Genomic DNA, 55,424 nt, shown 5'->3' with positions numbered 1-55,424 from the left:
CCTCGCACAGTGCGAGTCCGGCGGCAACTGGGGAATCAACACCGGCAACGGCTACCACGGTGGCCTGCAGTTCTCGCCGAGCACCTGGAACGCCTACGGCGGCCAGGAATACGCCGCCTCGGCCAGCCAGGCCAGCCGCGAGCAGCAGATCGCCGTCGCCGAGCGTGTCCTCGCCGGCCAGGGCTGGGGCGCATGGCCCTCCTGCTCGTCGAGCCTCGGCCTGTCGAGCGCGCCCACGCAGCGCTCCGTCGACGCGGCGCCCGCCGAGACCCCTGCGCCGGCCATCCAGAACGCTGTCCCGCAGCTTCCGGAGACCCCCGCTGTCCCCGCCGAGGTCCAGGGCATCCTGGCCGGCTTCGAGCAGGGCGTCACCGCACTCCAGGACGCCGGTGTCGAGCTCGACCCGAACATCCTGGACGCCGTTCGCGCGGTGCTCCCGCAGTAACACCCCGAACATCCCGGAAGGGCCTCGCACCGTTCACGGTGCGAGGCCCTTCCGCATATGCGGACGACCTTCGTTCATCCCTCACACACGACGGCGCCCGGCCCCCACGAAGGGACCGGGCGCCGTACGGAAGAGTCTGTTCGGTGATCCGCGATCGGATCAGCGGTTGATCACCGTCTTCGGATGCGTGTAGGGCAGGTCCTCGACCGGCAACGGGAACACGGTGTCCTCACCGTACGGGGAGAGCGGACCGGAACGCGTGGACGACAGTTCGGTGACAGCGTGCTCACCGTCGGCCAGCTCGGGCCATCCGTGGTCGACGTAATGCTTTTTCGAAGAGGTAGCCATGCGCTCATTTTGGCAGGTGAGTTCGGGGCCTGCTACCGCAGGTCTCTAATCTGGAGGGGATGTCCCCGACCACGCCCGCTCCCGACACCGCCTCGGACTCCCTCGCCCGCTGGCTGGCAGGTCGACGCGACACGGATCTGGCCGCCACGCTGCGCGCCCGTCCGGATCTCGTAGTGCCGCCACCGGCGAGCATGAACGTGCTCGCGAGCCGGGCTCAGCAACGCGCCTCGGTGTTCCGTGCGGCCGACGAACTCGACACCGCCGCCTTCGGGATCATCGAGGTGCTGGCCCGTCTCGGAGCGGTGGACACCCCCGTCTCCCGCGCCGCCGTGCTCGACGAGGTCTCCGGCCGCATCAGCGCGAGGAATCTCGACCGGATCCTGTCCACCCTGCGCTCGCTGCTGCTCGTGTGGGGGTCCACCGACGAACTGCGTCTCGTCGCCGCCGCCGTGGACGCCGTTCCGTGGCGCGTCGGACGCACCGGCGACGTCACCGGACCGTCCCGGCAGGAGCTCGACGACCTCCTCGCGGCTCTTCCGCCCGAGCAGCGCAGCATCCTCGACACCCTGTCGCGTACGTCCCCGATCGGTCGGACCCGCGACGCCGCACCGGACACCCCCGCCGACCGGCCCGTGCAGAAACTGCTCGCCGCCGGGCTGCTCTTCCGCATCGACGACGAGACCGTCGAACTCCCCCACCGGGTGGGCCAGGCACTGCGCGACGACGCTCCCTTCGATCCGGCGGCGCTCGCTCCCCCGCGCGCACCGAAACCCACCCGATCGACCGCCGACGTCAATGCGACCGCCGGCGGCGCCGCCCTCGAACTGCTGCGGCACTGCGAAGACGTTCTCGACACCCTCGGTGCGCAAGCCGCCCCCGTCCTCAAGGCCGGTGGGCTCGGTGTCCGCGAACTGCATCGCATCGGGAAGGCGGTCGGACTCGACGACGACGAGACGGCGCTCGTCGTCGAGGTCCTCGCGGGTGCCGGTCTGATCGCGCGGGGCCTCCCCGATCCGCCGACACCCGGGGACGACGATCACTGGGCACCGACCACCGCCACCGACGCGTGGCTCGCGTCCTCCCCCGCCTACCGCTGGGCCGTGCTCGCCGGTGCCTGGCTCGATCTGCCGCGCCGGCCCTGGCTGATCGGCCGGCGCGACCAGAACGACAAGCCGGTCGCCGCGCTGTCCGACGAGGTGAAGTCCCCTACTGCCGCCCGCGACCGCCGGTTGCTGCTCGACGCCCTCTCCGACGTGCCGGCGGCGGGCACGGACGTCGCCGACCTGCGTACCGCTGCGGCGTGGCGTCGTCCTCGCTGGGCGAGTCGCTTCGACACGACGAGCGTCGTGGAGACCGTGCGCGAGGCGACGACACTCGGTCTCGTCGCGCACGGCATGCTCGCGTCGCCGGGCAAGGCGCTGCTGCACGGCGGCGACGCCGAGGCCGAGATGGCAGCGGTGCTCCCCGAACCCGTCGACTACGTGCTCGTCCAGGCCGACCTCACGGTCGTCGCCCCCGGACCGCTCGTCCCCGAACTCGGCGAGCGGATCGCGCTCGTCGCCGACGTCGAATCGGCCGGTGCCGCGACCGTCTACCGGATCGGCGAGAGCAGTATCCGGCGCGCGCTCGACGCCGGGCTCGGCGCGAGCGACCTGCACGGCCTGTTCGCGACGCATTCGCGCACCCCGGTGCCGCAGTCGCTTACCTACCTGATCGACGACGTCGCGCGTCGCCACGGACGCCTGCGGGCCGGTGTGGCGACGTCCTTCGTCCGCGCCGACGATCCGGCTCTGCTCACCGAGGTACTGTCCGCCCCGGTCGCCGCCACGCTCGCCCTGCGCGCGGTCGCCCCGACCGTCGCGATCTCGCAGGCGCCTCTCGCCGAGGTGCTCACCGAGCTGCGCGCCGCTGGTTTCGCTCCCGCCGGGGAGGACGCATCGGGAGCGATCGTGGATCTACGGCCCCGGGGTGCCCGCGTCGCGATGCCGCGTGCCCGGGCCCGCTATGCCGGGCCCATCGCGCCGAGCGACGAGCAGCTCGACACCCTCGTGCGCACGCTGCGCGCCGGCGACCGTGCGGAGTCCGCGACACCGACGGCCTCGGCACGTGGTGACGGCAGCCGGTCCGGCGGTGCGGCGACGCTCGCGCTGCTGCAACTGGCCGTGCACGGCAAGCGCAGCGTCACCCTCGGCTACGTCGACGCTCAGGGTGTGGCGACGCGCCGCATCGTCGACCCGGTGTCGGTGGGCGGCGGGCAGGTGCAGGCCTTCGACCCGGCGACCGGCTCGGTGCGCAGCTTCGTCCTGCACCGCGTCACGTCGGTGGCGCTGGTCGACTGACGACGGACCCGGGTGCGGTTGATCGAGCATCGCCTGGAACCGCCCACCACCGGCCCGTGGGCGGAGAGGCTCAGCGTTGCGTCGCGAACCCCACGAACGCCCCGCCGACGGTGAACTGGTTCTCCGGCCGTGGGAGCCCGTAGTGCCCACGCAGGGTGGATTCGGTGTACTCGGTGCGGAACAGACCGCGCTCCTGCAGGATCGGCACCACACCGTCGACGAACTTCTCGAGCCCCGACGGCAGCACGGCGGGCATGATGTTGAAGCCGTCGGCCGCGCCGCTGTGGAACCAGTGCTCGATCGTGTCGGCCACCTGCTCGGCCGTGCCCGCGAAGGTTCGATGGCCGCGACCGCCGCCGAGGCGTTCGATGAGCTGCCGCACCGTGAGGTTCTCCCGTCGCGCGAGCTGCACGATGAGCGTGTACCGGCTCTTGGCTCCCTCGATCTCGTCCTCGGACGGCAGGTTCTCCGGCAGCGGCTCGTCGAGCGGAAGCTGCTCCGGCCGCAACCCGAACCGTTCGGCAAGCTGGTGGCGCGCGTACTCGGGCGAGATCAGCCGGGCCAGTTCGGCGTCGAGTTCGCGTGCCTCATTCTCCGTATCGCCGATGACGGGCACGATGCCTGGGAGGATCAGCACCTGCCGCGGGTCGCGGCCGACCTTGCCGACCCGATCCTTCGCGTCGTCGTAGAACGCCTTGCCCTCCTCGAAGGTGGGCTGAGCAGTGAAGATCGCCTCGGCGTACAGCGCGGCGAAGTCCTTGCCGTTCTCCGACGAGCCCGCCTGCACGAGCAGCGGATAGCCCTGCGGCGACCGCGGCACGTTGAGCGGCCCGGCCACCGAGAAGAACTCTCCCTCGTGTTCGAAGGTGTGGACCTTCGCGGAGTCGGCGTGGATCGCCGCCTCCTTGTCGGCGACGATCGCGTCGTCCTCCCAGCTGTCCCACAGCTTGGTCGACACCTCGACGAACTCGGCGGCCCGCGCGTAGCGGCTCTTGTGCGCCGGCACGCCGTCGAGACCGAAATTGCGAGCGGCGTCGTCACCGGCGGTAGTGACGATGTTCCAGCCGGCCCGTCCCCCGCTGACGAAGTCCAGCGATGCGAATCGACGCGCGAGGTTGTAGGGCTCGTTGTAGGTCGTCGACGCGGTCCCGATGAGACCGATCCGCTCGGTGGCCGTCGCGATCGCGGTGAGGATGATCGTGGGTTCGAGCTTGCCGCTCGGACGCCGTTCGGGATTCGCGAACAGCACGGGGCTGTCGGCGAGGAACACCGAATCGAACCTGCCACGCTCGGCGGTGCGGGCGAGCGAGATGTAGTGCTGGATGTCGAGATTCGCGTTCGGGTCGCTCTCCGGCAGACGCCAGGCCGCTTCGTGATGGCCGACGGGCATGAGGAAGGCGTTGAGGTGCAATCGACGATCGGTCATGTCTTCTCCTGTCGTGAAAGGTCTTTCGTCACAGTTGCGTGATGACACCGAGGGCGGTGAGGAGGTCTTCACGGATGTCCCGGAAACCGGGATCCGTGATGGAACGGGGCTTGTCGAGATCCACGTGGCAGTCGACAGCGAGGCGCCCTTCGTCCAGCACGACGATCCGGTCGGCGAGCACTATCGCCTCGTCGACGTCGTGAGTCACGAGCAGCACGGTGGGACGGTGCGCGCGGACGAGATCGTCGAGCAGTCCGTGCATCCTGATGCGGGTCAGGGCGTCGAGCGCGCCGAACGGCTCGTCGGCGAGCAGCAACTGCGGCTCCCGCACCAGGGCCCGGGCCAGCGCGACACGCTGTTGCTCCCCGCCGGAGAGTTCGAGCGGCCAGGCGTCCTCGCGCCCGGCCAGGCCGACCTCGGCCAGCATCTCGGATCCCCGGTTCCTGCCCTGCCTGTCGAGCCCGAGCGTGACGTTGTCGAGCACGCGCAGCCAGGGCAGCAGGCGGGAGTCCTGGAAGGCGACGGAGACCTTCTCCGGTACCGCGAGGGCGCCGCCCCGGATCTCCACGTCGTAGTCGAGGCCGGCGAGCGCACGCAGCAGGGTGGACTTCCCGGATCCGCTCCTGCCGAGCAGGGCGACGAACTGTCCGTCGGGGATCTCGAGGTCGAGCCCGTCGAGCACGTTCCGGTCGCCGAAGCCGCGGATCAGGCCGCGGATGCGTACGGCGCTCATCCGCCCAGCGTCTTCCGCCAGGCGAGCGCCCGACGCTCGACCAACCGGAGACCGGCGTCGGATGCCAGACCGAAGATGCCGTAGACGAGCAATCCGACGAGGATGACGTCCGGCTGACCGTAGTTCTGGGCGTTGAACATCATCTTGCCCAGGCCGCTCACGGCGTTGATGCTCTCGACCACGATCAGGGTGAGCCACGCACCGGTCACCGCCAGGCGCAGACCGAGGAAGAATCCGGGCAGCGCTCCTCGCAGCACCACCTTCCACACGAACTGTGCGCGAGTGAGAGCGAGGACCTCGGCGAGTTCGACGTAGCGCTGTTCGAGGGCCGTGAGAGCGTTGTGCGTCTGGATGTAGATGGTCACGACCGTCCCGAGTGCGATCACCGTGATCTTGAAGGTCTCGCCGATGCCGAGCCACAGGATCAGCAGCGGGATGAGACCCAGCGTCGGGATCGCACGCTTGAACTGCACGGGGCCGTCGATCAGTGCTTCACCGGTGCGCGTCAGGCCGGATGCGAGCGCGAGCGCGGTGCCGATGACACATCCGATCACGAAGCCCAGCACGGCACGGCTCAACGATGCCAGGATGTGTTGTTGCAGAGTTCCTTCCGCGACGAGTTCGACCGCGCTGGTCACCACTGTCCAGGGAGCGGAGAGCTTGCGGTCGTCGATCCATCCGGCACCCGACCCGATCGCCCACACGACGAGCAGCAGAACCACGCCGGTCATGCGCGAGAACGGGACGGCCTTGCGGAGACCGAGCCGCCGGAGCGGCCTGATCCCCTCCGTCGGTGGCTGATCGGTGGGGTCCGGTGGGCGGGCGCCGACCTCCACCGGCCGTGTCAGTGTGCCGGTCACGAATCCGACCCCTTCCGGTACTCCTGCGGAACCGAATCCGCGGCAATAGTTTCGAATCTGCGATCGAAGATCTGCTCGACGTCGAACTCGTCGAACCATCCGGCCTCGTCGAGCAGTTCCGAGGTCTCCTGCGTCCATTCGATCGCGGAGTCCCAGTCGATGGGATATGCCGGTTTCTGGCCGACGGTTTCGACGATCCGCCTGCCGTCCTCGTACGACACCCCCTCGCTCTCGACGTAGTACTTCCGGATCCACTCGTCCCGGTTCTCCCACGCCCAGACGTCACCCTGTGCCCACAACGGGATGAATTCCTTGATCGCCGCGACCTTCGCAGGATCCTCGAGCACGGACACCGGAGCCCACAGAACACTCAACGCGTCGACCTCGGGCGTGAACACCCCTCGCGCGCCCTCGGTTTCGTACTGGTTCAGGTACTTCGTGAGGGTAGGTTCCGCCAGCGGTGCGACGTCGACCTGTTTCGCCTGGAGCGCCGTGAGGAACTGCGTGCTCGGTAGTTCGACGAATTCCACCTCGTCGAGACCGATTCCGGCCGACTTCAGCGTCCGGAGCACGACGACACCCTGGGCCTGCCCCGGCGACAACGCGATCTTCCTGCCGCGCAGGTCGTCCAACGAATCGATGTCTGTACCGGGTGCCGTCGCGAGCGAGTACTGCGGCGAATCCTTCTCGCGTACGGCGACGATCCTGGCGTCGAGCCCGGTGGCACGGGCCTGGATGGGAGGAATCGCCGCATTGACCGCGAGGTCGACGGCGTCGCCGCGGAACGCCTGGATGACGTCGGGACCGGCCGAGACGTCGGGCCAGTCCGACACCGTGAACGGCAACTCGTCGATACGACCGGTCGCTTCGAGCTGGATACGGGTGGGCTTGACGGCAATGCTCAACGACGTCCCCGGTGGAATCTCCTCGGGGATTTCGGCGTCGGCGGACAATCCCCCGGTCGAACCGCCGGCGCACCCGGTGAGCACGACGCTCAGTGCGGCCGCGACGACGATCGGAGCGCGCGATCTTCGAGAGCGCACGAGTGAGGACACGATCATGAGAACTCCTTGCGAAGGTGAGGGGCGCGACATCGCGCGAATACGCCGACGTGCGCCACCGGAAGACGAGCGGGAACCCGAGCGCGGGCCCGACCGCGAGGACAGCAGTCCTGGAAACCGCAGTCCCGAAATCAGCGGTCACGGTACGGAGAACAGCGACAGTGCGGACAGCCACGGAACCGCGATCGGTGGACGACACGACACGCACGGTGTTCGCGACGCGAGGCACTGCGGCCTGCGATCACGGTCCGGCCCATCGCTCTCCCCCGTCCGCCCGGGCTGTGGACGTCCTCTGTCTGCACAGCATCGCCGGTGACGGTATCGGCCGCGCGGAACTTCCGGACAGGGATCAGCGCACGGTGAAATCAACTCCGGACACCGGAGTACGGAACATTTCAGCGCCGTGTTCGGATGGCGCACAGAATAATTCGAGCGACTGGCTTTTTCCGGGAAATGACGTATGGTGTGGTCTTGTCGAGTGGTTGTTCATCGAAGATGGAGTGACAATGGCCGACAAGGGCAAGAATTCGAAGAAGCCAGCGAAGTCCCTGAAGGAACGTCGTCAGGAGAAGCGGCAGAAGGCCGCCGAAGCCGGCGAGTTCATTCGTAAGCGGAAGCGGAGCTGAATCCGGTTGCAGGCCATGGATCTCGAAATCGCAGCGCTCGAAGCGCTGTACGACAAGATAAGTGGATTGTCCGGTCGGGAAACGGGCACCGACGCACAGCGGCACGGATATCGCGCCGCCTTGGCGCGTGCACGGGTGTTCGTTCTCGACGAGCGTGCCGGCGCGATGAAACAGCCGGCCTGAGAAAAGAGAAAATCGGTACTGGAATGAAGCGGACGCTGCATGCCCTGGACAAGATCCAGGAACGACTCGAATCGGAACTGGATTCGAGACCTCCCACCTCCGAGAAAGACGCCGGCTACCGGTCCGGTATCTCCGAGGCGCTGGTGTGCGTGATGGAGGTGCGGCAGTCGCTCGCACGGTGAGTACGCCGTGAAACCGGTCGGCCGTGCGTTCCCGCCACGGGGGAACGCACGGCCGTACACCGTCGTGGTGGCGCGGTACGGCCCGAACCTGGAGAATGGGAAAGTTCTACTTTCCATCCACAGGAGGCACTCGTGGCCGACGGACCGCTCATCGTCCAGTCCGACAAGACCGTGCTCCTCGAGGTCGATCACGACCGGGCGAACGAGGCGCGGCAGGCGATCGCACCGTTCGCCGAGCTCGAACGCGCCCCCGAGCACATCCACACCTACCGGGTGACGCCGCTGGCATTGTGGAACGCCCGTGCCGCCGGTCACGACGCCGAGCAGGTCGTCGACGCGCTGGTCTCGCATTCCCGGTTCGCCGTCCCGCAGGCGCTGCTCGTCGACATCGTCGACACCATGAGCCGCTACGGGCGCCTCCAGCTGGTCAAGAACCCCGCCCACGGCCTGACCCTGGTCAGCCTCGACCGGGCGGTGCTCGCCGAGGTCCTGAGAAACAAGAAGATCGCCCCGATGCTCGGTGCGCGCATCGACGACGACACCGTGATCGTGCATCCGAGCGAGCGCGGACGCGTCAAGCAGATGCTGCTGAAGATCGGCTGGCCGGCCGAGGACCTCGCGGGGTACGTCGACGGCGAGGCCCATTCGATCTCGCTGGACTTCGAGACGAACCCCTGGCACCTGCGCGACTACCAGGAACTGGCCGCCGACTCGTTCTGGTCGGGCGGCTCGGGTGTCGTGGTGCTGCCGTGCGGTGCCGGTAAGACGATGGTCGGCGCGGCCGCGATGGCGAAGGCCGGCGCGACGACGCTCATCCTCGTGACGAACACGGTCGCCGGGCGCCAGTGGAAGCGCGAGCTGATCGCCCGCACCTCCCTCACCGAGGACGAGATCGGCGAGTACTCGGGCGAGAAGAAGGAGATCCGCCCGGTCACCATCGCCACCTACCAGGTGATCACCCGCAAGTCGAAGGGTGAATACCGCAATCTCGAGTTGTTCGACTCCCGCGACTGGGGGCTGATGATCTACGACGAGGTGCACCTGCTGCCGGCGCCGGTCTTCCGTATGACCGCCGACCTGCAGTCCCGCCGCCGCCTCGGTCTCACCGCGACCCTCGTGCGCGAGGACGGACGCGAAGGCGACGTCTTCTCGCTCATCGGCCCGAAGCGGTTCGACGCGCCGTGGAAGGACATCGAAGCCCAGGGCTGGATCGCCCCCGCCGACTGCGTGGAGGTCCGCGTGACCCTCACCGACGCCGAGCGCATGGCGTACGCGGTCGCCGAGCCCGAGGAACGGTACAAGCTGTGCTCGACCGCGCGCACCAAGATCCCGGTCGTGAAGTCGATCCTCGAGCAGCACCAGGACGCCCCGACACTGATCATCGGTGCCTACATCGATCAGCTCGACGAGCTCGGTGAAGCGCTCGACGCCCCGGTCATCAAGGGTTCGACGAAGACGAAGGAACGCGAGGCGCTGTTCGACCGGTTCCGGTCGGGCGAGCTGAAGGTGCTCGTCGTGTCGAAGGTCGCGAACTTCTCCATCGACCTGCCGGAGGCCTCGGTCGCGATCCAGGTGTCGGGCACCTTCGGCTCGCGTCAGGAGGAGGCCCAGCGTCTCGGGCGGCTGCTGCGTCCGAAGCACGACGGCGGGCAGGCCCACTTCTACTCCGTGGTCTCGCGCGACACCCTCGACGCCGAATACGCCGCGCATCGCCAGCGGTTCCTCGCCGAGCAGGGTTACGCGTACCGGATCACCGACGCCGACGACCTGCTCGGACCTCAGATCGGCTGACGCGGAGCGTCCCTGCGCGACGCGTCACAGGGACTTCGTGTCACTGCGGCCGGTATTCCTGTTCGGGACGGCCGGTGGTGCCGTAGCGCAACTGCATCCGCAGGCGTTTCTTCGCGACGAGCGCCGCGAGATAGCGCTGTGCGGTCGCGCGCGACACCCCGATCGTCACGGCCACCTCCCCAGCCGACATCGGTTCCGGTGATTCCCGGAGCGCCTGCATCACGAGCTCTTCGGTCATCGAACGCGAGGGTGCCGGGCGGGCGGCCGGCAACACCGGCCGCAGTGCGGCCAGCGCCGTGTCGATCTCGGTCTGGGTGAGCTCCTCCCCCGCGACGACCCTGCGGTACTGCGCGTAGGCCGCCAGCCGCCGGGCCAGTTCGGTGCTTGCGAACGGCTTGACCAGATACACCAGCGCACCGGCGGTGAGTGCCGCGCGCACCGTCGTGCCCTCGCCGGCGGCACCGAGCACGAAACTGTCGCATTCGAGGCTCCGGATCAGGTCGATCCCGGAGCCGTCCGGTAGGTACACGTCCACGAGGGCGAGATCGACGGGACCCGCCCGAACGGCGTCCCGGGCCGCCGCGATGCTCCCGGCGACCGCGCAGACCTCGAATCCCGCCACACCCGAGACCACCGAGGCGTGGAGTTCGGCGACCCGGAAGTCGTCGTCGACGACGAGGACCTTCAGATCCGTTCCGCCCATCCCGTGTCCCTTTCGTCGAGCATCCCGGGCAGCGTCGCCAGGAAGACCGCACCCCCGGTCGGATTCTCCGGCGTGCGCTGCCCGCCACGGTCCGCCAGCACGACGTCGCCGCCGTGCAGCCGCGCGATGCGCCGTGCCAGCGCCAGCCCCATTCCCCGGCCACCGGGCACCGTCGGATCGCTGCGGGTCGTTGCGCCCTCGGCGAAGACGTCGGGCAGCGCGGGATCGACGCCGTCGCCGGTGTCCGCGACACTCACGTGCAGGTCGGCACCGTCCTCCATCAGTTCCACCTCGACCTCGGCCGGAGCGCGCCCGCTCGTGCGTGCCGCCTCGATCGCATTGTCGAGCAGGTTGCCGAGCACCGTCGTGACGTCGACGGGTGCCCGCACGGTGGCGTGCGCCCACGTGTTCTCGCCGAGCACGAGCGTGACTCCCTGCTCGCGCGCATGCGCGGCCTTCGCGACGAGGAAGGCGTGCAGGTACGGGTCGGTGATCGCGTCGATGCCCTCGAGCTGTTCACCGAGCGGACCCGAACCGAGGATCTGTTCGATGTACTCGAGCGCCTGCTCCGCATGCCCCCGGCGGAGCAGTCCGTCGAGCAGGTGGAGCCGGTTCGCGAACTCGTGCCGTTGGGCCCGCAGTGCCGTACTCATCGCCTTGACCGCGTCGAGTTCGCGCGTGAGCGTCTCGATGTCGGTCCGGTCCCGCACCGACATCACCGTGCCGAGATCCCGGCCGTCGCGCACCACACGCCGCGAGACGGCGACGACGACCCGGTCGCCGGTGGTCGCCGCGACCGGGATGCCCTCCGCGGAGCGCAGCACGTCGAGCAACCGCGGGGTCATTCCGAGGGTGTCGACACTGCGACCGATTCCGTCGTCGAGATCGAGCAGACGACGCGCCTCGGCGTTGACGACGGTGACGTTGCCGCGGGCGTCGGTGCCGACGACCCCGTCGGAGATCCCGTGCAGCACGACCTCCTGTTCGCGGACCAGCTCGGTGAGCTGCTCGGGTTCGAGTCCCAGAGTGAGCCGCTTCCAGCGGTTGGCGAGCAGCAACGACCCGACAGCACCGCACACGAGTGCTGCGAGCGCGATCAGGACGGCATCGGCGAGGTCGCTGCGCAGGTCGGCGCGCACCCGGTCGGTGGCGATGCCGACGCTCACCTCCCCGACCACCCTGCCCGAGACGGGATCGCTCACCGGCACCTTGGCCCGGACCGAATCGCCGAGCGTGCCCGACTCGCTGGTCACGACCTCCCGTCCGGCGAGTGCCTCGGTGGGGTCGGTGCTCACCCTGCGGCCGAGCTGCTCCGGATCGGGATGCGCGAGCCGGAGTCCCTGGTCGTCGGTGACCACGACGAACAACGCTCCGGTGGCGGTGCGGACGGCCTCGGCGGCCTCCTGCACCGCACCGGATGCGAGTTCCGGGTTGTCCGGAGAAACCACCCCGTCGTCGGCGGCCGAATAGCGTGCGACCTCGTCCCGCACGGTCGGGTCCGCGGACACCGACCGTGCGATCGCGAGCGCCCGCTGACCGTGCTCGTCGGTGACTCGGTCCTCGGTGGTGGTGGCGAACACCGTGAATCCGATGCCGAGTGCCACCGCCACCACCGCGGACTGGAGCAGAAGTACCTGGGTGCGAAGTTTCACGGCGTCGCTCCCGTTCGTCCCATCCGTCCAGTGTGGCCCGGGGCCGATCTCATCCGAACGGAATCTGCCCGAGTACCACCCCGACGACGAGCATCACGACCGACACCACTCCGGCGCGCCACAGCACCTTGCGGTGATGGTCGGCCAGTGGCACCCCGGCGAGGGTCACCAGCAGCAGAATCGCCGGGACCAGCGGGCTCTGCATGTGGACGGGCTGTCCGGTGATCGATGCGCGCGCCATCTCGACCGGTTCGATGCCGTACTGCGCTGCCGTCTCCGCCAGCACCGGGAGCACCCCGAAGTAGAAGGCGTCGTTGGTCATGAAGAAGGTCATCGGGATGCTGAGCAGGCCGGTGATGACGGCGAGGAACGGGCCGAGTGCGTCGGGGACGACGCCGGTGAGCCACAACGCCATCGATTCGACCATGCCGGTGCCTTGGAACACGCCGGTCAGGACGGCGGCGGCGAACACCATCGCGACGACCGACACGATGCTCGACGAATGGCGTGCGATCGCGGCGGACTGATCGACGACGCGAGGGAAATTCACGGCCAGCGCGATACCGGCGGCGATCATGAACAGCACGGGGATCGGCAGGATGTCGAGGCCGAGGACGACGAGCAGCGCCACCGTGAGGATCGCGTTGAAGGGCAGCAGACGCGGACGCAGGGTCGGACGGTCGGGGTCGAGTCCGGCAGCCAACCGACCGACCTCCCCGTCGGTCGTATCGGTGCCCTTTCCGACCGTCGTACCCACTCCGGACGGACCAGCGCCGAGCGGCATCAGGTCGGGCTTCCACGTGAGCTTTCCGAGACGGCGACGTTCGACGAAGCCCAGGTGAGCAGCGAAGCCCAGCACGACCACGAGTCCGACGACGAGCGACGGGATCATCGGGACGAACACGTCGGACGGGGACAACCCGAGCGCGCTGGCTGCACGGACCGTCGGCCCGCCCCACGGGATGATGTTCATCGTGGCGTTCGCCAGGCCCGCGACGACGGTGAGGACGACCGGGCTGACCTTCAGTTTCAGGTAGAGCGGCAACAGTGCGGAGGTGGTGATGATGAACGTCGTGGACCCGTCCCCGTCGAGGGAGACGACCATCGCCAGCACAGCGGTTCCGATCACCAGTCGTGCCGGGTCGTCGCGCACGAGCCGCAGGATGAGCCGCACGAGGGGGTCGAACAGGCCGACGTCGATCATGATGCCGAAGAAGATGATCGCGAAGAACAGCAGCGCCGCTGTGGGGGCGAGACTTTCGACGCCGTCGACGATCATGTCGCCGATGTCGGTGCCGGCTCCGGCGATCAGGCCGAACGCGACCGGGATCAGGATCAGGCCGACGACCGGGGTGGCCCGTTTCGACATGATCAGGTACATGAACGTGGCGACCATCAGGAAGCCGAGGACGACGAGCATGGCGGTGCCCACTTTCTGACGTGATCGGGGCCGGTCCGGGCACACGTCGACCACGGGTCGCGGGCGCGACCGGAGGTCTGGTGTGGGGGTCCGGCTCGAAGCCGTGAGGGTTGTGTGATCTCTGCTACAGCAGAGTGTGTGGCCACGTCCCTCACCGAGTCACCGTTGCGCGCGAAAGCGCCGTTGTGCGCATTCTGCTCGAGCCCGTCGTGGTCGGGCTCGCCGCCGGAGGCCGACAGTGGTCGGCCCAAGGGCTCCAATAAGCTGGTGGCGTGCGCCGCTTCGACTTCCCTGTGGACCTGCCCCATGCCAAGGCCGTGAACCAGACCCTCGCGGATGTCCGTCGTCTGCGGTGGTCGGCGATATTCGTCGGCCTGGTGTGCGTCGCGGGTGCGGTGGGTCTGTTCCTGCTCGGCGAAGCCTGGGCGTACATCGTCGCCGCCGTGCTGGCGGTCGCGGCCGCGACGTCGGTGTGGGTGGCGCTGTGGGCGCCGCGCAAGGTGGGGACCATCGAACAGCTCTACCGCGACAGCCCTCTCGTCCCGGCCGTCGTCGCCGCCGAGCGTGCCCGCGGGCTGACGCTGCTCGCGCTCGTCGACATCGCCAAACCCGAGACGTCCGGCCGGCACTTCGCCCTGGTCACCCGCAACGTGGAGGCGGTGCCGGGTCACCGGATCGCGATCGGTGAGCGCGTGCCGTGTGCCGCGGTCCTTTCCGACCGCACGACCCGCAACGACTCGGGGGTGTGGCAGATGGTCGGCCCCATGCCGATCGCCTGGGGTACCCGTGATCAGAAGGTCATCGCCGACGCGGTCGCGCAGATCCCCGAAGTGGAGTGGCGCGTGCTGAAGGACAAGCTGAAGATGGTGGACCAGGTCGACGCCACCGACGAGCGTCGCCTCGAACTGGCGAGCAAGGAACTGCCGCCCGAGCTGCGGTGACACAGGACTGCGGTGACATGGAAGTACGCACGCTGACCGACGGTGCGGTGGTGCTCTCGCCACCGGGTCCGGCCGACGTCGACGCCATCACCGAGGCGTGCCGGGATCCTCTGATCGCCCGGTGGACCACCGTGCCCTCCCCCTACACCCGGGCCGACGCACTGCACTTCGTCGAGGACGTCGTTCCGGCCAAGTGGGCGAACGGTTTCCCCGATTGGGCCGTACGAAGCTCCGCGGATGGGATGTTCTGCGGCATGGTCGGATTCGTCCCGCGTGAGAGTGCCGATCCGGAGATCGGCTACTGGATCGCACCGACGGCCCGAGGCCGGGGTACGGCGACGGCCGCGGTGCGACTGGCATGTGGCTTCGCCTTCGCGCAGGACGGCATGAACGTCCCGCGGGTCGCCTGGCGCGCATTCGTCGGGAACGACGCCTCGGCGCTCGTCGCGCGACGGGTCGGGTTCCGGTACGAGGGCATTGCCCGCAACGGCCTGCTCCAGCGGGGCGTGCTGCGGGACGTGTGGGTCGCCGGACTGTCGGCCGACGACCCACCCGGACCCGTGGACGGCTGGCCCCTGTAGTTCTCAGCGCTGTAGTCCTCGGGCGCTGTAGTCCTCGGGCGCTGTAGTTCTCAGCGCTGTGGCCCTCGGGGGCCGTGGGGATCACGCGAGGTGCGGGAGCACTTCCTTCTCGAGCAGTTCCAGCCCCGAGGTGTCGTAGGCGGCCTCGGGAAGGTAGAAGATCGCGTACTCGAGCCCCTGCTTCTTCAGTGCGGTGAGGTTCTCGACGATCTGCTCGGGAGTGCCGACGGCGGGCATCCCCCGGAAGGCGTCGAGCGCCCCGTCGGCCTTCTCCGCTCCGACGATCGGTTCGAGACGGGCCCGCAGTGCCTCGAGCCGGTCCTGCACCTCGGCTTCGGTGCGGCCGATCGCCACGTTGTAGTTGGCCGATCGCACGATGGCGCCGAAGTCGGTGCCGACCTCGGCGCAGTGCTCGCGCAGGATCTCGGACTTGCGCGCGAATCCTTCGGGTGTGCCGTCGAAGTTGGTGTACTGCGCGTACTTCGCGGCGATCTTCAGGGTCACCTTCTCGCCGCCACCGGCGATCCACAGCGGAATGCCGCCCTCCTGCAGCGGAAGCGGACGGACGATGGCTCCGTCGACGGTGTAGTGCCTGCCCGAGAGTGTCGCGGAACCCGTGGTCCAGGCCTGGCGGAAGATCTGCACGCCCTCGTCGAGCCGGCGGAGTCGCTCACCCGCCGACGGGAAACCGTAACCGTATGCACGCCATTCGTGCTCGTACCATCCGCCACCGATCCCCATCTCGATGCGCCCACCGGAGATGATGTCGGCGGTGGCGGCGACCTTCGCGAGATAGGCGGGGTTGCGGTAGGCCATGGCGGTGCACATCTGGCCGATGCGCACCCGCTCGGTGACGGCAGCGAAGGCCGACACGAGGCCCCATGCCTCGTGGGTGGCCTCATCGGTGGGCGCAGGGACGGTGTGGAAGTGGTCGTACACCCAGATCGATTCCCACGGCCCGGCGTCGGCACGGACGGCGAGATCGCGCATCACCCGCCAATGGTCGGAGGGATCGATGTCGACGAGGTCCAGGCGCCAACCTTGAGGAACGAACAGTCCGAAACGCATGCGACTCCTTCGCTGGTAGGTACGGGCACGATGTCGTCCATCCACCCCACGGGTTCCAGTGTGCGGTGCGACCGCCGAACATTCCTCCCGAAGTCCGGCACCGTGTGCGACACGACGACTGCGTTCCCGTCGGATATCGACGAGGGTGCTGCGTACCATCGGACCCATGGCCGGACGGACACGCGTGGCGCTCGCCCTCGGCAGTGGCGGCGCCCGCGGGTACGCCCACATCGGCGCCATCCGGGCGATCGAGGAACGCGGTCTCGAAATCGTCGGAGTCTCAGGCGCTTCGATGGGTGCGCTGGTCGGTGGTGTCTATGCGGCAGGCGCGATGGACCCGTACACCGAATGGGCCACCGGCCTGTCCCAGATGGATGTCGTGCGCCTGCTCGACCTGTCCGTCTCGGCTCCCGGCGCGATCCGCGCGGAGCGGATCCTGTCCAAGATGCGGGAGATCCTCGGCGACGCGGTGATCGAAGAACTTCCGATTCCCTTCACCGCGGTCGCCACCGATCTCGCCGCAGGTCGCGCTGTCTGGTTCCAGCGAGGTCCCGTCCACTCGGCGATCCGGGCGTCCATCGCGATACCCGGCGTCATCACGCCGGTGATACTCAACGGCCGTGTCCTCACCGACGGCGGCACCCTGTCGCCTCTGCCGATCGCACCGACGGTCGGCATGCCCGCCGACCTCACGATCGGGGTCAGTCTCGGTGGGGAGGAACACGGCGCGGCGCACTCACCCGAGAACGCAAGCTCGGAAGCACGTCCCATCGAGGAATGGAAGGCACGTTTCCGGCGCAGCGCCAACCAGATGCTCGACACCGACATCGTGCGGTCGGTGGTCAACCGGTTCTCGACCGGTGCGGCGAGCGACGAGCCACCGGAGGTGGCTGCCGAGGACGCCGGAGATGTCGACACCGACGATGCGCTCGTCCCGAAGTTCGGACGCGTCGCGGTGATGAACCGGTCGCTCGACATCATGCAGTCGGCGCTGTCCCGGTTCCAGTTGGCGGCCTATCCGCCCGACATCCTCGTCGAGGTGCCACGAACCGCGTGTCGAAGCCTCGACTTCCACAAGGCTGCGGACATGATCGCGCTGGGTCGCTCACTGACCGAAGACGCCCTCGACCGTGCCGGTATCGCGGCCTCCGCCCCCACCGGTTCGGGGCCCGAGATCTCTGCCGACTCGTCATCGGACGTGCCCGGCTCGCCCTGACTGCTACCGAGCAGCGTCCATCGGCCGGTGTGTTTCGTACATCCGGAGAGCGACGATCAGCGCGGAGGTTGCGCTGACGGCCGCAGCGACTCCGACCGCGGCGTGCAGACCCATCAGGTCGGCGACGATCCCGCCGAGGACTGCCCCGACCGCGTAGCCCAGATCGCGCCAGACGCGGTAGACGCCGACGGCCCGGCCTCGCCAGACCGGATGGGCGACGTCGCCGATCACGGCCAGCAGGGTGGGATAGACCATGGCGGTGCCCGCACCCAGCAGTACGGTGCCGGTCGCCCAGCCCGCGAATGCGTCGCTCAGCGCGATGACCGCCAGGGCGACCGCCTGCGTGGCCATTCCCGCGGTGATCAGGTGCTTCCGGCCGATCCGGTCCGAAAGGGCTCCGGTGACCAATTGTCCCGCGCCCCACACTCCTGGATAAAGGGCGAACAGCAGGCCGATCTGTGCAACGGTGAGGTCCGCGGTGGCGAACAACAGGGGGAACAACCCCCACGAGAGACCGAAATTGAGGTTGTTGACCAATCCCGCCTGACTCGCCGAGGACAGAGCGGGTTCCCGAAGACTGGTCTGGACCACGATCTCACGGTCGGTCAGGTCGGCGTGAAGGTGATCGTGGATTCCGTCGGCGCGGGCCACATGTTGCCCGGCGTCGAGCAACGCGTGATCCCGGGTCTCCTTCACGAAGAAACCCGACAACACCAACGCCAGGGCGGTGTACGCGAGCCCCAGCAGGAAGGGTGCGGGGCGCAGACCGAAATGCTCGGCCAGATAACCGGCGAACAGCGATGTCACCGCGACAGCGCCGTAACCTGCAGCTTCGTTGAGTCCCATGGCCAGACCGCGCCGGGCCGGACCGACCAGATCGATCTTCATCACCACGGTCGTCGACCAGGTGAGCCCCTGGTTGATACCCAACAGTACGTTCGCGGCTACCACCCACCACCAGTCGGTGGCGAGAATCAGCATGAGAGGTACCGGCAGGGCGAACAACCATCCCACCAGCAGCACCGGTTTGCGCCCGTAGCGGTCGGAGAAGGTCCCGGCGAAGTAGTTTGCGGCAGCCTTGGTGATCCCGAAGGCTGCCACGTAGGTGAAGATGAATGTGTAACCGCTCAGCCCGAATTCGTTCTCGGCAAGCAGCGGAAGAACGGTCTGTTGCTGACCGACCATGCCTCCCACCAGGGCGTTGACCGCCACCAGCAGGGTGAACTGGGCGGCGTTGGCCCGCAGACCCAGCACCGGAGGCCGGGGCGTGGCCCTGGGGCTCACGTCCCGGCCTCCGGGTCGGGGCCGACGGCTACGGCCGGTTCCGGTTCGTACGCCGTCTCCATGGTTGCGACCGAGGTCAGCGACGGAAGAGCGACCGCACGCTTCGACGCTCGGCGCGGGCCGGGACGGTGTCCTGACCGCAGGTGCAGCGATCGGCGGCGGGCACCGAACGCATGACGGCGTCGACATGCTGTCCGCATCCGCCCCATCCGGTCTTTGCGCAGTTCGGGCAGGCGACGGGGTAACACATGAGAGTCCTCCTCGATGAGAGTGCGCTACGGACCCGGCGAAGGGTCAGGAGCGGGAGGCTGCGCGTTGTCCGGCAACCTGGTCGTGGATCTCGGTCATGTCGAGGGCCTCGATCCGGGTGATCAGGTCCTCGAGAGCCGGTGCCGGCAACGCGCCGGGCTGTGAGTAGACGAGCACACCTTCTCGGAATGCCATGATCGTCGGAATCGAGCGGATGTTCGCCATGGCGGCGAGCTGCTGCTCGGCCTCGGTGTCGACCTTGGCATGCACGATCTCGGGGTGTGCCTGCGACGACTTGTCGAAGACCGGGGCGAAGGCACGGCACGGGCCGCACCACGACGCCCAGAAGTCGACGAGAACGATGTCGTTGCCGACGATGGTGGATTCGAAGTCCGCCATCGTGAGGTTCTTCGTCGTCATCGTTTCCGTTCCTTTCTCCGGGCCGGAATGATTAGGCAGGGACGTGAGATTCGGCCCACGCGTTGTAGCCGCCGAGCAGATCCGTGACGTTCTCGAAGCCCTGGGCCCGCAGCAGCGAAGCCGCCACGCTCGAACGCCATCCACCGGCACAGTGCACGACGATCGGCTTGCCGGACGGGACCTGGTCCAAGCGGGTACGCAACTGGGCCAGCGGGATCGGCATCGCACCCGGAATGGTTCCGAACTCGCGCTCACCGGGATTGCGGATGTCGACGAGGGTGACCGCGTCGGCGGCGAGCAACCGGTCGAGTTCGTCGACCGATGTCCTGGATGCGGTCTCGACCAGATCGGCCAGTTCCGCCGGGAACACCCCGTCCCGATCGACGTTCAGATAACCTGCGGCACCGTCGGATCCGATTCGCGCCAGGCGCACCGCGGCGTCCTGCTCCTCACCGGGATAGGTGATCAGCACGATCTTCTCGCCGACCTCGGCGACCATGCCGCCGGTCTCGGCGAAACGCCCGTCGAACCCGACGTTGACCGATCCGCGCAGATGCCCGGCGGCGAAATCGTCGACGCTTCTCGCATCGAGAACACGCGTGCCGGCCTCGAGTTCGGCCTTCACCTGCTCGGGGCTCAGCTCGGGAATGGTGCGGTCCTGCAGCAGAAGCGGGTGCATCCGCTTGTTCATCGCGGCGTCGACCGAGAAGTACGACGGGGCGGCCGGCTGCCCTTCGGTGACCAGGGCGACGAAGTCGTCCTCGCTCATCGGTTGCACGGACGGGTTGGTGGCGCGCTGCTCCCCGATGGTCGAGGTGAGTTCGGTCGACAGGTTCTTCCCGCAGGACGAACCGGCACCGTGAGCGGGCATGACCACGACCTGGTCGGGCAAGGTCAGCAGCTTCTCGTGCACGGTGTGATACATCGCTCGCGCCAGATCGCTGGTGGATCCGTCGCCGAGGTTGACCAGGTCGGGGCGGCCGACATCGCCGATGAACAGCGAGTCGCCGGTGAGCACCGCCGACGGGACGGCATCGGGGTGTTCGCGCACCAGCACCGAGATCGATTCCCAGGTGTGGCCCGGGGTGGAGAGAATTTCGAGTTCGACCTCACCGAGGGACAGCTTCTCGCCGTCGCGCAGCCGGCGGATCGGGTAGTCGGTCTCGGCGGCTTCACCGAATCCGATCCACGCACCCGTGGCGTCGACCAGTTCGAGGTGACCCGAGACGAAGTCCGCGTGGAAGTGGGTGTTGATCACCCCTTCGATGGTCAGTCCGTACTTCTTTGCGTCGGAGAGGTATTCGGTGATGTCGCGGCGGGGGTCGACCACGACCGCCCTGCCCGTGCTCTCGTCACCGATGAGGTAGGACGCGTGGGAGAGGCACTCGATGTAGTACTGCTCGAGAATCATGGATTCCTCCGTTGCTGGATCCGGGTGATGTTCCGGTGATGTAGACATCGTGGCATATACCCCCTAGGGTATGTCAAGTACCCCCTGGGGTATCCGGGTCCGATTTCCCGGCAGCGCAGGATCGAGCAGGGAGTTACCGATGGAGAATCCGGAAGCCGATACCGCCGCCCTGCGACGCCTGCGCCGAGCACAAGGCCAGCTCACCGCGGTTATCACGATGCTCGAAACCGACCGCGATCTGCGCGAGGTGGTCATTCAGCTCGCAGCGACATCCCACGCGCTGCATCGCGCCGGATTCAAGATCATCTCGGACCGGCTCCGCCGATGCATCCTCGACGAACAGGACGCCGCCTGCGACGACCGCATCACCGAGAAGGAACTCGAGAAGTTGTTCCTCGGCCTCGCCTGAGCTCACCCAACAAGCTCCTTGCATATACCCCCAGGGGTATGTGTACGATGGTCGAAGAATACCCCCTGGGGCACTTTTATCAGCCCCATCCGATTCCCCGATCGAAAGGCCCCCCCATGACCGAGTCCCCCGCTGTCACCGTCGACCCGAACTCCTTGCACGAGTCGATCGACTCCGGCAAGAACGTGCGGATCATCGACGTCCGGACTCCGGGCGAGTTCGAGTCCGTGCACATCCCCGGCGCCTACAACGTCCCCCTGGACCTGTTGCGCGAGCACCGCGACGAGTTCTGCGCTCATTTCGACGAGAACGTCGTCCTGGTGTGTCGCTCCGGACAGCGTGCCGGTCAAGCCGAAGAGACCCTGCGCGACGCAGGATTGTTCAACCTCCACATCCTCGAGGGCGGCATGCTCGGCTGGGAAGCGGCCGGCCTGCCCGTCAACCGCGGCGCCGAACGCTGGGACCTCGAACGCCAGGTCCGGCTCGTCGCCGGTTCGCTCGTGCTGAGCTCGGTTCTCGGCAGCATCGCCGTGCCGAAGCTCAAGTGGCTCGCCGCCGGAATCGGCGGTGGGTTGACCTTCGCCGCACTGTCGAACACCTGCGCAATGGGCATGCTGCTGTCCAAGCTGCCCTACAACCGCGGCGCCTCGTGCGACGCCCAGAGCATCGTCGCGCAGCTTGTCCAGTCGAATACCGAAAGCGCCGAGAGGAACTGATCATGATCGCGTTGACCGTAGCTCTGGCAGTCCTCGTCGGTGTCACCCTCGGACTGCTCGGTGGCGGGGGCTCGATTCTCACCGTCCCGCTGCTCGCTTACGTGGCAGGTATGGACGCAAAGGAAGCGATTGCCACTTCGCTGCTGGTCGTGGGTGTCACCAGCGCGGTCGGCGCGATTTCCCATGCACGCGCCGGCCGCGTGCAGTGGCGCACCGGAATCCTGTTCGGTCTGGCCGGCATGGTCGGCGCCTACGGCGGGGGTCTGCTCTCGCGCTTCATACCCGGCACCGTCCTGCTGCTCGGCTTCGCCGTAATGATGATCGCAACAGCGATCGCCATGCTCCGCGGCCGTAAGAACAAGGCCGCGGCCGACGACGGCGACCAGGCCATGCCCGTGGGCAAGATCCTGCTCGACGGTGTGGTCGTCGGTCTGGTCACAGGCCTCGTCGGCGCCGGCGGCGGCTTCCTCGTCGTCCCGGCTCTGGCGCTGCTCGGTGGTCTGCCGATGCCGGTCGCGGTCGGTACCTCGCTGATCGTGATCGCCATGAAGTCCTTCGCCGGACTCGGCGGCTACCTGTCCACAGTGCAGATCGACTGGCGTCTGGCGGCGATGGTCACCGGTGCCGCCGTCGTGGGCAGCCTCATCGGCGGCCGCCTGACCTCACTGGTCGATCCGGACACCCTGCGCAAGAGCTTCGGCTGGTTCGTCCTGATCATGTCCTCCGTCATCCTCGCGCAGGAGATCCATCCCGGCGTCGGCATCGCCGCGGCGGCACTCACCGTCGTTGCCGCCGGCGCTATCTATGCCTGCAACCGCAGGGAGCACTGCCCGCTGCAACGACTCGGAGGACGCTCTCGCGCCGCCGTGGCGGCGGGCTGAGCGGAGAACTCGGAAGTGCTCACCCATTCTCGACAGACCCGAACCGAGGAGTTCACCATGCACGAAGTCGACACTGCCGCTCTGATCCAGGCGTGGGAGTCCGGAGCTCCGGTGCTCGATGTCCGCGAGGACTACGAGTACATCCAGGGCCACGTTCCCGGCGCCCAATTGATCCCCCTCCCCGAACTGTCCGCCCGTGTGAGCGAGGTAGCTCCGGGAGAGACCGTCTACGTCATCTGCGCATCCGGAAACCGGAGCAAGCGCGGAGCCGAGATCCTCGAATCGGCCGGACGGCCCGCGGTATCCGTTGCCGGCGGGACGAGAGCGTGGGTGTCCGCGGGCCGAGAGGTCCGGCGCGGCCCCACCGCCTGAGCATCGGGCCGAACTTCTTCACCAGCGGCCTGCACGCCGCCGTCGACGACGGTGTGCAGGCCGTAGAGTGGAACCGTGCCGGGCTTCGCCCGAACGGTAGGAGTGGGACCGGTCGGAGACATGTCCCGACGCATCGACGGCGACCCGTTGGCGATCGGCGCGGTGGACGCTCCCGTGGTGATGGTCGCGTACTCCGACTACCGCTGCCCGTTCTGTGCCAAGTTCAGCCGGGACGTCGAAGCGGCCTTGATCGACAAGTACGTGGACGAGGGAATTCTGCGCATCGAATGGCGCGACCTGCCGATTTTCGGCGAGCAGTCGATGGCCGAAGATCTTGCCGGCCACGCCGCTGCCGCACAGGGGAAGTTCTGGGAGTTCGGTACGGCCGTCTACGCCTCCTCCCCCGATCGTGGTCATCCCGACCTGACATCGGAGGCTCTGCGCAGCTTCGCAGCTGCGGCCGGAGTGCCCGACCAGGACCGATTCGACCGGCAGGCCGCCGACCCGTCCGTGGACCAGGACATCTACGCCGACATGCTCGAGGCGAACACCATCGGCGTGGCAAGTACACCGTCGTTCGTGATCAACGGCACCCCGATTCTGGGCGCACAACCGCTCGGGGTCTTCGAGCAGGTCATCGAGGCAGCAGCCGGGTCGGCGCCGTGACCGAGATCGGTCTGCTCGGCGCCCTGCTCGGCGACCTGCTTTCCCTGCTCAGTCCGTGCTCGGCGCTGCTACTGCCCTCCTTCTTCGCGTATGCCTTCGACGGCGCGGGACGTCTTGCAGCACGCACCGCACTCTTCTATGCCGGATTGACCTCGGTGCTCGCGCCTCTGGGCGCCGGACTCGGATTGGTCGGTGCGCTCCTGACTCAGCAGGCTCCATTGCGAACTCATACCGCCTCCCTCATCTCGGGTCTGCTGTTCATCGGCATCGGCGTGCTGTTTCTCGTCACCGACGGCACCGCGAATCTCACCGGCCTCATGGGCGTCGACGAGCAGCTCGACCTGCAAGTTGCACTCGGACAATGGGCCACGGACATGCACGGTCCCGGCCTACTCCTGACAGTCGCTGTCATCGCGTTCGCCGCGGTCGCAGTCCGCGTGATTCGGCAACGGCGTCAACATCGACCCGGGTACCACTGAAAGAGGATGCGACCGAAAGGAGCGAGATGACGTTGGTGCTCGCGCTGGGCTTCGGTGCCGTCATCGGCGTGCTGCTCGGCCTGCTCGGCGGAGGCGGATCGATCCTCGCGGTCCCGGCTCTGGTCTTCGGCCTGGGGTTGAGCATGGCGCAGGCCATCCCGATCTCACTGATCGTCGTCGGCGTGGCGTCGGCGGTGGGGGTGCTTCCGAAGGTACGCGCTCGCCAGGTCGAGTGGCGTCTGGCAGGTATCTTCGCCGCCACCGGCATTCCGGCCACCTTCGCGGGCAGCGCCGTGGGACGGTTGCTTCCGGAACGCGCTCTTCTGATCGGGTTCGCGGTGGTGATGGTCTTGGCAGGAGCGAGGATGCTCGCCGATCGTGGCGATACCGGAACAGCGTGCTCGACCGAAGGATCCCGAATCAACTGGCGCCGTTGCGCTCCTCGGTCGATCGCGGCCGGCCTCACGGTCGGCTTTCTCACCGGCCTGTTCGGTGTCGGCGGCGGATTTCTGATCATCCCTGCGCTCGTCCTCATGCTCGGCATCGAGATGCCGGTTGCCGTGGGCACCTCGCTGGTGATCATCGTCGCCAATTCCGCCGCGGGTCTGATCTCGCATCTGAGCGGCACGAGCATCGACTGGGCGATCACCGCCGCCTTCGCCGGCACAGCGATCGTCGGGTCGCTCGTCGCGGGGCAGTTCGGGACCCGCATCGACACCGACCGGCTTCAACGCTGGTTCGCCTATCTGGTGTTCGCCGTGGCCGCCTACGTGCTCGTCGACGCGATCTTCCTACGGTGACCGCTACCGCATCCACCGTTTCACCCATACGGGTACGGGTATTCGTCCCGTACATCCCCCGAATGAAGGAGTCCCCGATGGACGTGTCGATCATCGAAACCTCCGGCCTCGGCGATCGCAGCTACCTGATCAGCGCGGGCGACATCGGTGCCGTGGTGGACCCGCAACGCGACATCGACCGAGTACTGAAGCTGGCGGCCGAACGCGGAGTACGCATCACCCACGTGCTCGAAACGCACATCCACAACGACTACGTCACCGGCGGTCTCGAACTGTCCAGGGCAGTGAACGCCGAATACGTCGTTCCGGCCGGCGACGATCTCGGCTACCAGCGGCGCGCGGTGGTCGACGGCGACATCGTCGACGCCGGAGCATTCCGATTCCAGGTCATGCACACTCCCGGCCACACGCATCATCACGTCAGCTATGTGCTGCGCGATCCCGACGACACTGCCGTCGGAGTGTTCACTGGCGGTTCGATGCTCTTCGGCACGACCGGACGGACCGATCTCGTCGGCGAGGAGCACACCGACGAACTCACCCACGCGCAGTACCACTCGGTGCGCCGCCTCGCCGAGGAACTGCCTGCGGAGACGAAGGTGTACCCCACGCACGGCTTCGGCAGTTTCTGCGCCGCCACACCCGCCAGCGGCGACGAGTCCACCATCGGCCGCGAACGTACGTCGAACCCGGCCCTGACCCAGGACGAACAGGCATACGTCGACGAACTGCTCGCGGGGCTGGCCGCCTACCCTGCCTATTACGCCCATATGGGAGTGATCAACCGCGCCGGACCTGCGCCGGTGGACCTGTCGATGCCCGAGCGCGTCGATCCGGAGGAGCTGCGCCGGAGGATCGATTCCGGCGAATGGGTCGTCGACCTCCGCGAACGCACTGCTTTCGCCGCCGGACACCTCGGCGGCACCCTCGGGTTCGAACTATCCGGTTCGTTCGTAACCTATCTGGGCTGGCTCTACACCTGGGGAGCGCCGTTGACCCTGATCGGAGAGAGCGAGGAGCAGGTACTCGACGCGCGTCGCGAACTCGTCCGCATCGGCATCGACGATCTCGAAGGTGCCGCAGTGGGCGAGATCCACACCCTCGTCGCCGGCACCGAACTGCGTTCCTATCGTGTCGCCGATTTCCCCGCTCTCGCCCGCAGACGCGACGAGCAGCAGGTCACCGTCCTCGATGTGCGGCAGGCGAACGAGTTCGACGAATCGCACATCGACGGCGCCGTCAACATCGCACTGCACGAACTCGCCGATCGTCTCGACGAGGTCCCCCAGGGGGAAGTCTGGGTGCACTGCGCGTCCGGCTACCGCTCGTCGATCGCGGCATCGATGATCGATGCACCCGAACGCAACGTCGTTCTCGTCAACGACGAATTCGACCGTGCTCGCGAACTCGGACTCACCGGCTGAGACGGTCCCTCAGCCAACGGATCACCCGGCAGTTCGGTAACGCTGCCGGGTGATCAGCGCCGCCCCCATCCACAGCACGGCAAATGTCGCCGCCAGCGCCAGGCCGACGTACTCCAGGTTCAGAGCCGCGATCCACCCGGTCCACGGGTCGGTCAAGGCGAACACCTCGCGCGCCGTGGACACCAGAATGATGGTTCCCAGCACGGCTGCGGCGACGACCGACACACCCGTGGTGATCAACGTGAAGAAGATCTTCGTTCCGGGTGCCAGACCCTCACCGGAATAGAGTTTGGTCATTGCGATGCCGTCGATCGCGTCGACCAGTGTCATCCCCGCGGCGAAACACAAAGGTAGTGCCAGCACCAACCACACCGAGGCGCCGGGAGGGTCGTCGCGACCGCGACGGCGACGACCCCGATGGTCATCGCAGTATCGAACCCCAGACCGAACAGGACGCCGATCACGTAGATGTGCCGGGGATGACGCACCCTGCGCAGGGGCGCCTGCAACACCCGTGCCGCCGCCGTCCGCGACAGCGCCTGCTCCACGGCCACGGCGTCCGGCTCACGCTCGCGATGCAGGGCGCGCAAGCGCACCCAGGCCACGGCGTTGACGGCGGCGATGAGGACGAGGAAACCTCCGGCGACCACCGCGCCGACCGTCGCCAGCACCGCCGTCGCCGGTTCGTCGTCGGACAACAACCGCGTTGCGGTGCCGACCCCGGCTGCCACCAGGACCGTCACCACGAACACCACTGTCGAATGCCCCAGGCTGAACGCCAGGCCCACGCTCATGGGCCGGCGGCCTTCGCCGACAAACTTGCGCGTCGCGTTGTCGATACCGGTGATGTGATCGGCGTCGAGAGCATGCCGCAGCCCCAACGCGTATGCGGTCAGTGCGACGCTCACACTCACCGCGTCGGCGGCCGACGTCCATTGGGCCCACGCCAGCAGACCGAAGCCCAGGACGTGCACCGACGCCACAACCGCCAAGGTCGCAGCGATGCGCAGTCGCTCGGGAACGTGCTCTCGCCCGGAACTGTCGACCAAGCGAGCGAGCCCTGAATCACGAGACGAAGTGACGAACTCACTCACGCGCTGTTCTCCCTCCGACTGCGCAGACCGAAGCACCACGGCAGCGCAGGGCGTCGCAGCAATCGTCGCCCTCATACCCGCACGGCGTAGCTGTCACACTCGTGGTCGACAAGGTGAAGATCGGTCGCACAACTCACACTCCGACCAGATACCCCCGGGGGTACAATGGTCTACAGAACTAGGAAAGGACGCCTCCATGGTCGGCGACGAAGACAGCATCGCACTGGTACTCAACCGGCTGCGCCGCGCGCAGGGTCAGCTCGGCGGAGTGATCGCGATGATCGAACAGGGTCGTGACTGTAAGGATGTCGTAACCCAGCTCGCCGCGGTCTCCCGCGCTCTGGACCGTGCCGGATTCAAGATTGTGGCGAGCGGTTTGCGGGAATGCCTCACCGAGACGGCCCAGGACGGCAAGGAGCCGATGACCGAGGCCGAACTCGAGAAGCTCTTCCTCGCCCTGGCTTGACACCTCCCCTTCCGAGAGAAAGCAGGACACCCATGACACTCGCACTCTCGACCACCCTCCACACCTCGTTCGACGATGCGGTCGAACGCACCCGCAAGGCACTGGCCGGGCAGGGATTCGGCATTCTCACCGAGATCGACATGAAGGCCACCCTGAAGGCCAAGCTCGGTGAGGACCTGGAGGATTACGTGATCCTCGGTGCGTGCAATCCGCCGCTCGCCCACCGGGCGGTGACGGTCGATCGGCAGATCGGGCTCTTGCTCCCCTGCAACGTCGTGGTCCGCACCGACCCCGAGGATCCCGACACCGTGGTGGTCGACGCAATGAACCCACAGATGATGGTGCAGGTCGCCGATCAGCCGGGACTCGCGGAGGTCGCCGACGACGCCACCACCGCTCTGCAGGCCGCCATCGATTCCTTGAAGGCGGATACGGCACAGAACTGAATCGACACCACGAGGGGCCGGCACAGCGACTGTGCCGGCCCCTCGCCCCGAACGGGTCAGGGATAGTTGGGATTGTTGTATTCGGGGATCTCGATGCTGATCGGGCGCAGTTCCGACATGTACAGCAGGACGAACTGGCGCAGCAGTTCGTCGAACGTCCAGTAGGCATCCGGCGCCAGCGGAAGCGGCAGCAGGCCTTCGCGTACCGCGATGAACGGACCCCACGCGACGTCGAGCAGTGTGCCCCAGACCGGTTCGCGCGGAATATTGAGCCAGTTGGCGACCTCGTCGCCGAGAGCGAAGCGGGTGAGCGCACCGAGGATCGGGGGGGTGTCCCTATGTTGATGTCAACCGACCGGGGATGCCACTGAAGTGCGGTCCGGTAGGGGCTGGAATAATCGACATGCATGGAATCCGTTGTGACACTGTCAGGTGGGGACGCGGGTGAGCTGCTGACGTTGCAGCGTGCTGCATATGTGACTGAGGCGCAGGCCCACGACGACGTGAACCTTCCCCCGTTGATGCAATCCCTCGACGAGTTGGTGAGTGAGCTGACGCAGCCCGACGTGCTCGCGTTCGGGTTGCGCGATGACTCCCAACGTCTCGTCGCCGCCGTGCGCGTGTATCTCTCTCCGACGGAGCCTCATACCGCCGAGTTGGGAAGGCTGGTCGTGGCCCCGGACATGCAAGGCCAGGGCCGGGGCAGTCGACTGCTCGAACTGGTGGAAGAGCGACTACCTGAGCAGATCACTGATCTGCAGTTGTTCACAGGTGAGCGCAGCCTCGGCAACCTGCGGCTCTACTCCCGATTCGGGTATCAGGAAACGCACCGCACTCCGACTCCGGGCGGCTATGCGCTGATCCATCTGGCGAAGCAAGTGCGCTAACAACGGGTCAAGCCCCAACTCGTGGTCTGTGCTCATGCTGCTTCTGCGATTGGGGACCGGTAGAAGGTCTTGTTCTTGAGCATGGCGTAGAGGACGTCGCAGCGCCGCCGCGCAAGGCAGATCAGGGCGGCGTTGTGCTTCTTGCCCTCGGCGCGTTTGCGGTCGTAGTAGGCGCGGCTGGTCGGATCGTGTAACGCGGCGAATGCGGACAGGAACAACGCCCGTTTGAGCTTGCGGTTGCCCGATCGGGCGGGGTGCTCCCCACGGATCGACGACCCGGAACGATGAGTCACCGGGGCGATACCGGCATAGGCCGCCAGGTGTGCCGCAGACGCGAACGCGGAACCGTCACCGACCTCGAGGAGGACGCGGGCTGCAGTCCTGATGCCGACGCCGGGCATCGACATCAGGACCTGGGAAAGAGGGTGGTCGTCGAGCATCCTCTCGACATCCTCGGCAATGCTCTTGCGCTGCTGCAGAACTTCTTTCAGAGAATCTGCAAGTTTCGGCAGAACGATCTCGGCGGCGGCACTGCCCGGCACCGTCACAGATTGCGCATCCAGGGCGGCGAGGATCTCCTCGGCGAGACGGGTGCCCATTCGCGGAGCGTGCTTGGTTGCGAGTGTGGTGAGCCGGCGCTTGCCGGCCTTGCGGATACCGACCGGTCCACCGCAGCGCGACAGGATTTCGAGCACGGCCGGATGCGCGATCCTGGGGCCCAGGACGCGTTCGAGAGCGGGGTGGATTCCGGTGAGCAATCCGCGGATGCGGTTGCTGATGCGGGTGGCCTCACCGGCGAGATCGTCGTCGAATCCGACGAGTACCCCGAGTTCGGCCAGGGCCTCGTCACCGACATCGACCCGGCGCAGCGTGTGCGGCATCGTGCGGGCGGTGTCGGCGATGATGAACGCATCTCGGGCGTCGGTTTTGGCCTGACCCGGGTAGAGGTCGGCGACGCGGCGCATCGTCAATCCCGGCAGGTACGCCACGGCGTGGCCGCAGGCTCGGGCCACGGTGACCGGCAGAGCGCCGATCGTGTTCGGTTGGTCGACGATCACCAGTACCGGGCCGTGTTCGGCGAGACGGTCGAACACAGTCCGCAGTTTGGTTTCGTCGTTGGGCAGGGCTTTGTCGAACAGTCGAGTGCCCGAAGGGTCGAGTCCGACGGCGTGGTGTTCGCCTTTGCCCACGTCGATGCCGCAGAACACGGCGTAGGTCGGGTCCATGAAGCGTGCCTTTCGTTCCGCTCCGGACGGTCACCGATCCGACGTCGATACCCGGCACCCACGTTACGAAGAGACCTACCGCAAATCCGGTGGCCGTGTCCCTATCAGCGGTCCATCGACGTCACCAGGTTCGGCGACACCACCCCCCGGATCATTCGAGAGACAGGGGCAAGAAGTCATACCGAACTTGGCGACCGTGGTCCCGCGGTGCGGGACTACGAAGAAGGTAACGGGGGACAACAGCGAGAAGTCGAGACCCTTACCGAGATCGAGGAGCATATCGGCGAGCTTCACGCCCTCGGGTGTGGGCGCCAGGATCGGATCGAGCGCCTCCTGCGCCTGGGATTCGGCGTCGTCCCAGGTGGCCGGGATGTACTGGTCTTCGATGCCGAGCATGTGCGCACTGACCTGCCACGAGTGCAGGAATCCGTCGGCCTCCGCGGCCGGGATGGGAACCTTCCACTCCTTCAACGTGCGCATCACGCTGGTGGGCAGGCTGTGCCAGGTGACCATCATGTCGTGCTGGCTGATCGGCACGTCCTCCGGTGCCATGTTGGACCAGTGCGAGGACTGCGGAAGCAGATGACGCACGCCGGCATGGACGAGCCTGGTCTTCACGGCTGTGACGATCATTTCGCCGTCGCCCAGATACGCGTTGCGAGAACCGATGTCGTAGCCCAATTTTGCAGTCTTCGAGATGCGGCCCTTCATGTTCGCGCCGCCCTTGGAGTAGTAGACGGCCAGCGCCTCTTTCGGGATGACCGTGCTCATCATCCCGCTCACGAATCCGTACAGCACACCGAGGTACAACCCGCGCTTCTCGTTGAAGCGGACGGCCGTCTCGAGTTTCGCCGGATCGGCCCAGGGCGGAAGCTGCCGGGCGTGTTCCATGAAGTCGCGCAGGTCGTTCGGAAGTCCTTCGGGTAACGGCTGGGAGTTCTTCTTCCAGGTGCGCAGCAGCTCGTTGACCCTCGGTACGTCGCCCCGCTCGAGCAATGAAGCGACGAGCGGGTCGGCCTCGTTGTCCCATACCTGTCGCGGGTCGGCACCGCTCCCCGCACCCGGTATCGATCCTGACGGTGACCACTTCCAGGGCCGGGCCTGGGCCGGCGCTGCCACCGCGAACGCCCCCAAGGCACCCAGGAGACCACCGGTTTTCAGAACGTCGCGCCTGCTCGGATTATCCATACTGCCGCTCCCCTACGACTCGCGGATGTAGCAATGAAACATTCAGCGTTTCTCTGTAGCATCGAACCACACTGTGGCTCGGGTCACAATGAATCGTGAAATATCACTGCTCGGCATGGTCCGCGCCGGGACCGGAACGGTAAACTCTGGACTTCGAGGAGGACATGTGGATTCTGCGTCGCCGATTTCCCGAGCGGTCTCACCCGCCTCCCTACCGCCCCCTGCCGAATCGGCGTCGTTGCTGGAACGTGCCTTTCAGGACGCACTTCTACTCCCGGACGAATCCGTCATGGGTACCGAGATCGACGAGACCCGCGTGCGCCTGCTCGATGCCGCTTACGAACAGTTCTGCCGAACCGGCATCCAGCGCTCCTCGATGGAGGAGATCGCCCGCCGCGCGAAACTGTCGCGAATCACCGTGTACCGTAAGTTCGAATCGAAGGATGCCCTCGTCGACGAGGTCATCATGCGCGAGTTCCGCCGCTACTTCCTGCGTTTCCTCGAGGACATCGCCCAGGCCGACACCGTGGCCGACAGGGTGGTCCTCGGATTCGTCAGCGCGCTGCGCGTCATCCGCACGAACAGGCTGATCGGCAATCTGCTCGAGACCGAACCGGTGCTGTTCGCCGGTGCGATCGGAGGCGACGACGGAACGATGCTCGCCGCTGTCCGCCGGTTCGTCGCGGGGCAGTTGCAGCGAGAGCAACGCGCGGGAACGGTCGCCGCCGATCTGAACACCGATCTGGTGGCGGAGATGATCGTCCGCATCTCGGCATCGTTCCTCACCACACCGAGTCAGGTCGTCGACATCGACGACGACGACGCCCTGGCGTCGATCGCGCGGCAGTTCCTCGTTCCGATGGTGCTGCCGGGCTACGGGTCGACGCGGTAGTACCGCCCTTCTTCGTCCAATCGCGCCCGCAGTGCTTCCAACACCGGCCGCTGCCCCTTGATCAGTTTCGTCTCGGCGTCCGCCGCGACGATCCAGCGCGCATCGTCGACCTCCGGGATCGTGATCCGCTTACCGGACTTCGGCGGCCATTCGACCTCGCACGTGTTGCTTTCGACGAATTCCAGCTCGTCCGTCGTCTCTCCTGCGTAGATGCTGACGATCTTGCCGGACGACTGCCGGTAGCGACCCAGCAACGACAACGGCACATCCGGGGGCTCGATCCCGCATTCCTCTGTGAACTCGCGCAGGGCGACCTCCCGGGGATCCTCCTCCGGGTCGTACTCCCCCTTCGGCACCGACCAGGCCGCTTCGTCCTTCCCCTTCCAGAACGGACCACCGGGGTGGACGAGCCACACGCTGAGCAGACCGGTCTCGTCGATGCGGTAGAACAGCAGACCTGCACTGGTGGCGGCCATCATCGCTCCTGTATGCCTGTGACAGGTTGACGCAGAATCGTTTTCAGTTTCTCGGGGGCCGTGCGGCGAGGGTCGGACAGGTAGATCTCGTGGTGGTCGCCGGCGAATGCCAACCCTCGTTCGGGCATCACCTGCGTGTGCAGGCGCTGCAGGACGGGGCCTTCGTCGTCGTACGGTCCGATGTGCAGGATCTGCAGCGCCCTGCCCTCCGCCAGCCGGAACGGCCGCACACGCGGCAGGGACGGGAGCGGATTCTTCTTCGCCCGGGCCTTGTCGCCCGCCGTCTCGATCGCGTCGTTCATCATGTCGTCGGTGATCCAGGGCGGCTGCGCGATGAGCATGCGCCACGACCAGGAGTCCTTGTCCCGCGTGAGGAAGGTGGTCATGTCCTCACTCCACCACAGGCCTTCGAGAGGTCCGACGACGAAATCCCGCCCGAGTTCCTTCTTGGAGGTGAACTTCAGGGTGTACGCCACCGAGTAGAGGGCCTCGACGGCATCGGCGTACTCCTCGGAACCGTTCGGATCACCCTTGCCGTCCACGGCGAGGTAGTCGAACTCGGGAGCGTGCACCTCGGCGAAATCCTCGGCCGAGCACGAGTACAGCTCGCGGTGCTCACGCTTGATGTCGTATTTGTCCACGGCGCCCCTTCCGTTCGAGGACGAGAATAAGCGCCCGACAGCATCCGTACGCGCGATCGACACCCCTTCGCCCCGCAGCCGATCGCGTCTAGCATCGTCCCCATGCTCGACGAGAGCACCCAGAAGACATTCGAGGAGAACCGCACCCACCTGCTGTCGGTGGCGTACCGCCTCACCGGCAGCATCGCCGACGCCGAGGACGCCGTGCAGGACGCATGGCTGCGACTCGTGGGCGCGGATGTCTCCGAGGTGCGCGACCTGCGTGCCTGGCTGACGACAGTCGTAGGACGGTTGTGCCTCGACAGACTGCGCTCGGCCGCGGTGCGCCGCGAGACCTACGTGGGCCAGTGGCTGCCCGAACCCGTCGTGGCGCCCCTCGGCTCCCTCGCTCCCCCGGACCCGCTCGACGAGATCGTGCGCGACGAGGACAACCGCCTGGCCGCGCTCGTCGTCCTCGACAGCCTGACACCGGCACAGCGCGTGGCGTTCGTGCTCCACGACGCGTTCGACATCTCGTTCGACGACATCGCCCGCATCCTCGGCGTCGCCACCCCGACCGCCCGCCAGCTGGCCTCCCGCGCCCGCCGTACGGTCTCGGCCGTTCCACCGCCGAGTTCACCGGCCGAACACGAGGAGGCCGTCGGGCGGCTCGTCGCGGCCTTCGCGGGCGCCGACCTCGACGCCGTCGTCGCCGCGCTCCATCCCGACGCCCGCATGATCGGCGACGCCGGCGGCACGACCCGTACGGCGCTGAACGTCGTGGTCGGAGCCGAGAAGGTCGCGCGGTTCATCCTCGGACTGCTGCGGCTCTACGGAGCCGAGGCGTTGACGGCCTTCGAACCGGTCCTCGTCAACGGCGAGATGGGTCTGTTGAACCGCGGTCGCCCGGCCGAGGACGGTCGGCCGGGCTTCCCTCCGCGCGTGACGGCGTGGACCGTGCGGGACGGACGGATCTGGGCGGCCTACGACATCGCGAACCCCGAGAAGCTCGGACGCGGAGTGCTCCTGCCCGACAGCATCTTCGACTAGGCGTCATGCGTTCCCGGCTTCGTCGGCCCAGGGTACCCGGCAGGCGTCCGTGCTGAATCCCTGATCGTGGATGCCCAGCGCCGAGTTCATGCGCGCACGCATGTTCTCGAGCGCGATCTGATAGGTGAGTTCGACGACGCCCGCCGGCCCGAAACGACGCTCGAGGTCGGCGACCTGTTCGTCGGTGACCTCCTTCGCCACGTCGCCGGTCATCGCATCGGCATAGGCGATCGCGGCTTTCTCGTCGTCGCTGTAGAGATCGGAGGTCTCGTACTCGGCGATGTGGGCGAGTCGTTCGGTGTCGAGTCCGTCCAGTCGCTGCAGCATCGTCCCGAAGTCGATGCACCACGAGCATCCGACGGTCCACGCCACGCGGTAGACGGCGATCTCCCGGACCGCGGCGGGCAGGACGGTGGAGGCGCGTTGGGCGAGCATCTCGTGGACTCCGCTCGTACGCATCAACCGCGGATGGTGCGCGGCCACCGCGAAGGGTTCGGGGACCGAACCGAACCTGCGGCGGGCGAGCGCATACATCGCACGGGTCATCGGACCGGTGCGGTCGGGAGCGACGGCTTCGAGTCGTGCCATGACGGTGTCCTTCCGGTGCGACCGACGGATACTCCGCCGGTTCGAGGTGGCCTACATCATGGAGACGAGGCAGACCTCACGGATGTGACACCGCGGGCGCTACGCTGCAGGAATGGCTGATTCGACGACTTCGGGACGAGTTCGTACGGTCTCCCGGTTACGACCGTTCGCCTCGACGATCTTCGCCGAGATGACCGAACTCGCTGTCCGGCACGGCGCGATCAACCTCGGGCAGGGATTTCCCGACGTCGACGGCCCGCCCGCAATGCTCGAGATCGCCCGCCGCGCCATCACCGAGGGGGTCAACCAGTACCCGCCCGGGTCCGGCATGCCGGTCCTGCGCGAGGCGATCGCCGCCGACCGTGCCGCACGGTACGGCCTGCACCACGACCCCGAATCCGAGGTGCTCGTCACCGTCGGTGCCACCGAGGCGATCAGCGCCGCCATCCTCGGGCTCGTCGAACCCGGAGAGGAGGTGCTCCTCACGGAGCCGTACTACGACTCGTATGCGGCCTCGGTGGCGCTCGCCGGCGCGACGCGACGGACCGTGCCGCTGACCCGTTCCGGGAACGGTTTCGTGCTCGACGTCGACGCCCTGCGCGCCGCCGTCACCGACCGGACACGGATGCTGGTCGTCAACAGCCCGCACAATCCCACCGGCACCGTCTACGACCGTGAAGCGCTGACCGCCCTGGCCGAGCTCGCCTGCGAACGCGAACTGCTGGTGCTGTCCGACGAGGTGTACGAGCATCTGGTCTTCGACGGCCGCACGCACATCCCGCTCGCATCGTTGCCCGGCATGGCCGAACGGACGATCACGGTCTCGAGTGCCGCCAAGACCTTCAACGTCACCGGATGGAAGATCGGGTGGGCGATGGGCCCGCGCGAGCTGATCGACGGGGTGCGCGCCGCGAAACAGTTCATGACGTTCGTCGGTGGGGCGCCCTTCCAACCGGCGGTCGCACATGCGTTGACGCACGAACAGGAATGGATCGCGTCGATGCGCGCCGACCTCGAGCGCAAGCGAACGTTCCTGTCCCACGCACTCTCCGAGGCCGGCCTGAAAGTGTTCGGCTCCACCGGAACGTATTTCGTGTGCGCCGATCTGACACCCCTCGGCCGGACCGACGCGGTGGCCTTCTGCCGGGAACTTCCGGGCCGCGTCGGAGTGGCCGCGGTACCGGTGAGCGTCTTCGTGGACGACACCGCGTCATGGAACCATCTGGTGCGCTTCGCGTTCTGCAAACGGGACGAGGTGCTCACCGAAGCGGTGGCACGTCTGAACGGATTGCAGGAGGCGCGCTAGATGTTGCGACCGACCATCCCGTCGGACTTCGTGTCGCGAGCGGTACAGGTGGGAGCCGAGGAGGGCATCGATCTGCAACCGGCCCTCGAGGCAGCACGCATCAGCCGCGCGGTGCTCACCCATCCCCATGCCCGGCTCACGCCCGCCCAGGTCAGTCGTTTCACGCAGGTGGTCTGGCAGATCACCGACGACGAACTCTTCGGCATCGCAGCGGCTCCCGTGCCCCGCGGCACCTTCCGGGTTATGTGCCTGACCCTCATCCACCGACCCGATCTCGACCACGCTCTGCAACGGATGATCGAGGTGAACCATGTCATCCGGTCCCTGCCGCAGTTGAGCCTGACCCCGGGTGCGTCCACCACCTTCCTGGACGTGGAACTGCCGGAGGTCGTGGACGACAAGACCCGCGTGGTGGTGGATTTCCTTCTCATGCTGCTGCACCGCTTCGCCGCGTGGCTGGTGGGTGGGCGTGTCCCCCTCGGGTCGGTGTTCCTGCCGTACACCGAACCCGATCCCGTCCTGGCCCGCAGTTACGACGCGATCTTCGGCGTGCCGGTGACCTTCGGTGCGGGGCGGGCCGCGCTCGAGATCGACAATGCTGCACTGAAGTCGCCACTCGTGCAGACCGAGGAATCACTCGAGGAGTACCTGCGGGATTCTCCGAATCTCATTCTCTCCGAACGTGAATACGAGTCGACGGTGTCGTCCCAGGTGCGGCGGATCTTCGAATCGGGCATCGACGGCCGGACGGCGACCGCCGAGGACATCGCCGGCAGGCTCGCGGTGAGCCCTCCCCATCTGCGACGCCTGCTCCGCCAGGAGGGCACGTCGCTGGGGCAGTTGCGCGAGGAGGTCCTCCGCGACCTCGCGATCGCGGGCCTGAGACGCGGTGAAGCGGTCGACGATCTGTCGTCCCGGCTCGGTTTCTCCGAGCCGAGCGCCTTCCGCCGTGCGTTCAAGAGGTGGACCGGAAACACCCCTCGCGCATACCGAGAGCACCGCTGACGCGCATCGGCTGCCGACCGTCGCGACGCCGCCGGATACCCGGCCGGTTCCGGAACGAAACTCGATTCGACCAGGAGTTATGGGCGAGGAGTCGGTACGCGGACATGTCGGGGCCCGGCTTGCATTCCTGCATTTTCAGTGGGAACGTCGGAAGCGAACCGTCATCGACTTTCGAGAGGGTGATCTACGAGCTATGCGCACGACCGTTCGCGACGACTATCCAACCCGCGGTCGCACCGCCTGCGAGTCCGTCGAGAGGAAGGATCCCGTCGTCTGGGGTTCGGCTGCCGGCGGGCCGCTCGACACCGAGGCCGTGATCGAGTACGACCGCCGCGGGTTCCACACCGCCGAAGGACTTCTCGCCGCCCACGACGTCGGGAACCTTCTGGAGGAGACCTCACGACTCGGCCGGGAACTCGGCGACGACGACCGTGTGGTCCGCGAAAAGGGCAGCGGCGACGTCCGCTCGGTCTTCGACGTGCACCGGCTCAGCGATCTTGTGGACTCGATCGTCCGCAGGCCCGAAATCGCCGGAATCGCACGGCAACTGCTGGGATCCGAGGTGTACGTCCACCAGTCGCGGCTCAACGTCAAGCCCGGCTTCCGCGGTGGACCGTTCTACTGGCATTCGGACTTCGAGACGTGGCACGCAGAGGACGGCATGCCCAAGCCGCGTGCTCTGAGCATCTCGATCGCCCTCACCGAGAATTACGGCTACAACGGCGGTCTGATGATCATGCCGGGTTCGCACAAGACGTATGTTTCGTGTGCCGGTGAGACGCCCGACGACTACTACCGGGAGTCGCTGGTCACCCACGTTCCGCCGACAGGTTCGCCCGACGAGGACACCCTCACCCGTTTGGCCGCCGAGCACGGTATCGCGACCTTCACCGGCCCGGCGGGGTCGGCGACGGTCTTCGATTCGAACTGCATGCACGGTTCCAACGGGAACATCACTCCGTTCCCGCGCTCGAATCTGTTCGTCGTGTTCAACAGCGTCGAGAACACGCTCGTCGAGCCGTTCGCCGCCTCGAGGCCGCGTCCTCCCTATCTCGGCAGCCGCGATTTCACGCCGCTGAGGTGACCTGAGGCGAGAAGATCCCACGATGATGGCCGGGACGGTCCTGCGGCGTCCCGGCCACCCGTCGTCAGGGGGACGGCGTGCGGCCCTTCGTGTCGATCGGCATCGCACGTCCGCCGGAGCCGAAGATCGCTCGCCGGAGGGTGAATCTGCCCAGGTCGGGGTCGTAGGGCCGGTATGCCGCATACACGAGAACGTGGAGACGTGACTGTAGACGGATGAGCCTGAGGATCTCCGGCGTCAGGCGGCCGTGCAGTTCGAAGGTGTCGATTCCCGACTGGATATAGGCCGCGTACTCACGGGGCGGGGTGTAGGCCCGACGCGGCGACAGGTCGGCGTACAGATCGGTCAGCTGGGCGATCTCGATGTCCACCTCACGCAGACACAGTGCCAGATCCAGATCCTCGTGGATTCTCGGGTCCGTACTGACGACGTCCCGGACACGCTCCCACGCCGAGCGTCGCAGTGCCATGTTCGCGCCGTGCAGATTGTCGATCCGCCGTTCCCCGCCGAATGTTCCTTGCGCGACCCGTTTGTCGATGTACCACTGTTTGAGCCTGCGGTAGGGGGAATCGTAGGAGTTGCTGAGTCCGCTGATCGCTCCCACCTCGGCGGTGTCGTCGCGGGCGAAAAAACTGCGGACGGTGTGCGCCCAATCGGGACGAACCCGCGTGTCCGCATCGATCCGTCCGATGAGATCTCCTGTGGCCGCGTCGTATCCGGCATTGCGCGCGAATGCGACACCCGGTCTTGGCTCGACGATCCGTCGCACGAGGGGCTCGCCGGCGGCGATGGCTTCGATGATCTGCGCGGTGCGATCGGTCGAATTGTTGTCAACGACCAGGATTTCGTGGATCTCCGACTTCTGGGCGAGCAGCGCCGCAAGGCATTTCGCGATGTAACGCTCCTCGTTGTGGGCCGGCACGACGATCGACAACCTGTCCGAAGTCATGGAAACGACGCTACCGGACCGACGAGGGCCGGCGGTTCGTCATCGCTGACGACTCCGCCGGCCCTTCGCGCCGCAGACCGTTCAGCCGCGACGGGTGCGCACGGCCTGCGCGAGGCGGTCGAGCTGCGCGGCGGTGGTGTCCCAGTCGATGCACGCGTCGGTGATCGACTTGCCGTAGTCGAGCTTGTCGGCCTCGCCGAGGGTCAGGTCCTGACGTCCCGCCTCGATGAAGCTCTCGAGCATCAGTCCGACTATGCCCTTCTCGCCGGCCTCGATGCGCTCGGCGACATCGGTGACGACGTCGACCTGCTTGTTGTGGTCCTTGCGGCTGTTGCCGTGGCTTGCGTCGATGACGACACGCTCGGGCAGACCGGCCTTGCGCAGGCGGGCCATCGTGTCGGCCACGGTCTCGGCGTCGTAGTTCGGCCCCGCGCTGCCACCGCGCAGGATGACGTGGCAGTCCGGGTTGCCTACGGTCTCGATCAGCGCGGCCTGACCGTCGAGGTCGGTGCCGGGGAAGACGTGGCTGGCCGCTGCGGCACGGGTGCCGTCGACCGCGACCTGCACGTCACCTTCGGTGGAGTTCTTGATGCCGACGGGCATGGACAGCGCGCTGCACAGCTGGCGGTGAACCTGACTCGCGGCGGTGCGGGCGCCGATGGCTCCGTAGGTGACCAGGTCGGCGTAGTACTGCGGAAGGATCGGGTCGAGGAACTCGCAGCCGACGGGCAGGCCGAGACCGGAGACGTCGAGCAGCAGCTTACGGCCGATGCGCAGACCGGTGTTGATATCGAAGGTGCCGTCGAGGTGCGGGTCGTTGAGCAGGCCCTTCCACCCGAGCGTGGTGCGCGGCTTCTCGAAGTACACACGCATCACGACGTGCAGGTCGTCGCGCAGCTCCTCGGCCTTGGCGGCCAGACGGCGCGCGTAGTCCATCGCGGCGGCGGGGTCGTGCACGGAGCAGGGGCCGACCACGACGACGAGACGGTCGTCGGTGCCGTTCAGGATGTCGACGGTGCCGGCGCGGCCCGAACGGACGGTCGCTGCGACGACGGCGTCGGGTGCGTACTCGGCACGGATCTCGGAGGGTGCGACGAGAGGGCTGACCTTGACGGTGCGCTGTTCGTCGAGATTCGACGTGGAGATTCCGGTGGTCGCGGTTCCGGTGCTGGGGCTCATCGATGGTTCCTGTTCTCGGTGGTTCGGATTCCGACCCGAGAGAACCTGAGATTCCGACGAGCCGGTCTGGATCCGGCTCGTAGGTGAAGAAGTCAGCGCGCGGTCACGCCGACCGACCCACCCCGGGCCGGCCTGCTAAACCAGAAATATGCACGCTGCATAGCCCCAGACTGTACCAGGACGGCCGATGCGCCTGTCAAACCGCCGCGTTGACTCATCCAAAATGCGCGCATAGAGGTAGTCGTTGCCTCAACTGAGAATGCGCGCGTGCGGTGCGCCTGCCGTGTCCGGCTCGGGCCGGGCGGTAGGTCCGAACGATGGGGCTGTCGATGAGTCAACGCAAGGCCGTGACCAAGACGATCGCGACGCGGTACACCCGGGCCGACAAGGCCGCCAAGGGTGTCATCCTCGACGAGCTGTGCGCGATGACGGGATGGCATCGCAATCACGCCCGTAAGGCGTTGACGCAGGCGCTGCGGCCCACACCGGTCAAGCCGCGCACGCCGAGACCACCGAAGTACGGTCCCGACGTGATTGCGGCACTGCGGTTCTGCTGGGCGGTGCTCGGTGCGCCGGCCGGTAAACGGCTCGCGGCGGTGCTGCCGGAGCTGGTGCCGACGCTGCGCAGGTTCGGCGAGTTGAGCATCGACGACGCCACTGCGGAGTTGTTGGTGTCGATGTCGGCGGCGACCATCGACCGTCGGCTGGCCGAAGACCGGCGCAGGCTCGATCCGAAGGGCCGGGCACACACCAAGCCGGGGTCGCTGCTCAAGTCGCAGATCCCGATCCGTACCTGGGCGCAGTGGGACGACGCGGCACCCGGGTTCGTGGAGATCGACCTGGTCGGACACGAAGGCGGCAACGCGGTCGGCGACCACGCCTACACCCTGACGGTGACCGACATCGCCACTGGCTGGACCGACAATCGGTCGGTGCCGAACAAGGCCCGTAAGTGGGTGCTCGCCGCGCTCGAGGAGATTGCCGGCATCCTGCCGTTCCCGATCCGCGGTGTCGACTCCGACAACGGCAGCGAATTCATCAACCACCACCTGCTCGCCTGGTGCGAGCAGCGGCAGATCACCTTCACCCGGTCCCGACCCGGCAACTCCAACGACGGCGCGCACGTCGAGCAGAAGAACTGGGCGATCGTGCGGACCGTCGTCGGCTACCACCGTTACGACACCCCGGCAGAGTTGTTGCTACTGAACAGGATCTGGGTTCTGCAGTCGAGTCTGTCGAACTACTTCTGTCCGCAGCAGAAACTGATCTCGAAGGTGCGGGACGGGGCGAAGGTGATCAAGAAGTACGACACGGCTACCACCCCGAAACGCCGCGCCGAGCAGCACGAGACGGTCACCGTCGAGGACAAGGCGATCCTCGCCGACACCTACGTGCGCCTGAACCCGGCGGCGATCCAGCGGCAGATCCAGGCGTTGACCGCCGAGCTGCTGACCCTGACCATCGCCAAGGCCGGTCCGGCCCCAGGGCCCCGGCAAAGTCGTGTAATTGCATGTCAGATGGTGTGAAGTAGCTCGATCGGCCGGTGTGGATCACGACTGTGATGCCGTAGGGCGGTAGCGATGCTGGCGTGGCCGGCGAGTCGGAGGATACCGACGACCGTGTTTCGAATGGTGGCCATGACCTGCGGCCCACTGCCGGTGCGGATGGCGCAGCGGTCCTCGTCGAACGTGACATCACGAACCCAGTGCAGCCGGTTCTCGATGCCCCAATGCCCACGAATCCATGCCGCGACCTGGGCTGGAGCCGCGCAGGTCATCGGCATCGAAGTGATCAGATAGACGACCTCGACACTCTTGCGGCCGTTTCTGGTGACGGTCCGGCGGACCTGCAGAACCTGCGTGGCGTGCGGGAAACCGAGACCGGCATCGACCTCGGTGGCCTTGATCGTGCGGCACTCCCGTCGTCCGTGACCACGACCCCTGATCGTTGATGAGACCGGAATATCGTTCCAGGGCAACGACTTCAGCAAGTTCCGCAGGGATCTCTGGTTGTTCTTGACGGTGAACACGTAGTGCCCGCCCCGTGAGGCGATGTACTCGGCGGTGACCCGCTGACAGTGCAACGCATCTGCGGTCACGACCACATCGGTGAGGTCAAGCCCGGCCAGGAGGTCGACGATCAGCGGGATCTCGTTCGTTTTCGCACCGACCTCGACCTGCCCGAGGACCACCCCACTGTTGTGGTCCATGGCCGCCAACAGGTGCGTCAGATGCCCGGCTGCATCCTTCGCCCCGCGCAGTGTCTTTCCGTCGCCCGCGATCACCCGGCGCCCGTCGACGACCCGGGTCCGCATCCAGGCCCATATCCCGATGACCTGGTCGAACACGCCTGCGTCGAGGCGTCCGAGGGTGCGGCGGATCGTCGATTCCGACCGTGGCCGGCCCTCGATGCCGAGTCGGCTCCGGACATCGTTCGGGGCGTCGTGCACCCATTCGGCGACCGCGGTGAACGATCTCGCGCCGGCGCACACCGCGGCCAACGCGACCGCCAGGATCACCGTCAACCGGTGCCGAACCCCGCGACGCGCTCGCGGATCGGGGACCAGATCGAGCACCTCGAGGATCCCGGTGTCCGACACCGGAACAGACATGGGCGAAGATGGAGCTGCGGGCACGACTCGTTCCTGGTTGTGACGATTGTGTAGGAACTTGAATCATCACCGAGACGGTCGTGCCCGCCCCAATCCACGTCCCTGATCGTGCGCCATCCCACCTTGAAACCGCAGGTCAGCTGGTCTTACTTACGACTTTGCCGAGGCCCTGCGGTTGCACCGCGTTGACCGCAGCGAAGATCATCGGTGAGACCGCCGGTATCGACCGGTTCCGTTCCAAGGACTCCTTCGCCCGGCATAACGGAACTGCACCGCGACCGGTGTGGTCGTCGAATCATGCTCGACATCGACTCTCACGCACGGGAAACCGACAACTCAACGCCGCGATACACCGGATCGCGCTCACTCAGGCGCGTTGCCATGAGGACGCACGCGTTCTGTTGCCTCGCCGGAAGGCCGGCGGGGATGGCGGGATGGAAGCACTCCGCGTCCTCAAACGCAGATTGTCGGATGTCGTCTTCCGAGCGATGGTCGCGGACCAATCATCACTTATAAACCTTGCCGCTTGACAGAGGAGCTAGAGACAGTCCCGCATTGCGGGCCAATTGAATTACTTCACTCCGCGGGTTGTCACTTGGGGACAACAACCTACGCAGAAATCGGCTTTGGGGGCCGTATCTTCCGGATGAGTTTGCCTCTAGTGTCATGGATCACAGCGCTTTGGAGAGGTGATTCAAGTCGTGTCAGGTGTCGGATATTTCGCGTGGAACTTCGCTGATCGGGTCGACGATCCGTGTGTTCGTGACGACCAGGTGGAGCTGTCCTATGGACAGTTCGCCGGGCGTGTGGAGGCTTTCGCGTCCCAATTGCATGAGCTCGGCGTCGGAGCCGGGGATGTCGTCGCAGTCATGCTCTCCAACCGCGTCGAGCTTCTCATTGCAGTAATGGGGGCATGGAGGATCGGTGCCGCCGTGACTTTGATCAATCCGGCGTTCACGGAAGCCGAGGCGCGGTACCAGATCGAGGACTCCGGCGCAGTGATGATCCTCAACGAAGGATCTGATTCGCCTGCTTGTGGGCGTAAGGCCCTCGCAGTCGACGATATCAACACGACGCCTGTCCCTGGGTGGCCGGCATCTGGGGAGCCGACGACTGAAGATGTTGCCCTGCTGATCTACACCTCTGGTTCGACGGGGCGACCGAAGGGCGTACAGCTCACGCACGCGAACCTGCAGTACATGGCCGGGGTCTTCCAGAATCAGCTGCAGTTGACCGAGCGTGATCACTGCCTCCTGATCCTGCCCCTGTTCCATGTCAACGCGATCTGCGTCAGTTTCCTCGCGCCGATATTGGCTGGGGCGCAGCTCAGCATCACGGGTCGGTTCTCGGCTCGTCGCTTCTTCGACGACGTCACCCGGTTCAAGCCGACATACTTCTCGGCGGTGCCGACAATTTATGCGTTGCTGGCATCTCAGCCTGAGGACACGACTGTCGATACGACATCATTGAGGTTCGCAGTGTGCGGTGCGGCACCGATCTCGAAGGAACTACTCGAGCGTGTGGAGGCACGATTCGGACTGGTTGTTCTCGAAGGATACGGCCTGACAGAGGGAACTTGCGCGTCGACCTGCAACCCGTTGCACGGCATTCGCAAGCTCGGCACCGTGGGCCCAGCCCTTCCCGGTCAGCAGATCGCGATCGCCGGACCATCCGGCGAGCACCTGCCGGTGGGCGCCACCGGTGAAGTTCTGATCAAGGGTCCGAATGTGATGCAGGGTTATTTCGGGCGTCCGGAGGAGACTGCTCGCACGGTCGTTGATGGTTGGCTGCACACCGGCGATGTCGGACGGCTCGACGAAGACGGCTACCTGACGCTCGTCGACCGCATCAAAGACATGATCATTCGAGGCGGGGAGAACATCTATCCGAAAGAAATCGAAAATTCGTTGGCAACCCATCCTGCGGTCCTCGAGGCCGCAGTGATCGGGGCTCCACACGCGACATACGGTGAGGTTCCGGTCGCCTACGTGGTTGCCTACCCCGATCGGGATGTCACCGAGTCCGATCTTCTCGCGCATCTCTCCGAGCAGTTGACGCGAGTGAAAGTCCCCGAACGGGTCCATCTCGTCGAGGCACTGCCGCGCAATCCTGTCGGAAAGATCGACAAACCAGGCCTTCGGAACCAGGCGGCTACAGCCCTGCCGGCCACTGCCGGCTGAGCTCGCACCCATCGCTTTCGCGCTCACCCTCGGATCCATCGGGTCCCCGAGGTGACGACCCGTACCCTTCACACCCTTCAAGGAGTGATCCCCGATGGGATTCAAAACCGGAAACTTCCCAGATGTAGACCCTGCGACCTTCCGCGACAACCCGTTTCTCGACCGTGTCCGCGCCATGTCCACGCACTGGGTTGACTACGGCTTCGGCACGCCGAAGATGGTGCACACGATCTACATCATGAAACTGCTCGTTCTGTACATCGGCGCCGGAACTGCGGTCGCGACCCTCACCTCCGGGCTTTCGTGGCTTGATCCGTTGTCGTGGTGGAACCAACCGATCGTTTACCAGAAACTTATTCTGTGGACGATGCTGCTCGAGATCCTCGGCCTCGGTGGCTCATGGGGGCCGCTTGCCGGCCACTTCAAGCCGATGACCGGCGGATTCCATAACTGGCTCAGGCCGAAGACGATTCGTCTCGCCCCGTGGCCAAAGAAGGTGCCCGGCACCGCAGGAGACACTCGTTCGATCTTTGACGTCCTGATCTATGCCGCGATCCTGGTAAATCTGACCGTCGCGATCGTCCTTCCAGGTGTAACCAGTTCCGTGCTGACCGGCGTGCTCTCCGACAACGCCGGCCTGGTCCGACCGACGGTCCTCTACTCGCTGATCGTGTTGTACGTCGTGATCGGGCTGCGCGACAAGGTCATCTTCCTGGCCGGGCGCAGCGAACAGTACCTGCCCGCAGTGGTGTTCTTCACCTTTCTCCCGTTCGTCGACATGATCATCGCTCTCAAGCTCCTCATCGTTGTCGTATGGGTAGGTGCCGGCGTCTCGAAATTCGGACATCACTTCTCGCTAGTGATCCCGCCGATGCTCAGCAACACCCCGTGGCTGAGCTCGAAGACAGTCAAGCGCGCGCACTACCGCAACTTCCCGAACGATCTGCGACCGTCCAAATTGGCCGGTGGTGTCGGGCACGTTCTCGGCACGATGGTCGAGATCGCCACCCCGCTGCTCCTGCTGTTCTCCACCAACCGGACAATCACCCTGCTGGCTGTGCTGCTGATGGTGGCCTTCCATTTGTTCATTGCTTCAACGTTCCCCCTCGCGGTGCCGCTCGAATGGAACCTCTTGTTCGCCTATGCATCGGTGTTCTTGTTCTGGGGATACCCGAACTGGGAGGGCTTCGGGGTGTTCGACATGTCTTCCCTCTGGCTGACCGCGCTGATTGTGGCCGCTCTGTGCCTGTTCCCGGTGCTGGGTAACCTGCGACCCGATCTAGTTTCGTTCCTGCCATCCATGCGTCAGTACGCCGGAAACTGGGCTTCGGCCGTGTGGGCGTTTGCTCCTGGAGCGGAGGACAAACTCAACACCCATATCGTGCGAGGCGCGAAGAACACCTACACACAGCTGCTGGAGACCTATCCTCCGGATGTGGCGGATGTGGTGATGCACCAGTTGGTGGGCTGGCGTTCGCTGCACAGCCAGGGTCGCGCATTGCTGTCGCTGATGGTGCGTCATCTGGGGGCCGACATCGATCGCTACGACATTCGCGAGGCAGAGTTCTCGTGCAACTCGATCGTCGCCTTCAACTTCGGCGACGGCCACTTCCACGACGAGAAGCTCATCGCCGCGATTCAGAAGCGCTGTCATTTCGCACCGGGAGAGTTCACCGTGGCATGGATCGAATCGCAGCCTATTCACAAGGCAGTCCAGGAGTACGTCGTGATCGACGCCGCTCTCGGTGTGATCGAGCGGGGCACCTACAGGGTCGCCGATGCCATTGCGGAACAGCCGTGGTTGCCGAACGGGCCCATCCCGTTCGATGTGCAGTGGACGCATCCTGAGTACACGCGTCAGACCGGCTCCGTGACGGAGCTGCTGCCCAGCCCGGCTGAGCGCAAACCTGCTTCGAACCGTGACCTGGACCGGTCCCTGTGAGCACAGCGGTCATCGTCGGTAGCGGGCCCAACGGGCTCGCTGCCGCGGTCCACCTTGCCCGCCAGGGCGTCGAGGTTCAGGTCTTCGAGGCCGCCGGCGAGATCGGTGGCGGGACGCGATCGGGAGAGCTGACGCTGCCGGGACTGATTCATGATCACTGCTCGGCGTTTCATCCGATGGGTGCGGGGTCGCCATATCTGGCGACCCTGGGTCTCGAAAAGTACGGACTGCGGTGGCGGTATCCCGAGATCGACTGTGCTCATCCTCTCGACGAAGGGGATTCCGGTCTGCTGTACCGGTCCGTCGATGCCACGGTCGACGGATTGGCCGAAGACGGTCCGCGGTGGCGTCTGCTGCTGTCCGATCTCGCCTCCGGCTTCGATGCGCTCGCCTCGGACCTGATGCGTCCGGTGCTCAACGTCCCGAAGCATCCACTGCGGTTGGCGACGTTCGGACCGAGGGCACTGCTACCGGCCACGGCCAGCGCCAGGTTGTTCCGCACCCGCAAAGGTCGGGCGCTGTTCGGTGGCGTCGCGGCCCACGCCTACACGCGCCTGGACAGGCCTGCAACCTCCGCTGTGGGTCTGATGATCGCCGCCGCAGGGCATCGCTACGGGTGGCCGGTCGCGGAGGGCGGATCGATGTCGATCGCCACAGCGCTGGCAGCGCAGCTCGCCGATCACGGCGGAAAGATCTACACCGGTGTCCACGTACGGAACGTGAAGGACCTGCCACAGGCCGATCTACTGCTCCTCGACGTAGCGCCGGGGGTTGCACTGAGTCTTGTCGGCGACCAGATGCCGGCACGAGTAGCAAAGGCGTACGGCAAGTTCCGTCATGCTCCGGGCGCGTTCAAGATCGACTTCGCGGTGAACGGGCCTATCCCGTGGACAGACCCGTTGTGTGGCCGAGCGGGGACGGTGCATCTCGGTGGCGATTTCGACGAAATCGTGCGATCCGAACGTGAGATCGCGAGTGGCCGCATGCCGGATCGGCCGTTTGTCCTGCTCGGTCAGCAGTACGTGGCCGATCCCGCACGATCGAAGGAGGGCGTGAATCCGGTGTATGCGTATGCACACGTCCCCGCCGGCTACACCGGCGACGCGACCGACGCGATCATCGGGCAGATCGAACGGTTCGCGCCCGGCTTCCGCGATCGCATCCTCGCGCGCACCGTGGCGTCGCCGACTGACCTGGCACGCGACAATCCGAACCAGGTCGGAGGTGACATCATCGGCGGTGCGAACGCCGGACTGCAGGTAGTCTTCCGCCCCCGAATGTCCTGGAATCCCTACAGCCTCGGAGTTCCGGGAATGTACCTGTGCTCAGCCTCCACCCCACCGGGTGCCGGAGCCCACGGAATGTGCGGTTTCAACGCTGCACAATCCGCCCTGCGGTACCTGCGCAAGACGGGACGGCTTTGAGAACATGAGTCCCACGGAGAGACGTGACAATGGGCGAGAACCGTCTCGACGACTCGCTCGATTATTACCGGGTGTCAAACCCGAGACGCTGGAGATCGTCGCCGCTATCGCGCGTGAAATCACCGAGAATCAGACTCGGCTGGTGCGGAAGATAACCGATCTGCTCGCACGCGAGATCGAGAATCTCGATGCCGACCCCCAATTGGTCGAGCTCCTTGAAGCGAGTGTGCACGGAAACGTCTCCACGATCCTGCACGTGCTCACCAACAACATCCCCGTGGAACACCTGCAACCGACCACCGCGGCGGTCGAGTACGCGATACGACTGGCACAGCGTGACGTGTCCTCGCACTCACTCGTGCGGGCCTACCACATGGGTCAGGACCTTATGATGAAGACGTTCTACGACGAGGTCGAGGCACTGTCTTTACCAGGTCCCCAGTCGATGGCCGTGACCAAGCGCATCTCGGACGTTTGTTACACCTACATCGACTGGATCACCCTCTATGTCTTCGAAGCGTATGAGCAGGAACAGAGACGTTGGTTCGGGGCGCAGGGCAACCTGCATTCCTCGACCATTCATGCTCTGTTGAACGGCACCGACTACTCATCTGAGACATTCGAGTCGGAGGTGGGATACGTTCTGGGGCAAACGCACGTGGCAGTGATCGCCTGGAAGGCAAGTGCGCCCGACACCGCGGATCTCGGACAACTCGACCGTTGCGTGCGGGAGCTCGCTCGCGACCTGCGTGCGGACGGAACACCTATTGTTACCGCGATCGACCGGAGCACCGTGTGGGCCTGGCTGCCTTTCGGAGGGCGCCACCCCTTCGTAGACGCCGACGCACTGTCCCCTCGAGTCCCGGAGGGAGTTCGGGTCGTGCTCGGTCTGCCGGGAACCGGAGTTACCGGATTCCGCCGATCGCACGAACAAGCCCGTACCGTCTACTCGGTGACCAGCCGGTTGCTCACACGCGGCGCCCCGGTCACCAGTTTCGGCGATCCCGGCGTAGCAGTCGTGGCATTGCTCGCGGACAACCTCGAGTCCACCCGTGCCTGGGTCAGAGACCTACTCTGATCCCTCCCGGGATTTCCGGAGGGCTCCTCTCAAGGGAGGATGAAACCTATGGCAGCAGGATCGAAGCGGTACTCGGCTGAGTTGAAGCGAGACGCCGTGGACATGGTGGCCCAGTTGGTGGCCCACGGGTCGGCGGAGTGGCCGGCGATGCGCAAGACCGCAGATCTGTTGGGGGTGACCTCGGCGGAGACTGTCCGTCAGTGGGTTCGTAAGGCCCCGGCCGCTGATGCGGAAGGCGCCTCGAGGGCCGACAACGAGGAGATCCGCAGGCTCAAACAGGAGGTCGCCGAACTCAAACGGGCCAACGGCATCCTGAAAGCGGCGTCGGTTTTCTTCGCGGCCGAAATCGACCGGCCACACCGGTAATTGTGGACTTCATCCGCACCCACCAGGGACATCGGGTGGGTGCGGATGGTCTTATCTGGGGTGTCGATTCGATGTGCGCCGTGCTCTCTGAGCACGGCTGGCGCATCGCCCCGTCCACATACTACGACCACATCAACCGCGGGCCGAGCGCCCGTATGCTCGCTGACGCGCAGGTCATCGATGCGATCTTCATGCTCCGCAAGAACAAACCCCTGACCCGCGTTCTGGGCTCACGAAAGACATGGATAATGCTGCGCAGCAACGGATTAGATGTCGCCCGTTGCACGGTTGAACGGGTCATGCGGGAGATGGGATGGCACGGCGCGATCAAGAAGAAACGGGTGCGCACGACCATCCCTGACGCGGCGGCCAAGCGGCCGACGGATCTGGTCGACCGGCAGTTTTATGCCGCGGCACCCAACCGCCTGTGGGTGGCCGATTTCACCTACTGCCGCACCGAATCCGGTTGGGCGTACACAGCCTTCGTGACTGACGTGTTCGCCCGCAAGATCGTCGGCTGGAAGGTGGCCACGGAGATGACGGTGAACTTGGTGACCGATGCGATCAACAATGCGATCGACAACAGAAAACGTTGCGGGGTAGTCGATTTGAGCAAACTCGTCCATCATAGCGACGCCGGATCGCAGTATACTGCCATCGTGTTCGGGCAGCGATTGGCCGAGGAAGGGATCGCGGCCTCTATCGGCACCGTCGGGGACAGTTTCGACAATGCCCTGGCCGAATCGGTGAACTCGGACTACAAGAACGAACTGGTCGACAACCAGCCCCTGTTCCATGGAGCCACTGAGTTGTCGCTGGGCACCGCCGAATGGGTGGCGTTCTACAACCGAGAACGACCACACAGCTACTGCCACGACCTCACCCCCGACCGGGCAGAGCAACTCCACTACGATCGCATGCGCACCCTCAATCCGGAGGAAGCGCTCACACCATGAGCTCTCCGGAAACGCCGGGAGGGATCAGTCCGCAGCATGAAGCGAAGCCTGCGGCGTCGTTAGAGGTCCCCGCCCTTGGGTGGGGGTGAAGAGAGAGCCGAGCCGCCGAAATCACGGTGAAGGCCATGGAAGGCACCGAAGACCTGGAGATGCAGGTGCCGAGGAACTCTCCGGCGTATGGGGCGTGGAACGTATCGACAGTGGCGGCGGGAACTGGAGAGGCCCTCCCCGGCCCGACGATCTGCGAGATGCCGCTGAGCGGCGTGGTCGTCGGAAGCGGTGACGCTCTATAACCAGTGATCCTGGGAAGTGAGCTGTCGGCCGGAAGGGAGTCGGAGGCGGTCGTAGCACCGATCGAGCCCACAGGACAACACAACCTGGGGTGAGGGAAGGACCGCTACGTGTGTCGATGCGTGCTGATGTGAAGGAGGTGCCCGGTGAGTGCCGTCAAGACTAGTCCCGCCGCGAGTGGATCTGCTGTCTTGGATCCGGTGCGTACCTTGCAGCACACGCTCTACCGGACAGCCAAGGCTGATCCCGATAGACGGTTTCATGTGCTGGGGGACAAGATCATTCGCAGTGATGTCCTCATGCGTGCGTGGTTCCAGGTGCACCGCAATCAGGGTGCATCTGGTGTCGACCGCATCACCGTGGACCAGGTCAAGGCGTACGGGGTGACCCGACTGCTCGATGAACTGGCCGCCGAACTGCGGGAGGGGCGTTATCGTCCGTTGCCGGCGCGTCGGGTGTTGATCCCGAAGCCTGGAACGAATGAACAGCGTCCGTTGTCGATCCCGGCAGTTCGTGACCGCATCGTGCAGGCCGCGACCAAGATCGTGCTCGAGCCGATCTTCGAGGCGGACATGCGCGACTGCTCGTTCGGGTTCGGTCCCAGGAGGGCGGCGCACGACGCGCTGCAGGTCCTCGTCGACGAAGCGTGGAGGGGGCGGCGGTGGGTGGTGGAAACGGATATCGCCAGTTGTTTCGAGGCGATTCCGCATGATCGGTTGATGCAGGCGATCGAGGAATGCGTCTGTGATCAGTCCGTGCTCAGGCTGCTGCGCGCGATGTTGCGGGCGGGAGTGATGAGCGACGGAGTGGTGCGCAAGGCGGTGACCGGAACACCGCAGGGCGGCGTGCTCTCTCCGATGCTGGCGAATGTGTATCTGCACCAGATAGATCGGGTGTGGGATGTACGTGAGCACGGAGTGCTGGTCCGCTACGCCGACGACGTGGTGGTTATGTGCCGGACCCGACAACAGGCCGAGGACGCGCTCGCGCATTTGACGGTCCTGCTGGTGGAGTTGGGACTGACCCCGAAAGCGAGCAAGACCAGGATCGTGCACCTGACCGAGGGTGGGGAAGGCCTGGATTTTCTGGGTTTCCATCATCGGTGGGTGCGCAGTCAGGGCCGCACCGGTGCGAAGGGAATCGAGTTCCTCGCTCGATGGCCATCGGACAAAGCGATGACACATGCCCGGGAGTCGATCCGTCGGTTGACGGTCGGGACTGCTGCACGGATAGGTGACATCTGATCTGTGGTGCCGCAAGGCACTGCTGGAAGGATGTGCCCTGTGCCGAAGCCGTATCCCAAAGAGTTCCATGACGACGTCGTCCGTGTTGCCCGTGGCCGTGAGCCCGGTCAGCAACTGAAGCAGATCGCCGCCGATTTCGGGATCAGCGAGTCCTGCCTGGCGAACTGGATGAAGGCCGCCGACGTCGAGGACGGCGTCAAGCCCGGAACCACCGCCAGTGAGAACGCCGAGCTGCGCGAAGCCCGGAAACGGATCCGGCTGCTCGAACAGGAGAACGAGGTCCTGCGTCGCGCCGCGGCATATCTGTCGCAGGCGAACCTGCCGGGAAAATGATGTACCCGCTCGTCCGTGAGTTGGCCGTTGACGGCATCCCCGTCGCGGTGACGTGCCGGGTCCTCAAAATCGCGCGCCAGCCCTACTACCGGTGGCTCGCCGACCCGGTGACCGCTGCCGAACTCGACGAGGCCTACCGGGCCAACGCCCTGTTCGACGCCCACCGCGACGACCCCGAATTCGGGTACCGGTTCCTCGTCGACGAGGCCGCCGACGCCGGCCAGACGATGGCGCAGCGCACCGGGTGGCGGATCTGCTCAGCCAACAAGTGGTGGAGCTCGTTCGGCAAGAAACGCGGCACCAAACACGTCCGTTCCGGGCCGCCGGTCCACGACGACCTCGTCGCCCGCAACTTCACCGCCGATAAGCGGAATCGATTGTGGCTCACAGATATCACCGAGCATCACACCGGTGAGGGCAAGCTCTACCTGTGCGCGATCAAGGACGTGCACTCGAACCGGATCGTCGGCTACTCCATCGACTCGAGAATGAAAGCCCGACTCGCGGTCGACGCCCTCGACTCCGCCGTCGCCCGCCGGGCCGCGGCCGGAGATCAGGTCGCCGGCTGCATCGTCCACAGCGACCGCGGATCGCAATTCCGGTCCAGGAAATTCGTCCACGCTCTCGGCCGGCACGCGATGGTCGGATCGATGGGCCGAGTCGGCGCCTGCGGCGACAACGCCGCCATGGAATCGTTCTTCTCACTGCTGCAGAAGAACGTCCTCGACCGCCAGCCCTGGGCGATCCGGAACGAGCTCCGGATCGCGATCATCACCTGGATCGAACGGACCTACCACCGCCGCCGACGCCAAGCCAGGCTCGGCAGATTGACCCCTGTCGAATACGAGACCATCATGACCACACCAGCCACTCAGGCTGCGTGACCGAACCTGTCACCTGATCGTGCAGCAGTCCCGTCCGGTCCCGGACGTTGCTGAGCGTGACCGCGATCGTGGGATCGGTGAACCGATTCCTGCGTGGATGGGCGGGATACTTCTGTTACGGAAACTCGTCTGCGAGGTTCGCCAAGATCAGGGGCTACGCCTTGATGCGGTTGGCGGGATTCATCGCTAAACGCCACAAACGTAGTAGAGCTTATGGTCGGGCGGTGGTGTTCGGTGCCTCCGACGACCAGCTCGGCCTGATCCGCTTTGAGGGAACTATCTATGCCCCCAGGCCCTTTCGGGACTGGCGGAGGAAGACGAATGTTGGCGGTGAACGACCTCGGTGAGCCGTGTGCGGGAGAACCGCACGCACGGTTCGACGGGCGGGAGCTGGAAACGGAGCACCCTGGATATGGTCGGGAAGAAGAACAGCAGGCCGGGAAACCGATCTGCTTCTGCGGCTTCACGACCTACGTCCCGGAACTGCCACCGCGCCAGCTCCCGACCTACACGAAAATAACGAGCCGACCGAGTGTCGAAAGCAAAGAATGGTGCCCTGAACTGCGAAGATATGGCTTGTCTAAGGTCATGTCCGCAACAGTTCGCGAGGCACCATTCCGGTGAGCAAGTCTACGTCCCCCTAGTGGCTCGTCACGCAACCTTGGCCGGGTAATGCGGGTACTCGGTCCACGACCGGATCGGTGAGTCGGGAGCGAATCGGGTTTTCGGTTCGGCACGGGCATTGCGCCACCGCATATACGCCCCGATCGCAGTGTTCTGCTCGGTGTGGCTGCGGTGATCGGTGCCGTTGAGGGCGAAGTACCGCAGTGCCGCGAATTCGGATTCGATCCAGTTGAGCCACGACCCGTAGGTCGGCAAAAACACCAACTCGACGTCATGGTCCTCAGCCCACCGGCGGACGGTCAGGTGCCGGTGCGGGGAGAAGTTGTCGAGCACGACATACAACTTCTCC

General features: G+C 66.1%; 59 protein-coding genes and 1 pseudogene (2 of these 60 cut by a window edge). 35 read left to right on the top strand and 25 right to left on the bottom strand.

Annotated elements, in window-relative coordinates; translation table 11 throughout:
• A protein-coding gene (locus BO226_RS00570) for a transglycosylase family protein (protein ID WP_006551680.1) crosses the window boundary here: on the top strand, positions 1 to 445 show its 3' portion. It extends 137 nt beyond the left edge of the window; the window shows 445 of its 582 coding nt (coding positions 138–582); its start codon lies beyond the left edge, outside the window; the stop codon is at positions 443 to 445.
• Positions 446 to 604: 159 nt separating this feature from the next.
• Here BO226_RS00570 and BO226_RS00565 read toward each other — a convergent pair whose 3' ends face one another.
• On the bottom strand, positions 605 to 793 hold the full coding sequence (locus BO226_RS00565) for a hypothetical protein (protein WP_006551681.1): 189 nt from the start codon (positions 791 to 793) through the stop codon (positions 605 to 607).
• A gap of 59 nt (positions 794 to 852) precedes the next feature.
• Here BO226_RS00565 and BO226_RS00560 point away from each other — a divergent pair, with 59 nt between their 5' ends.
• Positions 853 to 3,132: a helicase-associated domain-containing protein gene (locus tag BO226_RS00560; RefSeq protein ID WP_071934408.1), complete on the top strand. Its 2,280-nt coding sequence runs from the start codon at positions 853 to 855 to the stop codon at positions 3,130 to 3,132.
• Between the two features lie 70 nt (positions 3,133 to 3,202).
• On the opposite strand, the gene BO226_RS00555 is transcribed toward BO226_RS00560, so the two are convergent.
• From BO226_RS00555 to BO226_RS00540, 4 genes are read right to left on the bottom strand one after another with little or no spacing between them, the layout of a single operon-like run.
• Positions 3,203 to 4,558 carry an LLM class flavin-dependent oxidoreductase gene (locus tag BO226_RS00555; protein ID WP_071934407.1) on the bottom strand — a complete coding sequence of 452 codons (1,356 nt, stop codon included), beginning with the start codon at positions 4,556 to 4,558 and terminating at the stop codon, positions 3,203 to 3,205.
• A gap of 28 nt (positions 4,559 to 4,586) precedes the next feature.
• On the bottom strand, positions 4,587 to 5,312 hold the full coding sequence (locus BO226_RS00550) for an ABC transporter ATP-binding protein (protein ID WP_071936307.1): 726 nt from the start codon (positions 5,310 to 5,312) through the stop codon (positions 4,587 to 4,589).
• A complete protein-coding gene (locus BO226_RS00545; RefSeq protein WP_024103079.1) occupies positions 5,288 to 6,151 on the bottom strand; it encodes an ABC transporter permease in 864 nt (287 codons plus the stop codon). Before BO226_RS00545 ends, BO226_RS00550 begins: the two co-directional genes overlap by 25 nt.
• Positions 6,148 to 7,212, bottom strand: a complete 1,065-nt coding sequence (locus BO226_RS00540; protein WP_071934406.1) for an ABC transporter substrate-binding protein — start codon at positions 7,210 to 7,212, stop codon at positions 6,148 to 6,150. The genes BO226_RS00545 and BO226_RS00540 overlap by 4 nt, the downstream gene beginning before the upstream one ends.
• A gap of 188 nt (positions 7,213 to 7,400) precedes the next feature.
• Here BO226_RS00540 and BO226_RS27565 point away from each other — a divergent pair, with 188 nt between their 5' ends.
• The 4 genes from BO226_RS27565 to BO226_RS00535 all read left to right on the top strand — a co-directional run bounded on the left by BO226_RS27565 (position 7,401) and on the right by BO226_RS00535 (position 9,994).
• Positions 7,401 to 7,838 carry a hypothetical protein gene (locus BO226_RS27565; protein ID WP_144376970.1) on the top strand — a complete coding sequence of 146 codons (438 nt, stop codon included), beginning with the start codon at positions 7,401 to 7,403 and terminating at the stop codon, positions 7,836 to 7,838.
• Positions 7,839 to 7,853: 15 nt separating this feature from the next.
• Positions 7,854 to 8,021 (top strand): hypothetical protein, encoded by a 168-nt coding sequence (locus tag BO226_RS27560; protein ID WP_019289942.1) that lies wholly within the window; start codon positions 7,854 to 7,856, stop codon positions 8,019 to 8,021.
• 23 nt (positions 8,022 to 8,044) lie between these two features.
• Positions 8,045 to 8,203, top strand: a complete 159-nt coding sequence (locus BO226_RS27555) for a hypothetical protein (protein WP_019289943.1) — start codon at positions 8,045 to 8,047, stop codon at positions 8,201 to 8,203.
• 132 nt (positions 8,204 to 8,335) lie between these two features.
• Positions 8,336 to 9,994, top strand: coding sequence for a DNA repair helicase XPB (locus BO226_RS00535; protein WP_006551687.1), 1,659 nt, complete (start codon positions 8,336 to 8,338; stop codon positions 9,992 to 9,994).
• A gap of 40 nt (positions 9,995 to 10,034) precedes the next feature.
• Here BO226_RS00535 and BO226_RS00530 read toward each other — a convergent pair whose 3' ends face one another.
• From BO226_RS00530 to BO226_RS00520, 3 genes are read right to left on the bottom strand one after another with little or no spacing between them, the layout of a single operon-like run.
• Complete coding sequence (locus BO226_RS00530; protein WP_006551688.1) at positions 10,035 to 10,697, bottom strand: response regulator; 663 nt, start codon at positions 10,695 to 10,697, stop codon at positions 10,035 to 10,037.
• Complete coding sequence (locus BO226_RS00525; RefSeq protein WP_024103077.1) at positions 10,679 to 12,349, bottom strand: ATP-binding protein; 1,671 nt, start codon at positions 12,347 to 12,349, stop codon at positions 10,679 to 10,681. The genes BO226_RS00530 and BO226_RS00525 overlap by 19 nt, the downstream gene beginning before the upstream one ends.
• A gap of 49 nt (positions 12,350 to 12,398) precedes the next feature.
• Positions 12,399 to 13,769 (bottom strand): CitMHS family transporter, encoded by a 1,371-nt coding sequence (locus BO226_RS00520; protein ID WP_024103076.1) that lies wholly within the window; start codon positions 13,767 to 13,769, stop codon positions 12,399 to 12,401.
• Positions 13,770 to 14,041: 272 nt separating this feature from the next.
• Between BO226_RS00520 and BO226_RS00515 the strand changes: the two genes are divergently transcribed.
• Entirely contained in the window at positions 14,042 to 14,710 is a 669-nt protein-coding gene (locus BO226_RS00515) for a DUF3239 domain-containing protein (RefSeq protein WP_024103075.1), read from the top strand.
• Between the two features lie 17 nt (positions 14,711 to 14,727).
• Positions 14,728 to 15,291: a GNAT family N-acetyltransferase gene (locus tag BO226_RS00510; protein ID WP_039587568.1), complete on the top strand. Its 564-nt coding sequence runs from the start codon at positions 14,728 to 14,730 to the stop codon at positions 15,289 to 15,291.
• 81 nt (positions 15,292 to 15,372) lie between these two features.
• Here the strand turns inward: BO226_RS00510 and BO226_RS00505 are convergent, their stop codons facing one another.
• On the bottom strand, positions 15,373 to 16,359 hold the full coding sequence (locus BO226_RS00505; protein ID WP_071934405.1) for an LLM class F420-dependent oxidoreductase: 987 nt from the start codon (positions 16,357 to 16,359) through the stop codon (positions 15,373 to 15,375).
• 166 nt (positions 16,360 to 16,525) lie between these two features.
• On the opposite strand from BO226_RS00505, the gene BO226_RS00500 reads away from it, so the two are divergent.
• A complete protein-coding gene (locus BO226_RS00500; RefSeq protein ID WP_071936306.1) occupies positions 16,526 to 17,575 on the top strand; it encodes a patatin-like phospholipase family protein in 1,050 nt (349 codons plus the stop codon).
• Positions 17,576 to 17,578: 3 nt separating this feature from the next.
• On the opposite strand, the gene BO226_RS00495 is transcribed toward BO226_RS00500, so the two are convergent.
• The 4 genes from BO226_RS00495 to BO226_RS00485 form a co-directional block, all read right to left on the bottom strand.
• Positions 17,579 to 18,859, bottom strand: coding sequence for an MFS transporter (locus tag BO226_RS00495; RefSeq protein ID WP_039587574.1), 1,281 nt, complete (start codon positions 18,857 to 18,859; stop codon positions 17,579 to 17,581).
• A gap of 76 nt (positions 18,860 to 18,935) precedes the next feature.
• On the bottom strand, positions 18,936 to 19,109 hold the full coding sequence (locus BO226_RS27550) for a hypothetical protein (RefSeq protein WP_162836426.1): 174 nt from the start codon (positions 19,107 to 19,109) through the stop codon (positions 18,936 to 18,938).
• A 44-nt stretch (positions 19,110 to 19,153) separates the two neighbouring features.
• Entirely contained in the window at positions 19,154 to 19,528 is a 375-nt protein-coding gene (trxA, locus tag BO226_RS00490; RefSeq protein WP_071934404.1) for a thioredoxin, read from the bottom strand.
• A gap of 31 nt (positions 19,529 to 19,559) precedes the next feature.
• The gene (locus BO226_RS00485; RefSeq protein ID WP_071934403.1) at positions 19,560 to 20,939 is read right to left on the bottom strand and encodes an MBL fold metallo-hydrolase; all 1,380 of its coding nucleotides are present in this window, start codon (positions 20,937 to 20,939) and stop codon (positions 19,560 to 19,562) included.
• A 139-nt stretch (positions 20,940 to 21,078) separates the two neighbouring features.
• Between BO226_RS00485 and BO226_RS00480 the strand changes: the two genes are divergently transcribed.
• The 8 genes from BO226_RS00480 to BO226_RS00445 all read left to right on the top strand — a co-directional run bounded on the left by BO226_RS00480 (position 21,079) and on the right by BO226_RS00445 (position 26,686).
• A complete protein-coding gene (locus BO226_RS00480) occupies positions 21,079 to 21,348 on the top strand; it encodes a metal-sensitive transcriptional regulator (RefSeq protein WP_071934402.1) in 270 nt (89 codons plus the stop codon).
• Between the two features lie 116 nt (positions 21,349 to 21,464).
• Positions 21,465 to 22,064 carry a rhodanese-like domain-containing protein gene (locus BO226_RS00475; RefSeq protein WP_039587607.1) on the top strand — a complete coding sequence of 200 codons (600 nt, stop codon included), beginning with the start codon at positions 21,465 to 21,467 and terminating at the stop codon, positions 22,062 to 22,064.
• Between the two features lie 2 nt (positions 22,065 to 22,066).
• A complete protein-coding gene (locus tag BO226_RS00470) occupies positions 22,067 to 22,945 on the top strand; it encodes a sulfite exporter TauE/SafE family protein (protein WP_039587610.1) in 879 nt (292 codons plus the stop codon).
• A gap of 57 nt (positions 22,946 to 23,002) precedes the next feature.
• Complete coding sequence (locus tag BO226_RS00465) at positions 23,003 to 23,317, top strand: rhodanese-like domain-containing protein (RefSeq protein WP_039587717.1); 315 nt, start codon at positions 23,003 to 23,005, stop codon at positions 23,315 to 23,317.
• Positions 23,318 to 23,437: 120 nt separating this feature from the next.
• Positions 23,438 to 23,983 carry a DsbA family protein gene (locus BO226_RS00460; RefSeq protein ID WP_083543719.1) on the top strand — a complete coding sequence of 182 codons (546 nt, stop codon included), beginning with the start codon at positions 23,438 to 23,440 and terminating at the stop codon, positions 23,981 to 23,983.
• The gene (locus tag BO226_RS00455) at positions 23,980 to 24,462 is read left to right on the top strand and encodes a hypothetical protein (RefSeq protein WP_039587612.1); all 483 of its coding nucleotides are present in this window, start codon (positions 23,980 to 23,982) and stop codon (positions 24,460 to 24,462) included. The genes BO226_RS00460 and BO226_RS00455 overlap by 4 nt, the downstream gene beginning before the upstream one ends.
• Before the next feature lie 26 nt (positions 24,463 to 24,488).
• A complete protein-coding gene (locus BO226_RS00450; protein ID WP_071934401.1) occupies positions 24,489 to 25,262 on the top strand; it encodes a sulfite exporter TauE/SafE family protein in 774 nt (257 codons plus the stop codon).
• Between the two features lie 77 nt (positions 25,263 to 25,339).
• Complete coding sequence (locus tag BO226_RS00445) at positions 25,340 to 26,686, top strand: MBL fold metallo-hydrolase (RefSeq protein WP_071934400.1); 1,347 nt, start codon at positions 25,340 to 25,342, stop codon at positions 26,684 to 26,686.
• Between the two features lie 21 nt (positions 26,687 to 26,707).
• On the opposite strand, the gene BO226_RS28355 is transcribed toward BO226_RS00445, so the two are convergent.
• Positions 26,708 to 27,016: a HoxN/HupN/NixA family nickel/cobalt transporter gene (locus BO226_RS28355; protein ID WP_052227411.1), complete on the bottom strand. Its 309-nt coding sequence runs from the start codon at positions 27,014 to 27,016 to the stop codon at positions 26,708 to 26,710.
• Positions 27,013 to 27,780, bottom strand: a complete 768-nt coding sequence (locus tag BO226_RS26520; protein WP_198040593.1) for a HoxN/HupN/NixA family nickel/cobalt transporter — start codon at positions 27,778 to 27,780, stop codon at positions 27,013 to 27,015. The genes BO226_RS28355 and BO226_RS26520 overlap by 4 nt, the downstream gene beginning before the upstream one ends.
• A gap of 196 nt (positions 27,781 to 27,976) precedes the next feature.
• Between BO226_RS26520 and BO226_RS00435 the strand changes: the two genes are divergently transcribed.
• A complete protein-coding gene (locus tag BO226_RS00435; RefSeq protein WP_016695659.1) occupies positions 27,977 to 28,246 on the top strand; it encodes a metal-sensitive transcriptional regulator in 270 nt (89 codons plus the stop codon).
• Positions 28,247 to 28,278: 32 nt separating this feature from the next.
• Positions 28,279 to 28,692, top strand: a complete 414-nt coding sequence (locus tag BO226_RS00430) for a DUF302 domain-containing protein (RefSeq protein WP_039587618.1) — start codon at positions 28,279 to 28,281, stop codon at positions 28,690 to 28,692.
• A gap of 56 nt (positions 28,693 to 28,748) precedes the next feature.
• Here BO226_RS00430 and BO226_RS27835 read toward each other — a convergent pair.
• Positions 28,749 to 29,015, bottom strand: a pseudogene (locus BO226_RS27835) (oxygenase MpaB family protein); the annotation flags it as partial.
• A gap of 84 nt (positions 29,016 to 29,099) precedes the next feature.
• Between BO226_RS27835 and BO226_RS00420 the strand changes: the two are divergent.
• On the top strand, positions 29,100 to 29,579 hold the full coding sequence (locus tag BO226_RS00420) for a GNAT family N-acetyltransferase (RefSeq protein ID WP_064257580.1): 480 nt from the start codon (positions 29,100 to 29,102) through the stop codon (positions 29,577 to 29,579).
• Positions 29,580 to 29,611: 32 nt separating this feature from the next.
• On the opposite strand, the gene BO226_RS00415 is transcribed toward BO226_RS00420, so the two are convergent.
• Together BO226_RS00415 and BO226_RS00410 are read right to left on the bottom strand one after the other, a co-directional pair.
• A complete protein-coding gene (locus tag BO226_RS00415) occupies positions 29,612 to 30,805 on the bottom strand; it encodes an IS110 family transposase (protein ID WP_064257581.1) in 1,194 nt (397 codons plus the stop codon).
• Positions 30,806 to 30,880: 75 nt separating this feature from the next.
• On the bottom strand, positions 30,881 to 31,993 hold the full coding sequence (locus tag BO226_RS00410; protein ID WP_232238027.1) for an oxygenase MpaB family protein: 1,113 nt from the start codon (positions 31,991 to 31,993) through the stop codon (positions 30,881 to 30,883).
• Positions 31,994 to 32,282: 289 nt separating this feature from the next.
• On the opposite strand from BO226_RS00410, the gene BO226_RS00405 reads away from it, so the two are divergent.
• Positions 32,283 to 32,885, top strand: a complete 603-nt coding sequence (locus tag BO226_RS00405; RefSeq protein WP_083543549.1) for a TetR/AcrR family transcriptional regulator — start codon at positions 32,283 to 32,285, stop codon at positions 32,883 to 32,885.
• On the opposite strand, the gene BO226_RS00400 is transcribed toward BO226_RS00405, so the two are convergent.
• Both BO226_RS00400 and BO226_RS00395 read right to left on the bottom strand, forming a co-directional pair.
• Positions 32,867 to 33,361, bottom strand: coding sequence for an NUDIX domain-containing protein (locus BO226_RS00400; protein ID WP_071936305.1), 495 nt, complete (start codon positions 33,359 to 33,361; stop codon positions 32,867 to 32,869). The two genes, BO226_RS00405 and BO226_RS00400, sit on opposite strands and share 19 nt — an antisense overlap.
• Positions 33,361 to 34,002 (bottom strand): GyrI-like domain-containing protein, encoded by a 642-nt coding sequence (locus BO226_RS00395; RefSeq protein ID WP_071934398.1) that lies wholly within the window; start codon positions 34,000 to 34,002, stop codon positions 33,361 to 33,363. The genes BO226_RS00400 and BO226_RS00395 overlap by 1 nt, the downstream gene beginning before the upstream one ends.
• Before the next feature lie 102 nt (positions 34,003 to 34,104).
• On the opposite strand from BO226_RS00395, the gene BO226_RS00390 reads away from it, so the two are divergent.
• Positions 34,105 to 35,031 carry a sigma-70 family RNA polymerase sigma factor gene (locus BO226_RS00390; protein WP_024103063.1) on the top strand — a complete coding sequence of 309 codons (927 nt, stop codon included), beginning with the start codon at positions 34,105 to 34,107 and terminating at the stop codon, positions 35,029 to 35,031.
• Between the two features lie 3 nt (positions 35,032 to 35,034).
• On the opposite strand, the gene BO226_RS00385 is transcribed toward BO226_RS00390, so the two are convergent.
• Positions 35,035 to 35,619: a carboxymuconolactone decarboxylase family protein gene (locus BO226_RS00385; RefSeq protein WP_006551714.1), complete on the bottom strand. Its 585-nt coding sequence runs from the start codon at positions 35,617 to 35,619 to the stop codon at positions 35,035 to 35,037.
• 112 nt (positions 35,620 to 35,731) lie between these two features.
• On the opposite strand from BO226_RS00385, the gene BO226_RS00380 reads away from it, so the two are divergent.
• The 3 genes from BO226_RS00380 to thpD all read left to right on the top strand — a co-directional run bounded on the left by BO226_RS00380 (position 35,732) and on the right by thpD (position 39,014).
• The gene (locus BO226_RS00380) at positions 35,732 to 36,925 is read left to right on the top strand and encodes a pyridoxal phosphate-dependent aminotransferase (protein WP_033096801.1); all 1,194 of its coding nucleotides are present in this window, start codon (positions 35,732 to 35,734) and stop codon (positions 36,923 to 36,925) included.
• The gene (locus tag BO226_RS00375; protein ID WP_006551717.1) at positions 36,926 to 37,930 is read left to right on the top strand and encodes an AraC family transcriptional regulator; all 1,005 of its coding nucleotides are present in this window, start codon (positions 36,926 to 36,928) and stop codon (positions 37,928 to 37,930) included.
• Positions 37,931 to 38,123: 193 nt separating this feature from the next.
• Positions 38,124 to 39,014, top strand: a complete 891-nt coding sequence (gene thpD, locus BO226_RS00370; RefSeq protein WP_071934397.1) for an ectoine hydroxylase — start codon at positions 38,124 to 38,126, stop codon at positions 39,012 to 39,014.
• A 64-nt stretch (positions 39,015 to 39,078) separates the two neighbouring features.
• Here the strand turns inward: thpD and BO226_RS00365 are convergent, their stop codons facing one another.
• Together BO226_RS00365 and BO226_RS00360 are read right to left on the bottom strand one after the other, a co-directional pair.
• Positions 39,079 to 39,963, bottom strand: a complete 885-nt coding sequence (locus tag BO226_RS00365; RefSeq protein WP_071934396.1) for a glycosyltransferase family 2 protein — start codon at positions 39,961 to 39,963, stop codon at positions 39,079 to 39,081.
• An 81-nt stretch (positions 39,964 to 40,044) separates the two neighbouring features.
• A complete protein-coding gene (locus BO226_RS00360; protein ID WP_006551720.1) occupies positions 40,045 to 41,142 on the bottom strand; it encodes a 3-deoxy-7-phosphoheptulonate synthase in 1,098 nt (365 codons plus the stop codon).
• 317 nt (positions 41,143 to 41,459) lie between these two features.
• Here BO226_RS00360 and BO226_RS00355 point away from each other — a divergent pair, with 317 nt between their 5' ends.
• The gene (locus BO226_RS00355; RefSeq protein WP_071934395.1) at positions 41,460 to 42,668 is read left to right on the top strand and encodes a DDE-type integrase/transposase/recombinase; all 1,209 of its coding nucleotides are present in this window, start codon (positions 41,460 to 41,462) and stop codon (positions 42,666 to 42,668) included.
• On the opposite strand, the gene BO226_RS00350 is transcribed toward BO226_RS00355, so the two are convergent.
• Positions 42,656 to 43,753 carry an ISAs1 family transposase gene (locus BO226_RS00350; RefSeq protein ID WP_071934394.1) on the bottom strand — a complete coding sequence of 366 codons (1,098 nt, stop codon included), beginning with the start codon at positions 43,751 to 43,753 and terminating at the stop codon, positions 42,656 to 42,658. The genes BO226_RS00355 and BO226_RS00350 overlap by 13 nt on opposite strands.
• 80 nt (positions 43,754 to 43,833) lie before the next feature.
• Between BO226_RS00350 and BO226_RS00345 the strand changes: the two genes are divergently transcribed.
• The 9 genes from BO226_RS00345 to BO226_RS00295 all read left to right on the top strand — a co-directional run bounded on the left by BO226_RS00345 (position 43,834) and on the right by BO226_RS00295 (position 54,798).
• Positions 43,834 to 44,283, top strand: a complete 450-nt coding sequence (locus BO226_RS00345) for an IS110 family transposase (protein ID WP_232238026.1) — start codon at positions 43,834 to 43,836, stop codon at positions 44,281 to 44,283.
• Between the two features lie 171 nt (positions 44,284 to 44,454).
• Positions 44,455 to 45,933, top strand: coding sequence for a class I adenylate-forming enzyme family protein (locus BO226_RS00340; protein WP_071934393.1), 1,479 nt, complete (start codon positions 44,455 to 44,457; stop codon positions 45,931 to 45,933).
• Between the two features lie 94 nt (positions 45,934 to 46,027).
• Entirely contained in the window at positions 46,028 to 47,875 is a 1,848-nt protein-coding gene (locus tag BO226_RS00335) for a DUF3556 domain-containing protein (protein ID WP_071934392.1), read from the top strand.
• Entirely contained in the window at positions 47,872 to 49,299 is a 1,428-nt protein-coding gene (locus BO226_RS00330; RefSeq protein WP_071934391.1) for a phytoene desaturase family protein, read from the top strand. Before BO226_RS00335 ends, BO226_RS00330 begins: the two co-directional genes overlap by 4 nt.
• Before the next feature lie 4 nt (positions 49,300 to 49,303).
• Positions 49,304 to 50,377, top strand: a complete 1,074-nt coding sequence (locus BO226_RS00325; protein WP_198040592.1) for a PucR family transcriptional regulator — start codon at positions 49,304 to 49,306, stop codon at positions 50,375 to 50,377.
• Positions 50,378 to 50,425: 48 nt separating this feature from the next.
• Positions 50,426 to 51,699, top strand: a protein-coding gene (locus BO226_RS00315; RefSeq protein ID WP_156354424.1) for an IS3 family transposase whose coding sequence is annotated in 2 segments (ribosomal slippage) — positions 50,426 to 50,705 and positions 50,705 to 51,699 — 1,275 coding nt in all. Because the reading frame shifts where the segments join, the coding sequence is not laid out codon by codon here.
• A 437-nt stretch (positions 51,700 to 52,136) separates the two neighbouring features.
• Entirely contained in the window at positions 52,137 to 53,234 is a 1,098-nt protein-coding gene (ltrA, locus tag BO226_RS00310) for a group II intron reverse transcriptase/maturase (RefSeq protein WP_232238025.1), read from the top strand.
• A 39-nt stretch (positions 53,235 to 53,273) separates the two neighbouring features.
• Positions 53,274 to 54,451 (top strand): IS3 family transposase gene (locus BO226_RS00300; RefSeq protein ID WP_156895081.1). Its coding sequence is split into 2 segments (ribosomal slippage): positions 53,274 to 53,558 and positions 53,561 to 54,451, totalling 1,176 coding nucleotides; the frame shifts between segments, so codons are not numbered across the junction.
• A 56-nt stretch (positions 54,452 to 54,507) separates the two neighbouring features.
• Positions 54,508 to 54,798, top strand: coding sequence for a group II intron maturase-specific domain-containing protein (locus BO226_RS00295; RefSeq protein ID WP_332260657.1), 291 nt, complete (start codon positions 54,508 to 54,510; stop codon positions 54,796 to 54,798).
• Between the two features lie 304 nt (positions 54,799 to 55,102).
• On the opposite strand, the gene BO226_RS00290 is transcribed toward BO226_RS00295, so the two are convergent.
• A protein-coding gene (locus tag BO226_RS00290) for an IS630 family transposase (protein WP_232238024.1) crosses the window boundary here: on the bottom strand, positions 55,103 to 55,424 show its 3' end. 785 nt of this gene lie beyond the right edge of the window; the window shows 322 of its 1,107 coding nt (coding positions 786–1,107); the start codon falls outside the window, past its right edge; its stop codon occupies positions 55,103 to 55,105.

The organism is Rhodococcus sp. 2G (assembly GCF_001886355.1).
GTDB classification, from domain to species: Bacteria; Actinomycetota; Actinomycetes; order Mycobacteriales; family Mycobacteriaceae; genus Rhodococcus; species Rhodococcus pyridinivorans.
Note: the sequence above shows the minus strand (reverse complement) of the source record. Positions and strands in the feature narration are given on the sequence as shown.

Coding starts and splice junctions, on each gene's coding strand:
- BO226_RS00475 (WP_039587607.1), top strand. CDS start 21,465: ATGACCGAGTCCCCCGCTGTCACCGTCGACCCGAACTCCTTGCACGAG.
- BO226_RS00510 (WP_039587568.1), top strand. CDS start 14,728: ATGGAAGTACGCACGCTGACCGACGGTGCGGTGGTGCTCTCGCCACCG.
- BO226_RS00530 (WP_006551688.1), bottom strand. CDS start 10,697: ATGGGCGGAACGGATCTGAAGGTCCTCGTCGTCGACGACGACTTCCGG.
- BO226_RS00390 (WP_024103063.1), top strand. CDS start 34,105: ATGCTCGACGAGAGCACCCAGAAGACATTCGAGGAGAACCGCACCCAC.
- BO226_RS00420 (WP_064257580.1), top strand. CDS start 29,100: ATGGAATCCGTTGTGACACTGTCAGGTGGGGACGCGGGTGAGCTGCTG.
- BO226_RS00460 (WP_083543719.1), top strand. CDS start 23,438: ATGTCCCGACGCATCGACGGCGACCCGTTGGCGATCGGCGCGGTGGAC.
- BO226_RS27550 (WP_162836426.1), bottom strand. CDS start 19,109: ATGTGTTACCCCGTCGCCTGCCCGAACTGCGCAAAGACCGGATGGGGC.
- BO226_RS00325 (WP_198040592.1), top strand. CDS start 49,304: ATGAGTCCCACGGAGAGACGTGACAATGGGCGAGAACCGTCTCGACGA.
- thpD (WP_071934397.1), top strand. CDS start 38,124: ATGCGCACGACCGTTCGCGACGACTATCCAACCCGCGGTCGCACCGCC.
- BO226_RS00560 (WP_071934408.1), top strand. CDS start 853: ATGTCCCCGACCACGCCCGCTCCCGACACCGCCTCGGACTCCCTCGCC.
- BO226_RS00445 (WP_071934400.1), top strand. CDS start 25,340: ATGGACGTGTCGATCATCGAAACCTCCGGCCTCGGCGATCGCAGCTAC.
- BO226_RS00505 (WP_071934405.1), bottom strand. CDS start 16,359: ATGCGTTTCGGACTGTTCGTTCCTCAAGGTTGGCGCCTGGACCTCGTC.
- BO226_RS00480 (WP_071934402.1), top strand. CDS start 21,079: ATGGAGAATCCGGAAGCCGATACCGCCGCCCTGCGACGCCTGCGCCGA.
- BO226_RS00365 (WP_071934396.1), bottom strand. CDS start 39,963: ATGACTTCGGACAGGTTGTCGATCGTCGTGCCGGCCCACAACGAGGAG.
- BO226_RS00470 (WP_039587610.1), top strand. CDS start 22,067: ATGATCGCGTTGACCGTAGCTCTGGCAGTCCTCGTCGGTGTCACCCTC.
- BO226_RS28355 (WP_052227411.1), bottom strand. CDS start 27,016: ATGACACTGGTCGACGCGATCGACGGCATCGCAATGACCAAACTCTAT.
- BO226_RS00540 (WP_071934406.1), bottom strand. CDS start 7,212: ATGATCGTGTCCTCACTCGTGCGCTCTCGAAGATCGCGCGCTCCGATC.
- BO226_RS00485 (WP_071934403.1), bottom strand. CDS start 20,939: ATGATTCTCGAGCAGTACTACATCGAGTGCCTCTCCCACGCGTCCTAC.
- BO226_RS00520 (WP_024103076.1), bottom strand. CDS start 13,769: ATGCTCGTCGTCCTCGGCTTCCTGATGGTCGCCACGTTCATGTACCTG.
- BO226_RS00430 (WP_039587618.1), top strand. CDS start 28,279: ATGACACTCGCACTCTCGACCACCCTCCACACCTCGTTCGACGATGCG.
- BO226_RS00500 (WP_071936306.1), top strand. CDS start 16,526: ATGGCCGGACGGACACGCGTGGCGCTCGCCCTCGGCAGTGGCGGCGCC.
- BO226_RS00465 (WP_039587717.1), top strand. CDS start 23,003: ATGCACGAAGTCGACACTGCCGCTCTGATCCAGGCGTGGGAGTCCGGA.
- BO226_RS00415 (WP_064257581.1), bottom strand. CDS start 30,805: ATGGACCCGACCTACGCCGTGTTCTGCGGCATCGACGTGGGCAAAGGC.
- BO226_RS00565 (WP_006551681.1), bottom strand. CDS start 793: ATGGCTACCTCTTCGAAAAAGCATTACGTCGACCACGGATGGCCCGAG.
- BO226_RS00400 (WP_071936305.1), bottom strand. CDS start 33,361: ATGGCCGCCACCAGTGCAGGTCTGCTGTTCTACCGCATCGACGAGACC.
- BO226_RS00380 (WP_033096801.1), top strand. CDS start 35,732: ATGGCTGATTCGACGACTTCGGGACGAGTTCGTACGGTCTCCCGGTTA.
- BO226_RS00335 (WP_071934392.1), top strand. CDS start 46,028: ATGGGATTCAAAACCGGAAACTTCCCAGATGTAGACCCTGCGACCTTC.
- BO226_RS00435 (WP_016695659.1), top strand. CDS start 27,977: ATGGTCGGCGACGAAGACAGCATCGCACTGGTACTCAACCGGCTGCGC.
- BO226_RS00405 (WP_083543549.1), top strand. CDS start 32,283: ATGGGTACCGAGATCGACGAGACCCGCGTGCGCCTGCTCGATGCCGCT.
- BO226_RS27555 (WP_019289943.1), top strand. CDS start 8,045: ATGAAGCGGACGCTGCATGCCCTGGACAAGATCCAGGAACGACTCGAA.
- BO226_RS00375 (WP_006551717.1), top strand. CDS start 36,926: ATGTTGCGACCGACCATCCCGTCGGACTTCGTGTCGCGAGCGGTACAG.
- trxA (WP_071934404.1), bottom strand. CDS start 19,528: ATGACGACGAAGAACCTCACGATGGCGGACTTCGAATCCACCATCGTC.
- BO226_RS00355 (WP_071934395.1), top strand. CDS start 41,460: ATGGGGCTGTCGATGAGTCAACGCAAGGCCGTGACCAAGACGATCGCG.
- BO226_RS00555 (WP_071934407.1), bottom strand. CDS start 4,558: ATGACCGATCGTCGATTGCACCTCAACGCCTTCCTCATGCCCGTCGGC.
- BO226_RS00385 (WP_006551714.1), bottom strand. CDS start 35,619: ATGGCACGACTCGAAGCCGTCGCTCCCGACCGCACCGGTCCGATGACC.
- BO226_RS00450 (WP_071934401.1), top strand. CDS start 24,489: ATGACGTTGGTGCTCGCGCTGGGCTTCGGTGCCGTCATCGGCGTGCTG.
- BO226_RS00410 (WP_232238027.1), bottom strand. CDS start 31,993: ATGGATAATCCGAGCAGGCGCGACGTTCTGAAAACCGGTGGTCTCCTG.
- BO226_RS27560 (WP_019289942.1), top strand. CDS start 7,854: ATGGATCTCGAAATCGCAGCGCTCGAAGCGCTGTACGACAAGATAAGT.
- BO226_RS00350 (WP_071934394.1), bottom strand. CDS start 43,753: ATGTCTGTTCCGGTGTCGGACACCGGGATCCTCGAGGTGCTCGATCTG.
- BO226_RS00360 (WP_006551720.1), bottom strand. CDS start 41,142: ATGAGCCCCAGCACCGGAACCGCGACCACCGGAATCTCCACGTCGAAT.